This window comes from Palleronia rufa, assembly GCF_000743715.1.
GTDB lineage: Bacteria > Pseudomonadota > Alphaproteobacteria > Rhodobacterales > Rhodobacteraceae > Palleronia > Palleronia rufa.
This window is the reverse complement of sequence record NZ_JQEY01000011.1, coordinates 55,404-110,199: the sequence shown is the minus strand read 5'-3', so window position 1 is coordinate 110,199 and position 54,796 is coordinate 55,404. Positions and strand designations below refer to the sequence as shown.

Below are 54,796 nucleotides of genomic sequence, written 5' to 3'. Positions count from 1 at the left end.
GACTGATGCGGCTGTTCGGTCTGGCGCTCGCTGCACTGGCCGCGGCGGGCGCGTTGGCGGGATGGTGGATCACGGCGCCGCGCCCGGTCGACGCGGCCGGGCTGACCGGCGATGCCGACAGAGGTGCCGCGCTCTTCACGCTGGCCGGATGCGCCTCCTGCCACATCGCGCCGGATGCGGATGAGACCGATCCGCCCGTGCTTTCCGGCGGACAGGCGTTCGAGACCGAGTTCGGCACGCTCTACGCGCCCAACATCTCTCCCGGTCCCGAGGGAACCGGCGGCTGGAGCACGAACGACGTGGTCGCGGCGCTTGCCTCCGGCGTGGGTCGCGGCGGTTATCACATCTACCCTGCCCTGCCCTACACCAGCTACGAGAACGCGGAGTTGCAGGATCTGTCCGACATCGCGGCGCATCTGGAGACGCTGCCGGTCTCCGACACGCCCAGCCGGCCGAACGAGCTGTCGTTTCCGTTCAATATCCGCCGGACGCTCGGGGTGTGGAAGCGGCTCTATGCCGGTCGCGGCTGGGTGCTGACGGATCCCGCCTCGCCCGAGATCGAGCGCGGCCGCTATTTGGCGGAAGCGCTCGTTCATTGCGGCCAGTGCCATACGCCGCGCACGGCGCTCGGGGGTATGGACCGGTCCGCCTGGCTTCAGGGCGCGCCCAATCCCAGCGGTAAAGGCAAGATCCCGGGGATCGCGCCGAACCAGCTGGACTGGTCCGACACCGATGTCGCCGCCTATCTCAAGACGGGGCTGACCCCGGAGTACGATAGCGCCGGCGGAAAGATGGCCGCGGTGGTGCGCAACCTGTCAACCCTTCCGGACGGCGACATAGACGCCATCGTGGCATACCTCCGGGAAATTCCGGATGCGGAGCAGTGAATTACGCGCTGTGGTTGATGCGCTCCAAACGTTGGGCGCAAAAGCCGCCCTCCGGTAGGCAGGTTCGGTTCGTCCTGGCGATCATCGCCATCAGCGTGGCTCTGTTCGCTTACGAAAGAACAATGGGTTGGCCGGAGATGCTCACCCCCGATCGCGTCGGCCGGATGCCCCGTTGACCAATTCCGTCCCAGGCCCGGCGGGGGGCCGAAAGGTCGCTCAAAACAGCGGCAAATCGGGCAAGAAATTCCTTGCAACCGCGGAGTCCCGCCTCCATATGGCCGGTCAAGACGCCAACGCACGCGCCTCTGGTCTGCCGGACCCGATCCGCCTCATGTAGCGACGGTAACGTCTCCCGTGAAACTAAGAGGCTTCAGGCCTCCGGTCCCATTGGAGATGACCATGGTCCTTCCAGCCTCCGACTTCGTCGGCCACCGCTCTGCCCCCTCGCTTGAGGAGGTTGCGGCCACCCGCCCGTTCGACCGCCCGACCCTGGTGCTCGACACGCAGATCGTCGCCCGGAACTTCCACGCCCTGAAGGCGGGACTGGGGTCGGCGCTAATTCACTATGCGGTCAAGGCGAACCCCGCGCCCGAGGTCATCTCGCGGCTGGTGGCCGAGGGGTGCGGATTCGACGCAGCCTCCCGCGGCGAGATCGAACTGTGCCTAAGCCAGGGCGCGCGGCCCGACCATATATCCTTCGGCAACACCATCAAACGCGAGAGCGACATCGCCTTCGCCCATATGGCCGGCATCACCCTCTTTGCCGCCGATGCGGAGGAAGAGCTGGAAAAGATCGCGCGCGCCGCCCCCGGTGCCCGCGTCTACATCCGCGTCATCGTCGAGCCGAACGGCGCCGACTGGCCGCTGACCCGCAAATTCGGCTGCGCGCCGGATCGGGTTCGGCGCCTGCTGTCCATGGCCACCGACCTTGGCCTGCAGCCGGTGGGCCTGTCGTTCCACGTGGGCTCCCAGACCCGTTTCGCGGAGATGTGGAAAGGCACGCTGCAACAGGTCGCCGGGATCTGGCACGAGGCCCGCGCCGCGGGACACGACCTTGGGTTGCTGAACATCGGCGGCGGCTTCCCTGCCTTCTACGGGGAAGCCATGGACGGCCTCTCCGACTATGCCGCCCGGGTGATGGAACTGGTCCGCAGCGCGTTCGGCGATGCGCCGCAGATCATGGCGGAGCCCGGTCGCGGGATGGTCGCGGACGCCGGCATGATCGCGGCAGAGGTGCTGCTGGTCAGCCGCAAGTCCGACACCGACCTGCACCGCTGGGTCTATCTGGACATCGGGCGCTTTTCCGGACTGGCAGAGACCGAGGGCGAGGCGATCCGCTACCAGCTCCAGACCTGGCGCGACGGTGAGGATACCGGCCCCTGTATCCTCGCCGGCCCGTCCTGCGACAGCGTCGATGTGCTCTACGAACGGCGCCCGGTGCAGCTGCCGCTCGGCCTCTGCGCCGGCGACCGCGTGGTGATTCGCAACTGCGGTGCCTATACCTCGACCTATTCGAGCGTCGGGTTCAACGGCTTCCCGCCGCTCGACCTCATGGTGCTGTGAGCGGGCAGCCTTCTAGCGGCTGACGCGCCAGATCGTGTTGCCGACGTCGTCGGCCACCAAAAGCGCGCCGTCGCGCGCGATCTCAACGCCGACGGGGCGGCCCAGGGCGTTGCCATCCGCGTCCAGGAACCCGCCCAGAACAGTCTCTGGGCGACCCACGGGAAGACCTCCGTCGAACCGGACGAAGACGACTTCGTAGCCGGAGGCAGGGACCCGGTTCCATGACCCGTGAAGCCCGATATATGCACCGGACCCGCGGCCCAGACGGACCCCTTGCGCGAAGATCAAGCCAAGCGGCGCCACATGCGCGCCGAGCGCATAGTCCGGCCGGACCGCTTCGCGATCTGGCCGCCCGGCCTGGTCCACGCGCGGATCGGCCGCGTCCTTCCAGTAGACGTAGGGTCGGCCATACCAATCCCCGTCCCGGACGCGTGTCAGATAGTCGGGCACCAGATTGTCGCCCAGCTCGTCGCGCTCGTTGACCACGGTCCAGATCGTGCCGGTCGCGGGGTCCACGTCCAGCCCTACCGGATTGCGAAGCCCGGTGGCGAACTCCCGGACCCGGCCGGTGGCAGGGTCGATCTCCAGCACCGCGGCGCGGCGGACCTCGGCCTCCTGGCCGTTCTCGCCGTGGTCGCTGTCGGCGCCCACCGACACATAGAGCTTTCCGTCACGGGCGAGCAGACCTTTGGTCCAGTGGCGATTGGTGCCGGCTGCGGGCAGATCGGCCACATGGACGGGCGCGCCGGCGGTCGTATCGCCCACGCGGAACGGCACCCGCACCAGCGCATCGGTATTGGCGACATAGAGCGACCCGCCCATCAGCGCCATGCCGAAGGGGGACGTCAGGTCGTCGAGCAAGACCGTTCGCCGTTCGGCCACGCCGTCGCCATCGGCATCGCGCAGCAGGCTGATGCGGTCGGCCGACGGCACCTCGGCCCCGGCGCGCCCCATCACCAGCCCCTCGACGAAACCGCGCAGGCTCTTGGGCGGGCTCTTCTGCTTGTTCGATTCGGCAACCAGGACGTCGCCATTGGGCAGGACATGCATCCAGCGCGGATGGTCCAGCCCGGTGTAGAACGCCCCGACCCGAAGTCCCGCGGCGGGAACCGGGGCAGTGCCTGCGGGCCAGCCCCTGGCGGGGGCGATGTTCACCGTGGGCAACAGGGATTGCGCGGGCGCCGGCAAAGTGGGCTCTGGCCCCTGGGTCGTCGCCAGGGGGGCCGCATCGCGGCCGCCGCAGGATGTCAGGAGCGCCAGGATAATGATGTATCTCATACGCCCATTCTAGAGTGTCGGGCGGATGGGGAAAGGGGCTGCCGTGGCAGCCCCCTGAAGGTCGATCAGCGCTTGGAGAACTGGAAGGACCGGCGGGCCTTTGCCTTGCCGTATTTCTTCCGCTCGACCACGCGGCTGTCGCGGGTCAGGAAGCCCGCGGCCTTGAGCGCACCGCGCAGGGACGGATCGTAGAGCTGTAGCGCCTTCGAGACGCCGTGCTTCACCGCGCCGGCCTGGCCCGACAGCCCGCCGCCCTTGACCGTCGCCATCACGTCGAACTGGCCCTCGACATTGGCCACAGTGAACGGCTGCTTGAGGATCATCTGCAGCACCGGACGCGCGAAATAGGCGTTCACGTCCTTGCCGTTGACGCTGACCTTGCCAGAGCCGGGCTTGATCCAGACACGGGCCACCGCATCCTTGCGCTTGCCGGTCGCGTAAGAGCGGCCAAGATCGTCGCGCACAGGTTCGCGCGGGATCTCCTGCTCGGCCTCGGCACCGGTGACGGCCTGGTTCAGCTCTTCCAGCGAATTCACTTGCTCAGCCATCACTTGGCCTCCCGGGTGTTCTTCTTGTTCATCGCCCTGACGTCCAGCACTTCCGGCGACTGCGCCTCATGGGGGTGCTCGGCGCCCGCATAGACGCGCAGGTTGGTCATCTGCTGGCGCGACAGCGGCCCGCCCGGCAGCATCCGCTTGACCGCCTGGCTGACCACGCGCTCCGGGTGCTTGCCCTCAAGGATCTGGCCGGTGGTGCGCGACTTGATGCCGCCGGGATAGCCCGTGTGCCAGTAGTTCGGCTTGTCGCGCTTCTTGCCTGTCAGCTGCACCTTGTCGGCATTTATGACGATGACGTTGTCGCCCATGTCCATGGACGGCGTGAAGCTGGGCTTGTGCTTGCCCCGCAGGCGCATGGCGACGATCGAGGCGAGGCGGCCCAGGATCACGCCCTCGGCGTCGATCACCACCCACGTCTTGTCGATATCCGCCGGTGTCGCGGTAAAGGTCTTCATCGGTGTTCCTGTTCGTTCGCGGGCCGGTCGCCCGGTGAATTCGGATAGGGCGGTTCTACACCCCTGCTTTCCACAGTCAACAAAGACCTTGCGTGAATATCTGTGGATTATCAATCGCTTGCAAATACGGTATTGAGATACCCCAAAGATTTCGATCCTGGGCTCGCTGCAATTGCACTTCACATCGACCTCCGATTTCGAGCACAAGGGCAATCGGATCGCGCAGCAGGGGTTCTCATGTCTCAGTCCATACCGAAGCGGCCGCAACCTACCCCGGCCGCCACGCCCGGTCTCGTCGCGGCTGCCGCTGCCGGCGTCACGCTTCTGGTCGTGGCCGTCCTGTGGCTGGGCGCGCGGGCCGGCGTCAGCGGCGCGCATCTGCTGCGCGACCCGGCCGCCAGCTTCGGCTATCCGGCCTATGGCGGGGCGCTGTCGCATCTGGGCGTCGCGCTGTTGGGAGCGACCGCGGTGGCCGCGGCCTTCGCCGCCACCCTTTGTCCCGGGCGCCGCGCGGCGCTTGTGATGGCGGCGGTCCTGTCATCGGCCATCGCGGCGGACGATCTGTTCATGGTGCACGAGCGGATCGGGCCGACCGAACTCGGCATCCCGGAAGAGGCGTTCCTGCTCATCTACGGCGCGATGGGCCTGGTCCTGCTGGTCCTGCTCTTCAGGGCGCCAGAGTCGCAATACAACGGCACCATCTTCATTCCGATCGCGCTCATGGTGACCTCGGCCCTTGTCGATCTGGTGTCGCAGGCGCTGGGAATGTCCATTCCGGTCATCGAGGATCTGTTCAAGATCGCCGGATATGGGGCGTGGTTCGCGTTCTGGTGGCTTCGGTCGGTGCAGATCGTCAGGTCGGGAGACGATACGGTTTCGATAAATCCACGGTAAAAATCGAAAAAGTCTCTTGCGCGGGAAATCCATGCCCCTTAGGTCACCCCTCACGACGGGGACGATCCCAACTTCGGGCATAGCCTGGGGGGGCGCTAAGGACCCACGGATTCAATCTACTGGCTGAAAGGGGAGTTCCATGGACGGAACCAACCTCTTCCAACTGGGGATCGGTCTGGAGACAGGCGCCCAAGCGGAAGATACCACCGCACGCGATCTTTTCGATGAGGATCGCGACGACCACTTCATTCGTGACGACGAGGGCCGTGTGTTCGCGGGCCGTCACCTCATCATCGAGGTGGTCGACGGCCACGGGCTCGACGATGAGGCGCGCATCCAGCAGGCGTTCCGCGATTGCGTGACCACCTGCGGCGCGACCCTGCTGCATATCCACACCCACAAGTTCTCGCCCCAAGGCGTGTCGGGCGTGGCGGTGCTGGCCGAAAGCCATATCTCGGTCCACACCTGGCCCGAGATCGGCTATGGCGCGTTCGACGTGTTCATGTGCGGGGACGCGCGCCCCTGGCTGGCCGTGGACGTGCTGAAAAAAGCGTTCGCCACCGGCGATGTGCGGGTCAAGGAACTGCTGCGCGGCGACGGCGTGGTGACCGAGACCGCGGCGGCCTGATGGCGTTCGGCCGGATCCCCGGGGGTCCGGCCCGTCCGCTCTGACGGTCATGGCGCTGATCCTGACACTTGGGTTTGATTCCGGGAGTTTCGCCCGGCTCGCACCGCTGCGAGAGCGGTTCTTTCCGATCGCGCGCAACTTCATCCCGGTCCATGTGACGCTGTTCCAGCAGCTTCCGTCGGACCAGGTGAACCGTGTGCTGGGCAACCTTGCGCAAGAGGCCCGGACAACGCCCGCCCTGCCCTTCGCCGCCACCGGGATCCTGGATTTCGGTGGCGGTGCGGCCGTGACGCTGTCATGCCCGCCTGCCAACGATCTGCAGCGACGCCTGCGCGCCGCCTGGTCCGACCTCCTGACCGACAGCGACGACCGGTCCCGCAAGCTGCACGTCACGGTGCAGAACAAGGTCGGCCGCGACACCGCCCGCGCGACCCAAGCCGCGCTCCGCGCCGGGTTCGCGCCGTGGGAAGGGATGTTCGACCGGCTTCTGCTCTGGCACTACCGCGGCGGCCCGTGGGAGCGGGCCGGCACATTTCCCCTGACCGGAGACCCCCGATGACCGACATGACAGGCTGGAGCGTCGAGCGCCTGCACGACGCCTATTCACAGGCGCTCAGGATCGACCGGGTGCTCTACGACAGCGAGACCGAGCACCAGCGCATCGTGGTGTTCGACAACGCCACGTTCGGCCGGGTGCTGACGCTCGACGGAGTCGTTCAGGTCACCGAGCGGGACAATTTCATCTACCACGAGATGCTGACCCACGTGCCCCTCTTCGCGCACGGCACGGCGGCCCGGGTCCTCATCATCGGCGGCGGCGACGGCGGGATGGCGCGCGAGGCCCTGCGCCATCCGCTGGAACAGGTCACCATGGTCGAGATCGACGCCGGTGTCGTCGAGTTCTCCAAGCAGTACCTGCCCGGCATCTCCGCCGGCGCCTTCGACGATCCGCGGCTGGACCTGCAGATCGCGGACGGGGCCGAGTTCGTGAAGACGACCGCGGGCGGCTACGACGTCATCATCGTCGATTCCACCGACCCAGTCGGTCCCGGAGAAGTGCTCTTCACCGACCACTTCTATGGCCACGCCAAACGCGCGCTGGCCCCCGGAGGCATCCTCGTGACGCAGAACGGCGTGCCCTTCATGCAGGGAGAGGAGCTTGCCGGCACCCTGCGCGCTTTCGGCACGCTGTTCTCGGATGCCAGCGCCTATGTGGCGCCTGTGCCGACCTACCAGGGCGGGTTCATGGCGTTCGGCTGGGGCACCGACGGCGCCGCGCGGTCGGTGGATGAGGCGACCCTGCGCGCGCGTGTGGCTGAAAAGGGCCTCGGCTTCGGCTACTACACGTCCGAGGTCCACAAGGCCGCCTTCGCCCTGCCCGGCTACATCAAGCGGCTGGTGCCCGATCCGGCCTAATCGGCGATCTCGACGATCATCAGCTCGCGCTCGGACGCGCCCCGCGCGTGGTCCAGTGCGGCCTGATACTGGTCGGAGGCATAGCAGGCCTCGGCCGCCTCCACGCTGTCGAACCGCGCCACCACGTTGCGCGGGCGTTCGCGCCCCTCCAACTGCACGAACCGGCCGCCGCGGGCCAGGAACGAGCCGCCATGGGCGGCGATGGCGGGACCGGCCAGACGGGCATATTCGGCGTAGGCTGCCTCGTCCGTGACGGTGACATGGGCGATCCAGAGGGCGGGCATGGTCAGTCTCCGCTCAGGATGGCCTCGGCAGCGGCGATCGCGGCTTCGGACCGGCGCGCGTCCTTCGCCCCGCCCTGGGCCATGTCGGGACGGCCGCCGCCGCCCTTGCCACCCAAGGCCGCGACCGCCGCCTTGACCATATCCACCGCAGAGATCCGGCCCGTCAAATCGTCGGTCACCCCTGCGGCCACGGCCGCCTTGTCGCCCGCATCCGCGATCAGCAGCACCGCGCCCGACCCCATCCGGCCTTTCTGCGCATCGACCAGGCTCGGCAGGTCCTTGCCGGTGACGCCCTGCAGCACCTGGGCCACGAACGGCACCCCGGCCACGGTCCGGGCCTCCGGCGCGGTGCCGCCGCCGCCCATGGCCACGTCGCGGCGGAGCTGGGCCACCTCCACCTCCAGGCGGCGGCGATCCTCTGCCAGCTGACGTACCCGGTCTGCCAGATCCTGCGGCGCGGCCTTGACGATCGCGGCGGTCTCGGCCAACTGCCGCGCCTGGCCTGCCAGATGGTCCAGCGCCGCCTGGCCGGTCAGCGCCTCGATGCGCCGAACCCCGGCCGACGACGCGCTGTCCCCGGTGATCACGCATAGGCCGATCTCTCCGGTACGGCCGACATGCGTGCCGCCGCAGAGCTCGATCGACCAGGTATCACGCGCCGGACCCTTCCCCGTGGCCGTCTGGCCCATGGACACCACCCGCACCTCCTCACCGTATTTTTCCCCGAAAAGCGCCTGCGCGCCGAGTTCCCGCGCCGTCGAAAGATCCATGATCCGCGTTGAGACCGGACCGTTCTGGCGGATGAAGCCGTTGATCCGCGCCTGCACGGACGCGATCTCATCGGCGGTCAGCGCCTTGGGGTGCGAAAAGTCGAAGCGCAGCCTCTCGCCATCGTTGAGAGAGCCGCGTTGCGCCACATGGTCGCCCAGAACCTCTCGCAGGGCCTCGTTTAACAGATGCGTGGCCGAATGGTTGGCGCGGATCCGCGCGCGCCGGTCCCCGTCCACCGTCAGCCTGGCCGTATCGCCCTCACGCAGGGTCCCCGCCACGACCGTCCCGAAATGGATGAACACCCCCGCGACCTTGCGGGTATCGGTGACCTCGATCCGGGCGCCGTCGGTCTCGATTGTGCCGGCATCGCCCACCTGGCCGCCCGCTTCTGCATAGAACGGAGTCTGGTTCGTCACCACCTGCACGTCCGTGCCTGCGGCCGCCTGCGCCACCCGCTCACCGCCCACGACGATCGCCAAAACCTGCGCCTCCGCCACCAGGTCGGCGTAGCCCAGGAACTCCGTCATACCGTGGCGGTCCGCGACATCGAACCAGACCGCCGCATCGGCTTGCTCGCCAGAGCCCACCCACGACGCGCGGGCCTGCGCCTTCTGCGCGGCCATGGCGCTGTCGAAGCTTTCGGTGTTCACCCCGATGCCCTTTTCGCGAAGGGCGTCCTGGGTCAGGTCGAGCGGGAACCCGAATGTATCGTAGAGTTTAAAGGCCGTCTCCCCGGGCAGATCGGTGCCCTCAGGCAGCCGGGTCAGCTCATCGTCGAGCAACCTCAGACCCCGGTCGAGGGTCCGTCGGAACCGCGTCTCCTCGCTCAGGAGCGTCTCTTCGATCATGCGCTGACCGTGGCCAAGCTCCGGATAGGCCTGACCCATCTGCGCGACCAGTTCGGGCACCAGCCGGTGCATCAGCGGATCCTTCGCCCCCAGAAGGTGCGCGTGGCGCATGGCGCGCCGCATGATCCGGCGCAGCACGTAGCCGCGGCCCTCGCTCGCGGGCAGCACGCCGTCCGCAATCAGGAACGACGACGAACGCAGGTGATCCGCGATGACCCTGTGATGAACGTTGCCGTCGCCATCGGGATCGGTGCCCGTGACACTCGCCGACGCCTCGATCAGCGCGCGGAACAGGTCCGTGTCGTAGTTGTCGTGCTTGCCTTGCAGCAACGCGCCGATCCGCTCCAGGCCCATGCCGGTATCGATGGACTGGGCATCGAGATCGCGCCGGGACCCGTCGGCGAACTGCTCGTATTGCATGAAAACCAGGTTCCAGATCTCGATGAACCGGTCGCCGTCCTCTTCGGCACTGCCCGGAGGGCCGCCCCAGATGTCGGGGCCGTGATCGTAGAAGATTTCCGTGCAGGGTCCGCATGGACCTGTCGGACCGGCGGACCAGAAGTTGTCGTCGGTCGCAATGCGGATGATCCGGTCGTCCGGCAGGCCCGCCGTCTTCTTCCAGATCGCAACGGCCTCCTCGTCGGTATGATAGACCGTCACCAGCAACTTGTCGGGGTCGATCCCGAACTCACGCGTCAACAACGTCCAGGCGAGCGGGATTGCCTCTTCCTTGAAATAGTCTCCGAAGGAAAAGTTGCCGAGCATCTCGAAGAAGGTATGATGGCGCGCGGTATAGCCGACATTGTCCAGGTCGTTGTGCTTGCCGCCGGCCCGCACGCATTTCTGGGCAGTGGCGGCCGTGGTGTAGTCCCGTGTCTCGACCCCGGTGAAAAGATTCTTGAACTGGACCATGCCCGCAGCGGTGAACATCAGCGTCGGATCGTTGCGCGGAACCAGCGGCGATGAGGGCACGATCTCATGTCCGTTGGCGCCGAAATAGTCGAGAAAGGTGGACCGGACGTCGTTGAGACTTGGCATGGGTGTGGTTTCCGGTAGCTCGAAGGTTCGGGTCGATCTATCCCTCCCGGGCGTGCTCGGCAAGCCGCAGCCCGGGACGAGATCCCGACTTCGGCGCAGCCGTGACCCCCCCGCCCGTCAGCGACCGCTCTCGACAGGCGCCACTGACCACGGTCGCGAGAGCCGGCCGGTCGCGACCGCGCCAACGCCCTCGGAGCCGGGGTCTAAAGCCATGGCCGAGGGTCGAATCGAGCTAAGATGAGGGTAACGTCCTTCCGCGGCATCAACCTGGGCCCGGTTGCCGACCAGCTACGTCGGCCTCAGGATGACAGACCGCAATTAGTCGGCTTTCCGAGAAGCTCGCCCTTTTGGTCACCGCACCGACCGGGCGCACAATGTGCATCCAGATAACAGACGATGTTGGTCTGCGCGATCGCTTGGGTTCCGAGTACCGAGACGGTATGCGTGCTGCGACGTTTCAAGCCGCCTCAAGGACCCATAGCTCGCGACGCTTCGGACACCGCTTAGAAGCGGGACAGCTAAGGAAATCGCAAAAGCCCCGCACATACGAAGGCGAGTCCCGCCTGCGTTTCAGAGTGCCCCAAGACCAATTGATAGCATCAAAGTGCCACGACTATCAGTCTACGTTCATGCAACCAAGCCGTAGTGAGAAATGCAACCAGTAATCGCGGTCCCGATCGCAAACATGGGCAGGAATGCCCGCTTAAAAGTTCCCGCGACAGTTGCAAAAAGCAAGGCGAGTAGCGTTCCGACGATCAGACCACTAGCGAGCAATGTTACAGTCGATCCAGCGAGCTCACCCAGTGTAACCGAGCGCCCGACACCAACAACATATGAGTACCATCCGAAAGGTACTGCGAAAAACAGGCTTGCTAACGGCGTTGTTGCAGAACTCTAGCCGTAAAGGATTCACATCGGGAATTCATGCGCTTAGACGAGCAGCATGAGCAAGCCCAAGCCCGCCCGCTACCGCACGACGAACTGGTCCACCTACAACGATGCGCTCAGGAAGCGCGGGTCGCTGCTGATCTGGCTGGACAAGGAGATGACCTGGCACGCGCCGCATGAGGGACGCCCGGGGCGCCCCCCGGTCTTTTCGAATGCCGCGATACAGTTCTGCCTATCGATCAAGGTTCTGTTCAAGTTGCCGCTCAGACAGACTGCCGGGATGGTCGCCAGTCTGCTGCGACTCGCGGGGCTGGACTGGCCCGTTCCGGACTACTCGACCCTGTGCCGTAGGCAGAAGACCTTGAAGGTTCAGATCCCCTATCGCCGTGCTGGCGGGCCACTGAACCTGCTGGTTGATAGCACCGGCATCAAGTTCCTCGGCGATGGCGAGTGGCAGGCCCGGAAGCATGGCATTCAGGGTCGCCGCCAATGGCGCAAGGTGCATCTGGCGATGGACACCGCCACCTCGGATATCCTGGCCGTCGAGTTCACCCACAGCCGGGAAGGCGACAGCCCCGTCCTGCCGGACCTGTTGGGCCAGATCCCCGAAGACGAAGACATCGGCACCGTGACCGCGGACGGCGCCTACGACACCCGCCGCTGCCACGGCGCCGTCATCGCACGCGGTGGCACGGCAATCATACCCATCCGAAGGAACGGTCGGGCTTGGAAGGAGGACTGTCCGGCTGCCAAGGCACGCAACGAAACCCTGCGCGCCACGCGTCACTACGGTCGGGCGTTTTGGAAGCGGTGGACCGGATACCACGCCCGAAGCCGCGTGGAGGCCAAGATGCGATGCCTGAAGGCCTTCGGCGAGCGCATCGCCGCGAGAGACCCAGACCGCCAGACCGCCGAAATCCACATCCGTGTCGCCCTTATCAATCGCTTCAACGCGCTCGGCACCGCCGAGGTCGTCCGCGTGGCCTGAACCCGAACGGGAAAGGGACACTCACGCCTCAGGCGGCCTTTCTGCAACAAAACCTCGTCAGCATGCCAATTACCGCTGGAGATTCCGCGACGTATAGCGCTGAAGGTCACAGTCATCGCAGCGACAGGTTCGAAGCCATCGCACCGGGTGGTGCAATTTCATATGCCGTCGACCTCCCCGGCGGTCCGGTCCCGGCCCCTGCGGGCGTGCTGCGCGCCGCGGTGCCTGCCGTCCGGAGGCCGGAGCCGGCAGCGCCGGGTTCCACCATGCCTTTTCGCGGAATAAGGCCCACCCCGCTGCTGCGAGATGGGCCCGGTTCGCGATCAAACTGTTCGTCAGAAAATGCGTTCTGTAAAATGCAGGTCTCGGTTGACCTGTTGCAATCGAACTATCCGATTCTGACCTGTCGGGTCACCTGTCTTAAAGGGTAGGTTTTCGTCGAAACACGCTTAACGGTAGGAGGGGACGGATAGAAGGTACAGATAAAACAATGGGCTACAGCATCATCCTCACATGGAAAAGGATGTGCCGCAACCGCAGGATGACGTGGCGTTCGGGTTCTCTATGGTGAACCGCGCGCCGATCAGCTCCTCGGTGAAATCGATCACCGCGCCGGCAAGAAATGGCAGCGACACCTGGTCCACCAGCACCCGCTCGCCGCCTTGCTCCAGCACCAGATCGTCCTTTTCGGCCGCGTCGAGCTTGATCTCATATTGAAATCCAGAGCATCCGCCGCCTTCCACGGCGACCCGCAGGGCCTGTCCTTGCGCCGCGGCGCCGATCTCGGCCAGCCGGGCGAAGGCGCGGTCAGTGACTTTCGGGGGCAGGTTCATGGTTTGGTCCGCCTGTATCCTTGCGCTGAGCCTAATATACGGATCGCGGCTTTCGACAACAAGGAGAGCGCCGGTGTCCCTGACCGCCATCTATGCGCAACACCCCGGCGACACCCGCGGGCGGCTCTACCCTGAGAGCACCTCGACCTTCCGCTCCTGCTTCCAGCGCGACAGGGACCGGATCATCCATTCCAGCGCGTTCCGCAGGCTCAAGCACAAGACGCAGGTGTTCATCGAGCATGAGGGCGACTATTTCCGCACCCGCCTGACCCATTCCATAGAGGTGGCGCAGGTGGCGCGCACCATCGCGGGCGTCCTGGGGCTGGATTGCGACCTGACGGAGGCCGTGGCCCTGGCCCACGACCTTGGGCACCCGCCCTTCGGCCATACCGGAGAGGAGGCGCTGTCGGCGCTGATGGCGCCCCATGGCGGGTTCGACCACAACGCGCAGGCGATCCGCATCGTGACGTCGCTGGAGCGGCACTACGCTGAGTTCGACGGGCTGAACCTGAGCTGGGAGACTTTGGAAGGCATCGCCAAGCACAACGGCCCGGTCCCGCAGCCGGTGCCCTATGCCTTGGCGGAGTACGACGCGCGGCACGACCTGGAACTGGACACCCACGCCAGCGCGGAGGCGCAGGTGGCCGCGCTGGCCGACGACGTGGCCTACAACCACCACGACCTTCACGACGGGCTCCGGGCAGAGCTTTTCTCGACCGACGAGTTGGCGGAGCTGCCGCTGCTGGACGCCTGTTTCGCGCAGGTGGATGACCTCTATCCGGGTCTGAACTACTATCGCCGCCGGCACGAGGCGCTGCGCCGCTTCTTCGGCCTGCTGGTCGAGGACGTGATCGCCGAGGCGCGGAGCCGCCTGGCCCGGCTCGACCCGCAGAGCGCGCGTGACGTGCGGATGGCCGGCCGGCCGATGATCCGCTTCTCCGACGGCATCCGCGAGCAGGTCGAGGTCATCCGCGACTTCCTGTTCCACCGCATGTACCGCGCACCCGGCGTGGTGGAGATGCGCGCCAAGGTCACACAGGTGATCGCAGAGCTCTTTCCGCTCTTTATGGCGCGAAGTGAGCTTTTGCCGAAACAGTGGCGCAAGGACGTGGAGGACGCCCGGTCCCAGACCGATCTGGCGCGGATCGTCCTGGATTACATCGCCGGCATGACCGACCGCTTCGCCATAGAAGAGCACCGGCGCCTGATCGGCGGCGACCTGGCCGAGGCGATCTGAGACCGGCTGCCGACGCACCCGAAAGCACGGAAAACCGCCCGAACCGGCGGCTGTTATTGCATATCAACCGGTCCCCGGCCCACTGCTGGGCACGCGTCGGACGCATGTCGCGGGAATGGGGACACGTAACGAGTTCTGGCAACGGCCCTTCGGGTCGCTCACTGTACGTTGTTTCCGCGATGACAGGGCCACGCGCCCCTGCGTTCGACGCGACCACCGCCTCAGGGGCCGGTCGGCACCGCCCGAGACCCCTTTATGCGGTTCATGCGGGCGGAAGGGTTCGGGCCAGTTCCGCCAACTGGTTCGTGGCCGTGCCCCAGCCTTGGTAAAAACCCATCGCCTCATGCGCCTCGCGCGCGGCTTGGGTGCGGTGCCGCGCGGTCACCGTATAGACGGTGCCGCCAGCGCCATCTTCCTGCATCTCGACGATCCCGGTCAGAAACGGCTCCGGTGCGGGTTTCCAGCCGTCGGTATAGGCGTCGGTGAAGACCAGCCGGCGGTTCGGCACCAGTTCCAGCCACACGCCCTTGTTCTCGATCGCGGTGCCGCCGATATCGAACGTCGTCTCGAACCGGCCGCCGACCCGCAGCTCGATCGTGCAGGCGGTGACGGCATGTGGGGCCGGTACGAAGAAGCGGCGGAGAAGCGCGGGGGTGGTCCAGCAGCGCCAGACCGGTTCGGGCGGAACGGGCAGGGTGCGGGTGAACGTCAGGTCCGTGGCGGGGTCCAGATCCGTGGCGATTCCTTTCCGGGAACGAACACGGCCATGGTCGGGATCTCAGGCCGCAAGGATCAACCCCTCGTGCGGCAGCAGACCGTCCGCCGCGGAAAGGTCCCGCCCCGGCACGGTCGAGAGCAGTGGCCGGCCCGCGGCGGGAAGCGGCTGTGGCCGGTCGCCGAGGTTCAGCGCGACGATGAGCCGGCGCCCTTCGTGATCCCGGGCATAGGCCAGCACGGCGTCGTCGGCATGCAGGCCGGTGTAGCTGCCGCGGGACAGCGCCGGCTCCGCCCGTCGGAGCGCGATGAGTGCGCGGACCAGGGCCAGCATGGACCCGGGGTCGCCCGACTGCGCCTCTACCGATGCGACGGTCGAAAGAGGCAGGAACGGATCTGCCGCGGTGAAGCCGCGTCCGGGCCCGTCGTCCCAGGGGATCGGAATGCGGACCGGATCGCGGCCGATGCCGGTTCCGGGGTTGTTGATCGCCCAGGGGTCGCGGAGCATCTCGTCGGGGACCGGTTCGTTCACCATGCCAAGTTCGTCCCCTTGCCAGAGCGTCGGCGTGCCCCGCAGCGTCAGCAGCAGCATCTGGGCGACCCGTGCCCGGTCGGGGCCGATCCGGGAGGCGATGCGGCTGCGGTCGTGGTTGCCCATGACCCAGTTTGGCCAGCCGCCGGGCGGGATCAGGGCTTCGTACCGCTCGGCGAAGGCGGCGATGGTGCGGGGCGACCAGTCGGATTCGATCAAGTGAAAGTTGAACGGCAGCTGGAAGCCGTCCAGAGCGCCGCCGTAGTACAGCATCACCTCATCGAGGTTGCCATAGGCCTCGCCCACCAGAAGGCGGCCGCCATGTGCCTCGGCCAGACGGCGCATCGCGGCGACATGGGGAAACACCTCCGCCTGGTGGGAGGTAAAGGTGCGAAAGAGCGCGCGGGCCGGCCCGTCTGCCGGAGTCCAGTCGGGGTTGGCCGGGTTGTCCCGCAGCAGCCGGTCCGGTGCCAGATGTTCGACCGCGTCGACGCGGAACCCGTCCACGCCGCGGTCGTACCAGGTGGCCATCACGTCGAGCATCGCCGCCGCGACGGCCGGATTGCGCCAGTTCAGCGCCGGCTGCTCGCGCGCGTAGATGTGCAGGTAGTACTGGGACGTGGCCGGATCCCAGGTCCAGGCCGGTCCGCCGAACTCCGACAGCCAGTTGCTGGGCGGGCCGCCGCCCGGTGCCGCATCGCGCCAGATATACCAGTCCCGCCGGGCGCTGCCGCGCGACGCGCGGCTTTCCGTGAACCACGGATGCGCCTCGGATGTGTGGGCCGGAACGAAGTCCAGCAGCACCTTGAGACCCAGCCCGTGGGCATCGGTCACCAGCGCGTCGAAATCCGCAAGCGTGCCAAAGAGCGGCTCGATCCCCGTATAGTCGGAGATATCGTAGCCGCCGTCCTTCATCGGCGACGGGTAGATCGGCGAGATCCAGACCGCGTCCACACCCAGATCGGCCACATGGGACAGACGGCGGCGGATGCCCTGCAGATCGCCCATGCCGGTGCCAGTGGAATCCTGAAACGACCTGGGATAGATCTGGTAGATGATCCCGGTCTGCCACCAGGGCGGGGTGTCGGTCACGGCGGCCTCTTGCGCTGTCTTCGGGCCGCGCTAGCAGAGGCTCCGACACCCCGCAAGCCGGTGCGCGCTTTCCTTTCGCAGGCGCGGAAATACATTCCGCCGCAGGCAGCAGGGAACGACATTCATGGCGATCGAGACCGAGGCGGCCGCGATGGATCCGGTGGCGGCCATCGCGCTGGTGGGCGCGCTAGGCGTGGGCGCACAGTGGATCGCCTGGCAGCTCCGGATGCCGGCCATCGTGCTGATGCTGGCGGCGGGACTCGTCGTCGGGCCGCTCCTCGGGATTTTCGATCCCGGACGCGACATCGGACCCCTTTACCTTCCGATGATCTCCATCGCGGTGGCCATTATCCTGTTCGAGGGCGGCCTGACGCTCAACTTCCATACGCTCCGCGACGCGGCGGAAGGGGTGAAGCGACTGGTCTTCATCGGCGCGCCGCTGGGCTGGCTGCTGTCCACGCTCGCCCTGCGGTTCGGCGCCGGGACCACGTGGGAAAGCGCGGCGGTCTTCGGCGGGATCATGATCGTCACCGGGCCGACGGTGATTGCGCCGCTCTTGCGCTCGGCCCGGCTGGCGCGGCGCCCTGCGGCCCTCCTCCAATGGGAGGCGATCCTGAACGACCCCGTCGGGGCGCTGGCCGCGGTGCTGGCGCTGGAGGTGGTCATCGTCCTGCGCACCTCAGAGCAGGTGTCCGGCGCGGTCTGGTCGCTGGTCCTTGGCATCGGCGTGGCGACCGCGCTGGGCGGCGCGGTAGGTTATGCCATCGCCTGGGCGTTCAACCGCGCCAAGGTGCCGGAATACATGAAGGTGCCGGTGCTCTTCGTGCTGGTGCTGGCGGTCTTCGCGGTATCGGATTCGCTTTTGCACGAATCCGGCCTTCTGGCCGTCACGGTCATGGGCATCGTGATCGCCAACGCCAATCTTCCATCCTATGAGGAGCTGCGCCGCTTCAAGGAACAGGCGACGGTTCTTCTGGTGTCCGGCGTCTTCATTCTGCTGGCGGCCTCTCTGAACTTCTCGGCGCTGAGCCAGCTGACATGGCGATCGATCCTCTTCGTGATCGTGGTGCTGTCGGTCGTCCGTCCGGTCACCGTATTCCTGGCGCTGGCCTTCACCCAGCTGCCCATGCGCGAGAAGGTCCTTGTCGCCACGACCGGTCCGCGCGGGGTGGTTCTGGTGGCCGTGGCAGGTCTCTTCGGTGAACGGCTGGCAGAGCTCGGGATCGAGGATGGGGCGCTGATCGGGCCGCTGGCCTTCATCCTCGTGGCCGCGTCGGTTGTGGTCCACGGCTTCACGCTGGCACCGGTCGCGCGGTTCCTCAAGGTCACCGCGGCCGAAGTGCCGGGTGTGATCCTGGTCGGCGGTTCCTACTGGACCACGGCCCTGGCCGAAGAGCTGAAGCGCGCCGAGGTGCCGGTGCTGATTACCGACCCCAACCGCGGCCACCTGCGTCGCGCGCGCGAAGCCGGGATCGACACTTTTTTCGGCGATATCCTGTCCGAAGGTGCGGAACTGCAAGTGGATATGAACGGCTACAAGATCGTGATCGCGGCCACCGACAACGACGCCTACAACACGCTGGTGGCTACGGATCTTGGTCCAGAATTCGGGCGCGAGAACGTCTATCAGCTGGGGCGCGAGAAAATGGCCAATGCGCGCCATGCGCTGCCCTCGAGTCTGGGCGGGCGCAACTTCGCGAAACGTGCGACGTACAATGAGCTGAACCGCCTGATGTGGCAGGGCTGGGGGTTCGTCGTCACCCGGATGTCCGAGGAATACAGCCTAGAGGACTGGCGCGCCCAACGGCCAGAGGCGCGGCTGATCGGCTACATCGACGCCGCCGGTGAGATGCATCTGGTCTCGGGGGACGATGAGGTGAACGTCGCACCGGGCCATCGCCTGGTGGCGATGGTTCCGCCCGAAGACAAGGCGCAGGAGGCGCGGAAGAGCGATACCGCGGCCTGAGGCGCAGATTTTCGGACCGAAAATCTGTTCCGCGACGGGTCCGGCGGGCCGTTGACGGCGCGAGGACGCGGGGCTAGACCGCCTGCGTCCTCCGAAAGGCCAATCCGATGTCCCCATTCGCTGAGATGCATGCCCGCGTCATCGCGTCCCTGGCCGAAATGCAGGCCGAAGGCGCGCTGCCCCAGGGGCTCTCCTTCGATGCTGTCGTCGTGGAGCCGCCGCGCGACCCGGCCCATGGCGACATGGCCACCAATGCCGCCATGGTCCTGGCCAAACCCTCGGGCCTCAACCCGCGCGACATCGCGCAGACCCTGGCCGGGAGACTGGAGGCGCTGGCGCTGGTCGCAAGCGCCGCCGTCGCGAGACCGGGATTTCTGAACCTGCGGCTGGCAGATGGCGTCTGGGCCGATCTGGTGGCGGCGGTGCGAAACGCGCCCGACTACGGGCGCAGTGCGCTGGGGCATGGGAGCAAGGTCAATGTAGAGTACGTTTCTGCCAACCCCACCGGCCCGCTCCATGTGGGCCATACGAGGGGCGCGGTCTTTGGCGATGCGCTCGCAAGTCTGCTGGAGTTCGCCGGCTACGACGTCACGCGGGAATACTACATCAACGATGGCGGCACGCAGGTCGATATGCTGGCGCGGTCCGTTTATCTGCGCTATCTGGAGGCCCATGGTCGGCAGGTGGAGTTCACCGACGACACCTATCCCGGCGACTATCTGGTGAAGGTTGGGCAGGATCTGAAGGACCGGGTGGGGGATGCCTATCTGGACAAGGGCGAGCAGGTCTGGCTGGCCGATCTGCGCGTCTTCGCCACCGATGCGATGATGGTGCTGATCCGCGCCGATCTGGCCGCCCTCAATGTCGAGATGGACCGATTTTTCTCCGAAAAATCGCTTTACGGCACGGGACGGATCGAGGACGCGCTGGCAGTGCTCGATGCGCGCGGGCTGATCTATCAGGGCACTCTGGAACCGCCCAAAGGCAAGCTCCCCGAGGATTGGGAGCCGCGCGAGCAGACGCTGTTCCGGTCCACCGACCACGGCGACGATGTGGACCGTCCGGTGAAGAAATCGGACGGCGCCTGGACTTATTTCGCTCCTGACATCGCCTATCACTGGGACAAGGTCGAGCGCGGTTACGACCAGCTCATCGACGTGTTCGGAGCCGACCACGGCGGCTACGTGAAGCGCATGAAGGCGGCCGTCTCGGCCCTGTCGGACGGGCGGGTGCCGCTGGACGTCAAGCTCTGCCAGTTGGTCAAGCTGACCAAGGACGGCGAGCCGTTCAAGATGTCCAAACGCGCGGGCACCTTCGTCACCTTGCGCGACGTTGTGGATGAGGTCGGTCCCGACGTGACCCGGTTCACCATGCTCACCCGCAAGAACGACGCGCCTCTGGAATTCGACTTTGCCCGCGCGGTGGAGCAGTCCAAGGACAATCCGGTGTTCTACGTCCAGTACGCCCATGCCCGCTGCCGGTCGGTGCTGCGCAAGGCGGAGGGGATCGTGCCCAGGGATCCCGCTCTCGACGATACCGCCGAGTTCGCTGTCGCGCGGAAACTGGCCGAATGGCCGCGCGTGGTCGAGGTCGCCGCCCGCGCCCATGAGCCGCATAGGATCGCGTTCTATCTCTATGATTTGGCGCAGGTCTTCCATGCGCTCTGGAACCGTGGCAACGACCGGCCGGGCTTGCGCTTCTACCAGGAGAGTGACCCTCAGGCGACAGCGGCCAAGATTTCGCTGCCCATGGCGGTATCCGTTGTGATTTCGGCTGGCCTCGGTATTCTTGGGGTCACCCCGGCAGAAGAGATGCGCTGATCCAACGGCGCCGGACGGGGTGAGGCAATCGCAGCAAAACGCGCCGCTCCTGCGCCGCGGCAAGAGGCAGGCATGACGGATTTTGGTTACGATGATCTCCACGGGCTGGACGATTACCCCTCGCACAGCGCGCGCGCGCAGAAGCTGGTCAACCTAGCCGGAGCGATGGTGTCCCTGGCGCTTGTCGGCGGCATGGGCGTCTGGGGTTACAAGCTGATGGTGCGCGACGTGAGCGGGGTTCCGGTCATCGAGGCGATAGAGGGCGCGTTCCGCTCCCAGCCCGACGACCCGGGCGGGATGACCGCGCCGCACCAGGGGCTCCAGGTCAACGAGATCGCCGCAGTGGGCGCCGCCGCGGGGCCCGTGGAAGAGGTTCAGCTTGCCCCCAAGAACGCCCCGCTGGCCGATGAGGACTGGCCCTGGGGTGAACTGATGGCCGCGAAAGACGTCAAGGACGCGGCCCCGGCCGGGGCCGCTGACGGACAGGCCGCCGCCGATGCGCAGACCGCCGACGCGGCGTCTGCCAGGGATGCAACATCTGCTGAGGACGCATCGGCCGCAGACGACGCCCCGAAGGTGCAGGACGCTTCGATCCGGATCGTCGATGACGCTCTGGCCGGTGAGGCGCTGGGCACCGACCTGGCCGTTGCCGAAGCCCTGGCCGGGACCGGGATCGTTTCTGCGTCCGATGTCGTACTGCAGAACGCCGTCCTCGACGACACGGGCCTCCGTCCGGAGCCGCGCCCGGTCAGCCTGCGCCGCGCCGCCGCCACATCGACGGTTCCCGAAACCGGCGGGCGGATCGGCGCCGGAGAGGTTTCGGTCGCGGATCTGCCCAGGGGCACGCGGCTCGTCCAGCTTGGCGCCTATGCCAGCCCGGAGATCGCGCGCTCCGAATGGACGACCATCGGCAGCCGCTTCACCGATTTCTTCGCCGGCAAGCGGCTGGTGGTCCAGGAGGCCGTGTCGGGCGGCAAGACCTTCTACCGACTTCGCGCCGAGGGGTTCGAGGACCTCGCCGATGCGCGGCGCTTCTGCTCGGCCCTGACGGCCAAGCAGGCGGATTGCATCCCCGTCGAGGTGCGGTGACGCGCGCGGCCTGCATCCTCGGCTGTGCGGGCCCGACCATCACGCGGGACGAGCGGGCGTTCTTTGCAGAGGCCGATCCCTGGGGGTTCATCCTTTTCGCCCGCAACGTGGAGCGTCCCGACCAGTTGCGCCGGCTGACGGACGACCTGCGCGACGCGGTTGGCTGGCGCGCGCCCATCCTGGTGGACCAGGAGGGCGGACGGGTCCAGCGTCTGGACGCGCCGCATTGGCGCCGCTGGCCCCCGCCGCTCGACCATGTGGACGGAAGCGAGGATCCGGCCCGGACCATGTGGGTGCGCGCGCGTCTCCAGGCCGCGGAGCTGCAGGCCGTGGGAATCGACGTGAACTGTGCCCCCAGCGCCGACGTGGCGCGTCCCGAAACGCATCCGTTCCTGCGCAACCGCTGCTACGGCCGGGATGCGCGGACCGTGATCGCCGCGGCCCGCGCCACGGCCGAAGGTCTCATGGCCGGGGGTGTACTGCCGGTGGTCAAGCACATGCCCGGCCATGGCCGCGCCCGGGTGGACAGCCACCTGCGCCTGCCCACGGTGACCGCCGCCCGGCCTCAGCTAGAACAGGACTTCGCGCCGTTCCGGGCCCTCAGTGACCTGCCCATGGGAATGACCGCGCATATCGCGTATACGGCCCTTGGCGGACGTCCTGCGACCCAGGATCCGGACCTGATCCGGCTGATCCGGGAAGAGATCGGTTTCGATGGGCTGCTGATGACCGACGACATCTCCATGGAGGCGCTGGGGGGGTCCATCGCAAACCGGTCCGGGCTTGCCATCGCCGCGGGTTGCGACGTCGTGCTGCACTGCAACGGCGACCGGGCCGAGATGGAAGAGTGCGTCGCGGCCTGCGGAACGCTGACCGATGCGGCAGGCCGCCGTGCGGAGGCGGCGCTGGCGCTCAGGCGTCCGCCGGACGCGGCGGACACGGCGGCGCTGGACGTCGAACTGGCGGAGCTCAGCGATGGCTGAGGTCGAAAGCCTCTCCGCGCATGTGGCCGAACGGGTCGCCGCAGAGGCGCTGATCGTGGATGTGGACGGGTTCGAGGGACCTCTCGACCTGCTGCTGACCCTGTCCCGGACGCAAAAGGTGGACCTGCGGCAGATCTCTGTCCTGGCGCTGGCGCGGCAATACCTGGCCTTCGTGGAGCGCGCCAAGCAACTGCGGATCGAGCTGGCGGCCGACTATCTGGTGATGGCGGCATGGCTCGCGTTCCTGAAATCCCGCCTGCTGCTTCCCCCCGATCCGGAGGACGACGGCCCCAGCGGCGAGGAACTGGCCGCGCATCTGGCGTTCCAGCTGGAACGGCTGGAAGCGATGCGCGACGTTGCCGCGAAGCTGATGGCGCGCGACCAGAAGGGCCGCGATTTTTTCGCGCGCGGCTTGCCGGAGCGCGTCGAGCGGATCCGTCAGGTCACCTACACCGCGACGCTGGTCGACCTGATGCAGGCCTATGCGCGGATCCGCACCAAGGATGAGTTCCGCCCCTATGTCATGGACCGCGACAGGGTGATGACCATGGAAGAGGCTCTCGACCGGATGCGCGGTCTGATCGGGTTCGCGGGCGCCTGGACGGATCTGGCCTCGTACATGCCGGAAGGGTGGGACGCCGACCCGGTGCGCCGCCGCTCGGCGACCGCCAGCCATTTCGCCGCGTCGCTGGAACTGGCCAAGGCCGGCAAGATCGAGATCCGCCAGGGCGAGACCTTCGCCCCCATCCAGATCCGGCGCCGCGATGGGTGACGATGCCGACGACGCACGGGGCGACGGTGGGGCCAACCCGCCGCTTTTCGACGCGCCGCCCATGGCCGAGCAGGAGCGCATGGTCGAGGCGATCCTTTTCGCCACTGCCGAACCGATGGGCGTGGCCGATCTGAACGCCCGGTTGCCCCACGGCTGCGACGCGGGCGCGGCGCTGGACCATCTGCGCCGCCGCTATGAGGGGCGCGGCGTCCGGGTGGTCCGCGTCGGCGACGCCTGGGCGATCCGCACGGCGCCCGATCTGGGGTTCCTGATGAGCCGCGAGACGACGGAGACGCGCAAGCTCTCCCGCGCCGCGATCGAGACGCTGGCCATCGTCGCCTACCACCAGCCCAGCACCCGCGCCGAGATCGAGGAGATCCGCGGCGTCGCGGTGAGTCGCGGCACCATCGACCAGTTGCTGGAACTGGAATGGATCCGCTTCGGACGGCGGCGGCAGACGCCGGGACGGCCGGTGACCTTCGTTGTGACCCAGGAGTTTCTGGATCATTTCGGGCTGGAAAGCGCGCGCGATCTGCCCGGGCTGAGGGATCTGCGGGCCGCCGGTCTGCTGGAGAACCGTCCCGCGCCGGATCAGACCGAAGGGGATGACAAGGCGGCCATGCAGGACGATATGTTCGACGGTGCCGGTGTCGCGGATGAAGACGACGGCGGCGACGGCGCCGGGCCCCCGGAGGAGGATGGGACATGAACGGAGCGCGGATTGTGCAGATGGCGATGCGGATGCTCATGCGCAGGCTGGTGCGCCGGGGCGTGGATGCCGGGATCGACCGCGCCTTCGGCGCCGCCAAGCCGGAGGATGAGATGACCCCGGACGAGCGGAAACGGGCCCGTGCCGGCAAACAGAACGCCCGACGCGCCAGGAAGGCGATGCGTCTCGGCCGCCGCATCGGCAAGTTCTGAGTTCCGCGCCATGAGCACCGGTCCCGCGCCGTACCGTCCCGAGCCGCTGCCCCGGCGCGACCGACCCGCCGATCCGGTCGCTGCGGCCGCGGCATTCCGCGACGCCATGGCCAGCCGCAGGACGGTCCGCGATTTCTCGGACCGTGACGTGCCGGAAGAGGCGATCCGCGCGGCCGTGGCCTGCGCGGGCACCGCGCCTTCCGGCGCCAACCAGCAACCGTGGTTCTTTGCCGCGATCCGGGATGCGCGCGTCAAGGCGCGGATCCGCGCCGCGGCCGAGACGGAAGAGCGCGCCTTTTACGCCGGTGCCGCGGGCGACGCCTGGCTGCGGGCGCTCGAACCCATGGGCACCGGATCCGACAAGCCGCATCTGGAGCGTGCGCCCTGGCTGATCGTGGTGTTCGCGCAGCGCCACGGAGTCGATCCCGACGGCCGGAAATCCAAGCACTACTACGTTTCCGAAAGCGTGGGGATTGCCGCCGGATTCCTGATCGCCGCGCTGCACCGCGCGGGACTGGACTGTCTGACGCACACACCCGCGCCGATGGGGTTTCTGCGCGACATCTGCGGCCGTCCGCCGTCCGAGAAGCCGGTCATAGTCATAGCCTGCGGGTATGCCGCGCCGGATGCGCAGGTGCCCCGCGCCGCCGGGCGCAAGAAACCGATGGCCGACATCTTCGCCGTGATCGGCGCCGATGTGGCACCGTTTCGACAGGGCCGGTGACTTCCCGCCGGTTCGCCGGGATTTCGGGCGGTGCGTCTGGACTTGCCCAGAGATTGTGTTAACCCGAGCGAAAGACGCGAGGAAATAGATCGCGGGCGGTGTGGACAGTATGACGTTTCTCTCGATCTTCGCGATCTCCTTCACGGTCTGTGGCCTGCTGCTCGTGACCAAGAAATTCCATCTCACCCGGTCGATCCGCATGGACGATTGTCGCGCCGTGCAGGCCGCCCACCGCAGGCCGACACCGCGGATCGGCGGGCTGGGCGTGCTGATCGCGATCCTGATCGTGCTGCTGTTCATGGTCCCCGAGGCTCAGGCCCGGACAATGCGGATCTTCGCGGTGTCGCTCATTCCCACGTTCGCCGCCGGTCTGGTCGAGGATCTGGGCTACCGGGTCAGCCCGCAAAGGCGCCTTCTGGCCGCCTTCGCGTCCTCCGGTCTGGTGATGCTGATGCTCGACACCTGGATCACGGATACCGGGCTTCCGGGGCTGGACCATCTTTTGCTGCTGCTGCCCTTCGCGCTCCTGTGGACCGGGACATGGACCGCCGGGCTCTGCCACGGGTTCAACCTGATCGACGGGGTGAACGGCCTGGCCGCGACGACGGGTCTGCTGGTGTCCCTGGGTCTGGCGGCCATCGCCCTGCAATCGGGCCAGCCGGGCCTGGCCTTCGTCGCCTTGGCGATGGTTCCCGCGATCCTGGGGTTTCTGGTGTTCAACTGGCCGTTCGGTGGGATCTTTCTGGGCGATGCCGGGGCCTATTCGCTGGGCCACCTGCTGTCCTGGCTGGGCATCTTCATCGCCGCCGGGTCGGACCGCGTGTCGGGCGTGTCGGTGGGGCTATTGTTTTTCTGGCCGGTGGCCGACACGTTCCTGGCCATGTACCGGCGCCGCAAGTCGTCGCGCCCGGCCTCTGCGCCCGACCGGCTGCATTTCCACCAGCTGGTGATGCGCGGGATCGAGATCGGCTGGACCGGTCGCAGCCGCCGCCACCTGTCGAACCCGCTGACGACAGTGGTACTGCTGCCGCTCATCGGCCTGCCGGTGGCGCTTGGGGTGGTGTTCTGGGACAATCCGCTGGGGGCCGCTTTGTCGCTCACCGTTCTGGGAGTTGCCTTCGTGGTGGCCTACAACAACGGCATGCGATACGTGCAGCGCCGTCGGCGCGGTGCGGCCGGGCGCCCGGGCTTCGTGGCACCGGTTCCGGCCCTGCGTCCTGCGCCGGTCCGCCGCGCCGCACCCCCGGCCCGCGTTCGCGCCTGAGGCGCCTCACCGGAAGTGCTTGCCGAGCTTCAGGCCCTGACCCTGGTAGTTCGACGCGATGTCCCGCCCGTAAAGCTGGTCGGGCACCTCCGCCATCCGCTCATAGATGAGGCGGCCCACGACCTGCCCGTGCTCCAGAACGAAGGGCGCCTCGTGACAGCGCACCTCCAGCACGCCGCGCGCGCCGGCACCGCCGGCCGGAGCATAGCCGAACCCGGGGTCGAAGAACCCGGCGTAATGGACGCGGAACTCCCCCACCATGGCCAGATAGGGCGCCATTTCCGCGGCATAGCCCGGCGGGATCGTCACCGCCTCCCGGCTGACGAGGATGTAGAACGCGCCCGGGTCCAGGATGATCCGCCCCTCGCGCGTGCGCAGTTCTTCCCAGAAGTCGCCGGCCGGATAGGCGCCGATCCGGTCCAGGTCGATGACGCCCGAATGGGGTTTGGCCCGGTAGCCCACCAGATCGCCTGAGGCGCTCTGCAGATCGACGGAAAAGCCCAGGCCGCCGTCGATCACCGCCGGACCGTCCACCAGAGGCTCCGCGGCGTGGAGCGCGTCCAGCGCGGTGTCATCCAGAACCGCCTGCCCGTCGCGGAACCGGATCTGGTTCAGCCGCATCCCCGGACGGACGAGCACGGAGAACGAGCGGGGACAGATTTCTGCGTAGAGCGGGCCGTGGTAGCCATCCGGCACGCGGTCGAACTCAATCCCGTCGTCGGTCACCACGCGCGTCAGCAGGTCCAGCCGCCCGGTGGAGCTTTTCGCATTGGTCACGGCCCGAAGGCCGGGCGGCAGGGCCAGGCTCTCCATCAGGGGAACAAGATAGACGCATCCTTTCTCAAGCACCGCTCCGGGGCGCAGGTCGATCTCATGCATGGAGAACTCGGCCAGCCGGTCGGCGACGGAGCGGCCGGCTCCCGGCAGAAAGGAGGCCCTGACCCGGTGTGCCCGGACCCCGAGCCTGAGGTCGAGCGATGCGGGCTGCACCTGCGGCAGTTCCACGCCGGGGTCCGCCAGGACGATACCGGCATCTATCAGACCCCGCAGGGTCTGAGAGGGCAGGACACCGGTCATGCGGAGCCCTTGGACGGGGTGTGATTGGTCGGGCTAGCAGGACTCGAACCTGCGACCTTCCGTCCCCCAGACGGACGCGCTACCAGGCTGCGCCATAGCCCGACTTGGGGGCTGTTTATCCCAACCGGCGCCAGTGGCAAGGGGAGGCGGGCGGGTTTTTCGCCCTCTTCCGTCACCGGGCGTCCATGGTGCGCGACAGCGCGCGGGCGCGGTCCAGCACCGGACCCAGCCTGTCCCGGCGCGCGCGCCGCCCCTCCGGCCCAAGCCGCGAAAGAGCCGAAAGGGGATGTCCCGGGGCGGGCTGGGCCTCACCGTCCGGGGCGCCCGCGACGGGGCGGCTCCCGTCGCCAGGAGCCGCATTCGATGCCGTCGCGGCCGGCTGCGCTGTGGGCGTCGGTGAGGCGCCCTGCGCGGGGTCCGGCCGATCGGGTCGATCCTGTCCCGCATGTTCGGGGGCCGCCGAAGCGTCGGCCGCGCCAGCCGCGCGGGGCAGATCGTCCTCCGCCTTCGCGTCGCCATCTGCGGGGTCTGCCGGTGCGCCTGTCGCGGAGAGCGCGGCGGCTGCGGGAACCTCCCCACCTGGGGGGCCTGGCGGCGTCGTGTCCTCAGTGGCGGCTACGGGCTCCGGCGCCTGTTCGGGATCGCGGGCGAGCGTCTGGTCCGGGCCCGCGGGGGCGTGGGGTTCCGCGGGATCGGGTCCGGCCGGCGGTGTCGCCTCTGCGGACCCCGGGATACCGCCGCGCGCTCCATCGTCGCCAGCAGGAGGGGGAGAGTCGGGGGCGGATCCCTCCGCGGCCTCCGCCTCCGGAACATCCGCAAGGGGTCCGTCCGCGGGCGAAGCCTCGGCCTTGGCATCGTCTACATCCGCGTCGGGGCCGTCCGGCCCCGGCACGGCACCGTCCGACGGTTCTTGGGCGGCCTCTATCCGGGCGTTCAAGTCATCGACCGCGGCTTCCGGGTCATCGCGCACGGGTCGGCGATCGGCTGCGGTATCGGGGACGGGCTTTGACGTCTGCGCGGACAGGCTGACCACGTTGGTTTCGGACTCCGCCCCGCCGTCGTGGAGCGGCGGCGACAGCGACGCCACCTGCCGCACGCCATCCTCGCGCAGCATCTTCTGCACGCCGCGGATCGTCATGCCGTCATCATGAAGAAGGCGCTTGATCCCGCCCAGAAGCTCCATGTCCGCGGGGCGGTAGTAGCGCCGCCCGCCGGCGCGTTTGACCGGCTTGACCTGGGTGAAGCGCGATTCCCAGAACCGCAGCACGTGGGCAGGCACGTTCAGCCACTCGGCGACTTCGCTGATCGTGCGGAATGCCTGGGGTGACTTGCTGGCCATGCGGTGTCAGGCCCTGTTCCCCGCCGCGATACGGTCCCGCATCAGATGCGAGGGACGAAAGCTGAGGACCCGGCGCGGATGGATCGGCACTTCCTCGCCGGTCTTGGGATTGCGTCCGACCCGGGCCGCCTTTTCGCGGACGCTGAACGTGCCGAACGACGAAATCTTGACGGTCTCTCCGGCGACGAGAGAGTCGGACACCAGATCCAGAACCGACTCGACAAGTTCGGCGGATTCGTTGCGGCTCAGCCCGACTTCACGATGCACGGCATCGCACAGGTCCATCCGTGTCAGCGTCTTTCCCATCCGCGGTCCCCCATTCGACTTTTGCCGAAGATGCGGGAGGGGGAAATCAAAGTCAATCAAGGGGCTGGGCCGCATTTCAGGATGCGCGGGAATCGTCGGCCCGAATCGCGCGCGGAGGTTGATGCGACACAGGCGCGGACCCTGCGTCCGACCCGGTGGCGCTACCAGCGCAGGACGACCGACCCCCAGGCAAGGCCGCCGCCGATCGCCTCGGTCACCAGCAGATCGCCCGCCTTGATCTGGCCCCTGTCGCGGCCCACCGACAGAGCCAGCGGGATCGATGCGGCCGAGGTGTTGCCATGGTCCTGAACGGTCACCACGACCCTGTCGAGCGTCAGGCCCATCCTCTGGGCGGTCGCCTTGATGATCCTGAGGTTGGCCTGATGCGGCACGATCCAGTCCACGTCGCCGGCGCCCAGCCCGATCCGGTCCAGCGCGGTATGGGCAGTCTGCGCAAGCTTTTCCACCGCATGGCGGAAGACCTCCTTGCCCTCCATCCGCAGATGGCCCGTGGACCGGGTGGAAACGCCGCCGTCGACATACAGCAGATCCCGGTGCCGCCCGTCGGAATTCAAGTCCGACGACAGGATCCCGCGGTCGGCGTTGGTGCCGTCGCCGGCCGCGGCCTCAAGTATCAGCGCCCCGGCGCCGTCACCGAAGAGCACGCAGGTCGCGCGGTCGGTCCAGTCCATGATCCGGCTGAAGGTTTCCGCGCCGATGACCAGAATACGGCGCGCCTGGCCCGACACGATCATCGCGTTCGCGGTGGACAGGGCGAACACGAAACCCGCGCAGACCGCCTGGATGTCGAAGGCGAACCCCCCCTCCATCCCCAGCTTGGCCTGGACCATCGTCGCTGCGGAGGGAAAGGTCAGATCGGCGGTGGAGGTCGCCACGATCAGCGCGTCGATCTCCGAGGCGTCGATCCCCGCGTCGGTCAGCGCCGCCCGCGCGGCATGGGCGGCAAGGTGAGAGGTCAGCTCGCCCTCGGCCGCGAAGTGCCGGCGTTCGATGCCCGAGCGGGAACGGATCCATTCGTCGGAGGTCTCCAGGCAGGCCTCGAACTCGGCGTTCTCGACGCAGCGCTCCGGCAGGTAATGGCCGATGCCGACGACCCGGGCTCGGGTGACGCTCATGCCCGTGCCTCCTGAGCGTCGCTGTCGCCATCGGCATCCTTGGAACCATCGTGCCCGGTCACGTCGTTGGCCACCGCGACCCGCGCGGCCAGCCGGGCGTTGAAATCGCTTTGCGCCAGTTTGAACGCCAGCTTGATCGCGGCCGAGATGCCGGTCGCGTCGGCGGATCCGTGGCTCTTGACCACGGTGCCGTTCAGTCCCAGGAACACGCCGCCGTTCACCCGCCGCGGGTCGATCCGCTTTTGCAGCCGCTTCAGCGATGTCAGCGCCAGGACGGCGGCCAGCTTGGACAGGGTGGAATAGCGGAACGCCTCGCTCAGCAGATCGCGGATCAGTGCCGCGGTGCCCTCACCGGTCTTCAGCGCGATATTGCCGGTGAAGCCATCGGTCACGATCACATCCACGCGGTCCGACGGGATGTCGCCGCCTTCGACGAATCCGACGAAGTCGTACCCCGCAAGGTCCGCCGCCTCGGCCATCAGCGCATGGGCGTCCCGCATCTCGGCGCGGCCCTTGTGCTCTTCGGTGCCGTTATTGAGCAGGCCGATCCTGGGACGCGCCAACTCCTGCCCGTTGCGCGCGTAGGAACATCCCATCAGCGCATATTGTAGAAGGTCGCGCGGGTCGGCCTTCACGTCGGCGCCGACGTCGAGCATCACGTTGAATCCGGACGGGTTGCGCGACGGCCAGAGGCAGGCGATGGCGGGACGGTGCACGCCGGGCAGCTTGCGCAGGCGCATGATCGACAGCAGCATCAGTGCGCCAGTGTTGCCGCAGCTCACGGCGACCTCCGCATCGCCGTTGCGCACGGCCTCTATGCAGGACCACATGGACGTATCCTGGCCGTTGCGCAGCACGTTGGCCGGCTTGTCGGTCATGGATACGACGTCCCGACAGTCGCGGATCTCGACCCGGTCGGTCAGCTTGCGCTTGTCGACCAGCGGGCGCAGTGCCTTGGCGTCGCCATGGAGCAGAAACCGCAGATCGGCGTTCTTGTCGGCAGAGGTCGACAATCCCGCGACCACCGCCGCAGGCCCCTGGTCGCCGCCCATCGCATCGACCGATATGGTGATCGGCCCGGCGCGATGGCCGCGCCCTTCAGACTGTAGCCTGCCGGTGGCGGTCGTCATGGGCCGCGCGCGGCTCAGGCCGCGTCGTCGTCGAGATCGATCTCGTCGGTGCGCGCGACGATTTCGCGTTCGGCGTAGTGACCGCAGGCGCCGCAGATGTGATGCGGGCGCTTCAGCTCACCGCAGTTCGCACATTCGTGCGGGTTCGCTGCGGTCAGCGAGTCGTGGGCGCGGCGCATGTTGCGGCGCGACTTGGTGATCTTGTTCTGAGGGACTGCCATGGTCGGTCCTTCGTGTGTCTCTTGGGGCGCGTTTTTTCGACGGTCGGCCCCGGTGGGCGGGGACGGGACCCCGGAAAGCGAATGAGGCCGCGCAATACGCCCTTGGCGCTGCGGGATCAAGCCCTCGCAGGGGCCGCAGCGCAACAGATAATCGGGCGTTGCGCCAGTCCCGAGAGGGGATAGGCTGGGGCGCATACCGGTTCCGCGAAAAGGCTGCCATGACGTTTCTCTTCGATCCCGCCCCCGTCGCCTCGGTCGCTGTCGCCGGGCGCGGTGCGTTCGCGATCCGCCGCGTGTTCTGTGTCGGGCGCAACTACGCCGCCCATGCCGCGGAAATGGGAAACGAGGTCGATCGCGCCGCGCCGTTCTACTTCACCAAGACGCCGATGCACGTGATGGCATCCGGCGGCGTCCTGGCCTATCCGCCCGGAACCGCGGAGCTTCACCACGAAATCGAACTGGCCGTGGCGCTGGGGCCGGACGGTCGCATGATCGCGGCGGGCGTCGCGCTCGACATGACGCGGCGGGACCTGCAGGCGGCGGCGAAAGAGACCCGCCGCCCGTGGGACACGGGCAAGGACTTCGAAGGCGCGGCGGTCCTCGCGCCCATGTCGTCGCTGGAGGACGTCGGCGCCCGGGACGTCGCGCTGGACGTCAACGGTGGCGCGCGACAGCGCGGCAACACGCGGGACATGGTCTGGCCGGTGCCCGCGCTGCTTGGGCATCTCGCGACGCTCTACGATCTGGGCGCGGGGGACGTGATCCTCACCGGAACGCCCGCGGGCGTCGGCGCGGTGCAGCCCGGCGACCGGCTGACGGGACGGATCGACGGGCTGGAGCCGCTGACGCTCGGGATTGCTCCGCGCTGACGCGGGCAGGGCGGGGCCGTCACATCACCGTCATTCCGGCGTGGCAGGTGGGGATCGGCGGGGGGCCACAGCATCTGGGGCTTGCCGCCGCGCAAGCGCCAGATATAGTCGGCGCATGTGCGGGGCGCGGCCTGTCGCCCTGATGCTCGGAAACGGCAGGCAGATCAGGGGTCGATTCAGCGATGGGCGTGGACTTCCGAACCAGTTTCGTGCGTGAGCCGAACGCGCTGCGGCATCACCCGGCACTGGTGCTGAACGCGGATTACCGGCCGCTTTCGTACTATCCGCTGTCGCTCTGGCCCTGGCAGGAGGCGGTGAAGGCCGCGTTCCTGGACCGGGTGCATATCGTCGCGGAATACGATGCGGTGGTGCGAAGTCCGACGACAGAGATCCGCATTCCGTCCGTCGTGGTCCTGCGCGACTATGTCAAACCCCAAAAGCGCGTGGCCTTCACGCGCTTCAATCTGTTTCTGCGCGACGAATTCCGCTGCCAGTATTGCGGCGGCACCGGCGATCTGACCTTCGATCACGTGGTGCCCCGCGCCCGCGGCGGCCGCACCAGCTGGGAGAACGTCGTCGCTGCCTGCGCGCGCTGCAATCTCTCGAAGGGATCCAGGAACCTGCGCGACTCGGGCCTTTCCTTGCGGAAGACCCCGCGCTGTCCCGCGGCGGAAGAACTCAAGAATATGGGCCGCCGGTTTCCGCCCAACCACCTGCACGACAGCTGGGTGGATTTCCTGTACTGGGACGCGGAACTGGAAGCCTAACGAAACACGCGGAGGTACTGTCATGGCCGCCATCAAGCCCTGCCTGTGGTTCGACGGTGCCGCGCTGGAGGCGGCCGAGTTCTACGTCTCGGTCTTTCCCGGCTCCCGCGTCACGTCCATCTCGCTTGGCCCGGTGGACTGGCCGGGCGGCCGGGCCGGCGACGTGCTGATGGTGGAGTTCAGGCTGGCGGGGCGGGACCATCAGGCGCTGAACGGCGGGCCCTACACGGCGTTCAACGAGTCGATCTCGCTCTCGGTCACCTGCGACGGCCAGGCGGAGGTGGATCGCGTCTGGCGCGCTTTGCTTGAGGACGGCGGCGCGGAGATGCAGTGTGGCTGGCTCAGAGACCGGTTCGGCCTGCGCTGGCAGATCGTCCCCGCCGCCATGGAGGACATGCTGCGCAACGCGGATCCCGACCGGCTGTCCCGGGTGATGTCGGCCATGATGACCATGGTCAAGCTGGACGAGGCGGCCCTAAAACGGGCCCATGACGGCTGAGACAGGGCCGCGCCGGGGGCCGTTAGCGCCCACATCCTCCCTTGACCCGCGCCTGCAAAGGGGCAACTCATCCTCCGGACGCAGAAGGAGCGCGTACGATGGTTTCCAGGGTCATTCCGGTCGATCCGTTCGACCTGACGATTTTCGGCGGCACCGGCGATCTGGCGCGGCGCAAGATCCTGCCCGGCCTCTACCGCCGCTTCGCCGCCGGACAGATCCCCGACGGGTGCCGCATCGTCGGGGCCGCGCGGTCCGATCTGAGCCAGGACGCCTACCGCGACGAGGTGTCCGACGCGCTGGCGGAGTTCGTGGGCAAGGACAAGCTGTCGCCCGACACGCTGAAGGCCTTTCTGGGCCTGATCCGCTACGTCTCGATCGACGCGACCGGCGACAAGGGCTGGTCCGAGCTGAAGGGGCATGTCCGCGACGACCGCATCAGCGCCTTCTACTTCTCCGTCGCGCCGTCGCTCTTCGGGGCCATCGCCGAGCGGCTCCATGGTCACGGAATCGCGGACGACACCACCAGGATCGTGGTCGAGAAACCGTTCGGCCGCGATCTGGAAAGCGCCCGGGCGCTGAACCGGACCCTGGCGGAGCATTTCGACGAGACGCAGATCTACCGGATCGACCACTACCTGGGCAAGGAGACGGTGCAGAACCTCATGGCGCTGCGCTTCGGCAACGTCCTGTTCGAGCCGCTGTGGAACAGCCAGTTCGTCGATCACATCCAGATCACCGTGGCCGAGACGGTCGGCGTTGCCGGCCGCGGCGAATATTACGACCGGTCCGGCGCCATGCGCGACATGGTCCAGAACCACCTGATGCAGCTTTTGTGCCTGATTGCCATGGAACCCCCCAGCCAGTTCGAGCCCGACGCCGTGCGCGACGAGAAGCTCAAGGTGATCCGCGCCCTTGAGCCTGTGAAACCCGATGAGATCGTGCGCGGCCAGTATGAGGGGCGCAGCGGCGGGCAGAGCGGGGCCAAGTCCCGCGTGGCGCCCTACCACGCCGATGTGGACGATCCCGACAGCCGGACGGAAAGCTTCATCGCCATGAAGGTCCATGTCTCGAACTGGCGCTGGGCGGGAACGCCGTTCTATCTGCGCACCGGCAAGAGGCTCAAGGCACGGCAGTCGGAGATCGCCGTCGTGTTCAAGGACGCGCCCCATTCGATCTTCGGGGCGGAGGCCGGGCGGCACCGCAATATCCTGACCATCCGGCTCCAGCCCAATGAGGGGATGACCCTGGGCGTCACCATCAAGGAGCCGGGTCCGGGCGGCATGCGGCTGATCGACGTGCCGCTGGACATGACCTTTGCCGATGCGCTGGGGGCGGAGAACGACCAGGTGACCGACGCCTACGAACGGCTGGTGATGGACGTCATCCGCGGCAACCAGACGCTGTTCATGCGCGGCGATGAGGTCGAGGCCGCCTGGGCCTGGACCGATCCGATCATCGACGGCTGGGTGTCGGCGGACAAGCGACCCTATCCCTATGAGCCGGGCAGCGCGGGGCCGGAGGAAAGCCAGATGCTGCTCCACCGAGAGAACCGCCGCTGGCGCGAGATCCGCGAGTGACGGGCGTGGCCGGCACCCCCGGGGCGCGGACGGGCGGCATGGGACCGGTTGTCGACCGCCCCCCCCCGCGACAGGCCGCTCTGTGCCGCTAGATAGGAACTGACCGATGACGCGCAGCCGATGCGCAGCAGAAGAGGAACCCGGCCATGGATTTCGTCGAGTATCCCGACAGCGAGATGATGATGATCCAGCTGGCCGACCGGCTGGCCGGCGAGATCTCCAAGTGCCTTGCCAGTCATGACCATGTGTCTCTGGCCGTTCCGGGCGGCACCACGCCGGGGCCGGTCTTCGACATCCTCTCCGGGGCCAGCTTGCGCTGGGACCGGGTGCATGTGCTGCTGACCGATGAGCGGCGCGTGCCCGCGGACCATGAGCGGTCCAACGAGCGGCTGCTGCGCGAGCGTCTGCTGCGCGACAAGGCGGCTGCCGCGACCTTCGTGCGCCTGGTGCCGGAGGACGGCGTCGGGATGGACGATCTCCGGGACCGCGTGGCGCCGGAACTGCCGGTCTCGATCCTGCTGATCGGCATGGGGGCCGACATGCATTGCGCGTCGCTCTTTCCCGGCAGCCCGCAGCTGTCGGATGCGCTTTCCTCCAAGGCTCCGCCGCTCATGGAGGTGGACGCGCCCGAGGGGCTGGAGCCGCGCATCACGCTGACCGGCCCGGTCCTGCGCGGCGCCATGTCCACCCACGTCCTTATCACCGGAGCCGAGAAACGCGCGGCGGTGGAGCGCGCGGCCCGGATGAAACCCGAAGAGGCCCCGATCGCGCTGGTGCTGGGGCAGGCCACCGTCCATTGGGCCAAGGAGTGACACGATGAGCGTATCGCAAGACAGCTGGAAGGCCCTGTCGGTCCGCGCCGAAGAGGTCGCGGACCGCCCGATCCTGGACCTGATGGACGCGGACCGCGCCCGCACCTTTTCGGTAGAGGCGCTGGGGATGCTCTTCGACTATGCCAAGACCAACATCGACGCGGCCTCCCGCGACATGCTGACGGGTCTTTGCGACGAGGCCGGTCTGGACGACCGCCGCGCGGCCATGTTCGGCGGCCAGCCCATCAACGAGACGGAGGGGCGGGCGGTGCTGCACACCGCGCTGCGCAATCTTGCCGGGGCGGCGATCCGGGTGGATGGTCAGGACGTGATGCCCCGCGTGCTGGGAACGCTCGCGCGGATGGAGGGGTTCGCGCGGTCGGTCCGCGAGGGGACGTTCCGCGGCCAGGGCGGGACCATCACCGACGTGGTGAACATCGGCATCGGCGGATCCGACCTTGGCCCCGCGATGGCCACCATGGCGCTGGCGCCGTTCCACGACGGGCCGCGCTGCCACTTCGTGTCGAACGTGGACGGTGCCCATATCCACGACGTCCTGCACGGTCTGGATCCGCGAACGACGCTGGTGATCGTCGCCTCCAAGACCTTCACCACCATCGAGACCATGACTAACGCGCAGACCGCGAAGGACTGGATGGCGCAGGTGGTCGGTGACCCGGCGGCGCAGTTCGCGGCCCTGTCCACCGCCGCCGACAAGACCGGCGACTTCGGCATCTCCGAGACGCGGGTGTTCGGCTTCGAGGACTGGGTCGGCGGGCGCTATTCCATGTGGGGGCCGATCGGCCTGTCGCTGATGCTGGCCGTGGGCCCCGAGAATTTCCGCGCCTTCCTCAGGGGCGCCGAGGCGATGGACGCCCACTTCCGCGATACCGCACCGCTGGACAACATGCCGGTGATGCTGGCGCTTTCGGGCGTGTGGCACAACCAGGGTTGCGGCTACGCGACCCGCGCCGTGCTGCCCTACGAGCAGCGCCTGTCCCGGCTGCCGGCCTATCTCCAGCAACTCGAGATGGAGAGCAACGGCAAGCGCGTGTCCATGGACGGGGCCGATTTGGCCGTGGAGTCCGGCCCTGTCGTCTGGGGCGAACCCGGCACCAACGGTCAGCACGCCTTCTACCAGTTGATCCACCAGGGCACCCGCGTGGTCCCGTGCGAATTCATGGTGGGCCGCCGGGGGCATGAGCCCGATCTGGACCACCAGCACCGCCTGCTGATCGCCAACTGCCTGGCGCAATCGGAGGCGTTGCTGCGCGGCCGCTCGCTCGACGAGGCGCGTGCGACGATTTCATCGGCGTTCTCCGGCGAAGAGCTGGAGCGGCAGGCGCGTCACCGTGTGTTTCCGGGCAACCGCCCCTCCACGACCCTGCTCTACGACCGGCTGGATCCGGAGACGCTGGGCAAGATCGTCGCCCTCTATGAGCACCGGGTGTTCGTCGAGGGCGTGCTTCTGGGGATCAATTCCTTCGATCAGTGGGGGGTGGAACTGGGCAAGAAACTGGCCAAGGCGCTGGAGCCGGTGCTGGCCGGCGAGGAGGGCACCCATGGCAAGGACGCCTCGACCGCGCGGCTGGTCGATTGGCTGCGGGACGGGTAGGGTCCGCGGCGCAGGAAAAGGCGTTCAAGGATCCGACCGGTCCGTGTCGATTGCGGTCCCGAAGCTTTCGGCGATGCGCGGCGCGGCATGGGGCAGAACCGAGCGACGGAAGACGCACAGCGCTCGATCCTGCCTGCCAGCACCGCATCGCGGTCGGCCAGGCGAACGTCGCACAATCGGTCGCACGCGACTGCTGCGCGCGCCGATGTTCCCCGCCAACTCCAAACGTCACTCTGCCGGGTCGAGGGCGCGGAACTCTCCCTTGGCCTCCGTCATGAGGCTGACGGCCACGATGGCGACCGTTGCGGCGATGAAGCCCGGCACGATGGAATAGAGCACCCCGCCAAGGCCCAGCAGGATCCACGCCCCGACTGTCACCGCTCCGACCACCAGACCCGCAAGCGCGCCGACGCCCGTCATCCGCGACCATGTCAGGGACAGGATGATGAGCGGTCCGAAGGCGGCGCCGAAGCCCGCCCAGGCGTTCGACACCAGCCCCAGCACGTTGCTCTCCGGGTCGCCGGCGATCAGGGCTGCGACAACCCCCACGGCGACCACCGCGATCCGGCCGACGCCGACGATCTCCGTCTCGGAGGCGTCGCGGTGGACGAAGAGGCGGTAGAAATCCTCGGCCAGGGATGAGGAGGCCACCAGTAGCTGGCTGGACACCGTGGACATGATCGCGGCCAGCAAAGCGGCGTACAGGAAACCGGTCACCAGCGGATGAAAAAGCAGGTCCGCGAGAACGATGAAGATCGTCTCGCTGTCCTCGACATTGACGCCGTTGCGCACAGCGTAGGCACGCCCGAAGACCCCCACGCCGACCGCCCCGATCAGTGAGATCGCCATCCAGGTCATGCCGATGTTGCGCGCGGTGGCCACCGCCGGCACGCTGCGCACGGCCATGAACCTCACGATGATATGGGGCTGGCCGAAATAGCCCAGCCCCCAGGTCACCGCCGAGATCCAGCCAAGGAGCGTCAGGCCGTCGAAGAGCGACAGGTACTCCGGATCGACCTCCCTCAGGGTCGCGGCGGCCTGGCCGAAGCCGCCGCCGCCGCCCGCGTAGAGCACGATTGCCGGCATGATGATCAGCGCAAGCATCATGATGCAGCCCTGTACGAAATCGGTCAGCGACACCGCCAGAAAACCGCCGACGACCGTATAGGCCAGCACCACGCCCAGCGTCAGCCAGACACCGAAGAGATAGCTGCCGTCGAAGGCGGATTGCACCAGCTTGCCGCCGCCGACCAGGCCGCTGGCGGTATAGACCGCGAAGAACACCACGATGACCACGGCGGAGACGACGCGCAGCAGCGTCGCCTGGCTGGGAAACCGGTTGGACAGAAAGCCCGGGATGGTCAGGGCGTTGTCGTAGCGCTCGGTCTGCTCGCGCAGCCGGGGGGCGACGATAATCCAGTTCGCCAGGGCGCCGAAGAAGAGGCCGATGCCGATCCAGGCTTCGACCAGCCCGGCGGCGTAGAGCGCACCGGGAAGGCCCAGAAGCAGCCACCCGCTCATGTCGGAGGCGCCGGCGGAAAGTGCCGCGACCGCCGGCGGCAGGTTGCGCCCGCCCAGAACGTATTCCTCCGAGTTGCCGGTGGACTTGCGCCAGGCATAGACCCCGATCCCCAGCATGAGCACGAAATACAGCGTCAGGCTTATCCAGATTCCGATCTGCATCGTGTCGCGTCCTTCGTCCGGTTCCGGTCAACATCTGTTGACCTAGCGCGCCATCACCCGGTGTCTCAATGTATTTCGACATGGCAGATGTCGCCGCGGATCGCGCCGACCGGGATTGCGGTGCTCTTGCGGGCGCTTGTAGAGGGGCGCGTGTCTTCTTAGGTTCAAGACGCCCGCAGCCGACAAAGGATGTCCATGGCCATCGCAGCACAGGAGATCGAGGATCTCATTCGCGCCGAGTTCCCGAACGCGAAGATCGTCATCACCGATCTGGCCGGCGACGGGAATCACTATGCCGCGGAGGTCGAGGACGAGAGCTTTCGCGGCAAGAACCGCGTCCAGCAGCAGCGCGCGGTCTATGCGGCGCTCAAGGGCAGGATGGACGGGCCGTCGGGCGCGCTCCACGCGCTGGCACTGACCACCCGGGCACCGCAATGACCGCGCTGGGTCTGTCGGCGGTGCTGGCGGCGGCGATCCTTGCCGTGCTGGCGGTTCGCGTCCGGTCGGTGTTGCGGTCCGAACGCGGGACCGGTCGCGGCGCCGCGCCGGGCCGGGGCCATCATGTCCTCAGGGCGGAGTATTTTTCCGGCGGCGGCGGCGGCGGAGAGGCGACGGAATACAGGGTGCCGAAGGACCCGCAGGCCTATGCGCGGCTCTTCGTACCCAAGGACACATGGAAAGGCTGAATCGATGACTGCGACGGACACTATCAAGGACACCGTGACCGCACATGACGTGGTGCTGTTCATGAAAGGCACGAAGACCATGCCCCAGTGCGGCTTTTCCAGCCGCGTGGCGGGCGTGCTGAACTTCATGGGCGTCGATTTCACGGATGTGAACGTGCTTGCCGATGAGGACATGCGTCAGGGGATCAAGGATTACTCCGACTGGCCCACCATCCCGCAGCTCTACGTAAAAGGCGAGTTCGTCGGCGGCTGCGACATCATCACCGAGATGACCCTGTCGGGCGAACTCGACGCGCTCTTCGAGAAGGAAGGCGTCGCCTTCGACAAGGCGGCCGCCGAGAAGATCCGCGACGCCAACGCCTGAGCGGGCCGGGACGGGCACCAGCCGCGCCGGGCATCGGCCGGGCGTGCGGTTGCCCGGAAGGTGGGGTGTTTCGAAGCATGTGCCGCGAACGCCGCCGCGCGTCCAGGCCGCCCCTCTCTCTCTGCCTCGACCATGCGCGCGATGCAAAGGTGCCGTGGTCTTGACCGGTCTCACGGAAGGGCGATGCCGCCATGCGGATCCTCAAGTTACTGAGGAAAAGCTCTGCATCGCCCTTGCCTGAACCACAGCCGGCGCGCTGAGAGAGGCACCTGCCGCCAAGGGCGTGCCCGCACAGCGGGTCCGGAACCATCACAACCTGCGCAACGAAATCCCCGAACGCGGCGCCCACCGACAGGCGGATGGCGCGACGCCGTCACGCGGACTGCGCGCGGGCCTCCGTTTCGTCGGCCAGCGCCTCTGCGCGGGCGGCCATCTCCGACAGGGACTCGATCAGCGCGTTGGGGATCACCGGGACCTCCACCCGTTCGGATCCGGCGATGTCCTGCCCCTCCATCGCCTGTTCCAGAGCGGCCACGCGCGCTTCTGCCGCGCGAAGCTGTTCCTCGATCCCGGCGGTCTTGTCGGCCAGCATCAGCCCGGCCATCAGCAGCAGCCGCGCTTCCGGCATCCTCCCGATCTGCTCGGCCAGAACGCCGGCTTCCGCGTCCAGCATGGCGGCGGCGGCGTCCAGGTAATGCTCTTCCCCGGGCTGGCACGCGACCTGATAGTTGCGTCCGCCGATCGTGATGCGCTGTTCAGCCATCCTGGCGAACCTCCTCTTGGCTGTCTGGGGTCCTTGCATCGGCGCCGGCCCCGTCGAGAAGCCGTATGATCGCGTTCAACTCGCCCCGGTCGCTGTCGCGCATTGTCCTGAGCGCGTCGATCTCCGCAGTCATCGCGTCGTTCACCCGATCGGCGTCGGCCACGCCCTGTGCGTTGAGGTCGCGCAACTGCGCGCAGGTGGCAGTCAGCGTCTCTGCCACCAGCTTCAGGCGGTTGCGGTCCGACTCCACCGCCGCCAGCAGGGCATGGACGTCGCGCAACTCCTTGTCGGCCTCCGCGGCGCGGGTCTCGAACCGGTCCCGCGTGGCGCGGATCCGCTCTTCGAGCTGTGCCGTCAAGTCCTGTTCGGCGGCGAGCGCGGCCGCGAGCTCCGACGGGTCGGGTCCGGCAGCCGCGCCATCCGGCGCCACGGGGCCGAGCGCTTCCAGCCCGTGTCCGATCCGCTCTAGGGCACCGCTCAGGCGGCGCTGCAATTCGGTGATGTCCTGCATCTGGTCGGGGCCCTTCCAGGTGGTCCAAGCGTGACGATTCGGTGCTCGTCCAGAGAGTAAAACGCATGTCACCGGCGATTTCAGCCCCCAAACGCGCGCAAGCCCCTCATCCTGCGCCGCGCCGCGCTTGAACTTGGCCCCCGGGCTGGTATCACCGCCAACGACATCTTTCCCCGGATCCGAAGGACGAGCCCATGGATATCGCCACCCTGCGCGAGCGGCACCCCGACCACTGGACCCGTTCGACCGCGATCCGCGTCCTGGCGCTCGATGCCGTGGCGCAGGCAAATTCCGGCCATTCCGGGATGCCCATGGGCATGGCCGACATCGCCACCGTCCTGTGGTCGAGGCACCTGAAGTTCGACGCGACCCATCCCGACTGGGCCGACCGCGACCGCTTCGTGCTGTCCAACGGCCACGGGTCCATGCTGCTTTACGCGCTGCTGCACCTCACCGGATACGAGGACATGACGCTGGACCAGCTGCGCGACTTCCGCCAGTGGGGCGCCAGGACCGCGGGGCATCCCGAATACCGCCACGCCAGGGGGATAGAGACCACCACCGGTCCGCTGGGGCAGGGTCTTGCCACGTCGGTCGGGATGGCCATCGCGGAGGAATCGCTCCGCGCGCGGTTCGGCAAGTCCGTCGTGGATCACCACACCTATGTCTTTGCCGGGGACGGCTGTCTGATGGAGGGTGTCAGCCATGAGGCGATCGCCATGGCCGGCCACCTCAAGCTGAGCCGGCTGATCGTGTTCTTCGACGACAACGGCATCTCTATCGACGGCAAGGTGTCGATGACCGACAGCACCGACCAGGTGAAGCGGTTCGACGCCTGCGGCTGGCATACCCAGAGCATCGACGGCCACGACCCCGACCAGATCGACGCCGCCATCGAGGCTGCGAAGAAGGCGGGCAAGCCGTCGATGATCTCCTGCCGCACCCATATCGCGCTGGGTTCCTCGGCGCAGGACACCGGCAAGGGTCACGGCGCGCTCACCGACCCCACGCTGATCGCGGACACCCGCAAGGCCTATGGCTGGGACCGGGCGCCGTTCGACATTCCCGACGAGATCGCCGGCTGGTGGACCGAAGTCGGCGCCCGCGGCGGCGCCGAGCGCGAGGCCTGGAACGACCGGGTCGAGGCGCTTGGCGCGGGCAAGCGCAAGCAGTTCGACGCGGCGATGACCGGAGAGATCCCGGCCCGGCTTTCCGGCGTGATCCGCGCGCTGAAAAAGCAGATGTCCGAAACCGCGCCCAAGCTGGCCACACGCGCCTCTTCCGAAAAGGTGCTGGAGGTCGTGAACCCCGTCGTGCGGGAGACCCTTGGCGGCTCAGCCGACCTGACGGGGTCGAACAATACCAAGACGGCCGATCTGGGCGTGTTTTCCGCCGAGGATCGCAAGGGCCGCTACATCCACTACGGCATCCGCGAGCACGGGATGGCCGCGGCGATGAACGGCATGGCGGTCCACGGCGGCATCCGTCCCTATGGCGGCACGTTCTTCGTGTTCACCGATTATGCGCGTCCGGCCATGCGGCTGTCGGCGTTGATGGGCGCGCCGGTGATCTACGTGATGACCCACGATTCCATCGGTCTGGGAGAGGACGGCCCCACCCACCAGCCGGTCGAGCATCTGGCGATGATGCGCGCCACGCCCAATGTCCAGGTGCTGCGCCCCTGCGATACGATCGAGACCGCCGAGGCCTGGGAGATCGCGCTGCGCACCACCGACAAGCCCACGGTGCTGGTGCTGACGCGTCAGGGTCTGCCGACCCTGCGCACCCAGCACAAGCCGCGCAACCTGTGCGAACAGGGCGCTTATGTGCTGTCCGATGCCGTGGCCAAGCGGCAGGCGGTGCTGATTGCCACGGGCTCCGAGGTGTCCCTGGCCATGGAGGCCAAGGCGACGCTGGAAGAGCAGGGCATCGGAACCCGCGTGGTGTCGATGCCGTCCTTCGAACTCTTCGCCGCGCAGGACGAAACCTATCGCCGCAAGGTGCTGGGATCGGGCCAGGTGCGCGTCGGGATCGAAGCCGCGGCGCGCCTGGGCTGGGACCGCTGGCTGCTGGGCGAACGCGGCCGGGAGGCCAAGGCCGGCTTCGTCGGCATGGAAGGTTTCGGCGCGTCCGCTCCGGCCGATGAGCTGTTCCGGCAATTCGGCATCACCGCGGACGCGGTGGTGGAAAAGGTCAAGTCGCTGCTCTGACGGTCCCGCTCAGGCTCCGGCCGGGTGTCACGGCCTGTCCGGATCTGGCGGAGCGTTGCCATCGCTGATTTGTCCCCATGGCAACGGTTCCGGTGTGCGTGTTCCATCCGCCGGAGGGAGGCGGACGGGCGATGCCCTGGCACTGTCAGCCCTTGCGGGTGCCGGGTCCGTCCGCCCCAAAGAACGGCGAGCCGCGCGTTCGGACCGCAGTGGGTCCCGAACTGGATTGACCTGTCCCGCGTGGCGAGCGAAGCCGACGGGTTCGATGGGTCTGCGCCACAACGCCGATGATCCGGAGGTGGCGATACGGGTATGGTGCCGACATGACGCAGATCTGGACGAGACGCGCGTATGACAAGCCGGGTCCCCAGGACGGTCAGCGCATCCTCGTCGACCGGATCTGGCCGCGCGGCATGTCGAAGGATGACCTGCAACTCGACGCGTGGATGAAGGACATCGCGCCGAGCGACGACCTGCGCCGCTGGTTCGGCCATGATCGCGACAAGTGGGACGCGTTCAGGACGCGCTATGCCCAGGAGCTGCGCGACAAGCCTGGGACTGTGGGCGCGCTTCGCGACAGAATCGCCGCGGGCCGGGTCACGCTGATCTATGGCGCGAAGGACAAGACGCACAACAACGCCGCCGCGCTCAAGGCGTATCTCGAAGAAACCTGACCGACGCTATTCGCGGTCGCAGCCCAGCTGGAAGCCGCTGTCGCAATGCGCCACCAGGCGCGACGTGTCGGCGTCGGTCCAGTCGTCGGGCGCCGTCACGGCGACCCACGGCCCGACATAGTCCCGCCCGAAATAGGAATGGCCGTACCCCGCCGGCGCCGTCGTCGCCAGAGCCATGTCCACGGCAAGCTGGAACTGCGTGACGACCGGCATGAACCGCATCTGGGGCGAAACGTCGGGGGCGGGCGGCTCGGTCATCCAGACCGGCGGGCGAAACAGCGAGGCGGGTTCGTAGAACACGATCGGGTCGCTGGGATATTGCAGGTAGACGAGCCGCATATCGCCCCAGCCCGCGGGTCCGCCGGCCCCGCGGTGATTGGACGCAAAGCGCACCAGCCGCCCGTCGCCCAGCACCGGGGCGACATACGGGCTGTCCGGATCGCGCGACGCGGTGATCCCCTGCCATTTCGAGGACGGAAACGGCGGCCCGGCCCAGAGCGCGCCGTCGATGGGATCGTCGAGCAGCGCGAAGAGACCGGTGCCGGACATCGAGGACCAGGCGCCAAGGCTGAGGCCGTGGATATAGAGCCTCGGGCGCATCTCTTCGGGCAGGCCGCGCCAGTAGCGATGGATGGCGCCGATCAGCGCCTCGGCCTGATCGAGCCCCGCGCGCGTCTCGAGGATCAGGGCCAGCGGGGATTGCAGGTAGGAATACTGCACCGCCACCGTTGCGATGTCGCCGCCATGCATGTATTCCACCGGATCGACCGCGCCGGGATCGAGCCAGCCGGTGCCGGTGGGCAAGGCCACGATCAGCACTTCGCGGTCGAAGCCGCCCTGGCGCCGAAGCTCGGCCAGGGCGGTTTCGGCGCGGTCCTCCGCGCCCTCCGCCTGCGCGAGCCCGACATAGACCCGGATGGGCCGCATCGCGTCGCGCCCGGTGAACGCCGCTATGTCATCGGCGCCGGGCCCCGACGTGACGTAGTCGCGGCCCGGCTGGCCCAGAGCGTCCCAATCGACGAGCGAGCCCGCGCCGCCGGTCACGATCCCGTCCGGCGCGGGCGGGGCGGTGTCGAACAGCGCCTGCGCCGTCGTGTAAGACGCATCGAGCCCGGCGATCGCCCGGTCGAGAACGCCATCCCGCGTCACCGTCACGATGAGCAGCGCCGTCAGCACGAACCCCGCGACATTCGCGGCCCGTGCCGGCAGGTAGCGATAGAGCCGGAATCGGACGCGGTCGAACAGCCATTGCAGCGCGATGCCGATCGCGAACAGGACCGCGAAGACAGCGAGCGCGACAAGAAGCATCCGGACGGTATGCGTGGTCCGGAGCGGTGGCATCTCCATGCGCAGGCGAATGCCGTTCTGCCAGCCCTGCGTATTCAGCAGGCAAAGGAGAAGAATGATCGCGGCGGGGACCATGATCGCAACGCCCAGAACCACGCGCGTCCGACCGCGGGCTTCGGGAAGTTGAAGCAGACGCCAGAGCGACAGCACCGCGCGACCGATCAGGTAGCCGAGCGCCATGACCAGCCCACCGAGCGTGCCCTGCACGACCCATCCGCGTGGTATCAGCGTCGGCGTCAGCGACGCGCCGAAGAACACCAGCCCCAGCGCCAAAGGCAGGATGTAGAGGTGGCGGACCGGCGCGGTCATGCGGGACCGGCCGCAGGCGCGGCACGCCAGTCCGTCAGCCGATCCAGCGGCGCGACAGCGAAGGCGGCGGCAAACGCGCCGGTCGGCGTCAGGGCGATCCGTCTGCAAGTCGCGTCGTCGAGGTCGCGCGTACCCCGGGCACCGGCGACGGGGGCGAGCGTCATGGGAAAGGCATATGGGCAGACCATACCGGTAGGGATCCCACATCGGTTTCTGTCCCGACCATAGCCCGCCGCGTCGGATCAGGCACGGACCTATCGCCCTGCGCGGGGACATCGGCAGAGTTCAGCCCCAGGATCGCGGCGAAGGACGGCGCGCCTGTCGGACTCAGGCGAATGTCATGCAACGGTTTGTTGGCGACAAGCGGACCGGTAACGTGCGTCTCCGTGCACGGCCGGAACCGATGAGCGCCGCGGCTGCGTGCCCCCCAGCCATGCGGCCCTTGCCGTCAGCGATGACGACCGCGAGCGACGTGCCGGCAACACGACCTCACCGCGGCCGAACGTTCCGTCGGTGCGGCCCGGCTACGGATACACGGCGCGGGTTCGAGCCCGCAGTCTGCGGATCGCTTACCGATCGGTTCGTCGCGGCAGGATGTGGCGCCCCGCTCGATACTCTGCCCGCGTGTCCGACGATCCGTCGGGGCGGGCTCGGACCGGGACTGCACGGCATCCACCGCCGCGACCGGTGCCCGTGCTGTCCGTTCGTGATCCACGCCCGTCCGGCGTCCAGTTCCCGGCGCCGATGAACCAGTTTGCGCTGCGCAGACGGTGCCGTGGGCCGGGTCGCCTTGCGCTCCGGCCCACCGGCGCCTTCGCCGCCAGGATCGCCGGTCGCACGCCGCCTGCGGTGCGGCTTTGTCTGACCCGAACCTGGGCGCCGACTTCAAGGTTGGCGTCCCGCTCTTGCGCCGCCGTCTCACGCCGGTCCGCAGGCCGCCGGTCCGCGGCGCGTCAGCTTGCCGGCGGGCGATCGGAAAGCTTGATCTCACCGGCATCCGAGAGGCGGCGGATCGCGCGGACGATGTCGATATGGGCGCGCTCGGCCTCGGCGGCGTCGGGCTCTCCCAGTTCGGCAACCTCCTCCCGGATCGAATCGGCCAGCCGGCCCGGGAGGTTCGACAACAAGAACTCCGCGACGGCGGCAAGCGCCGGCGCTGCCGTGGCGCCGGCCAGGGCGAGCACCAGGCGCTCCTGCTCGACAGCCTTGGCCACCGACGGTACGTCGCGCGCCTCCAGCCGCGCGGGGATGTCGGCAAAGGTGAAGATCGCCAGGCGGACCTCCGCGGCCAGCGCCTCATCCTCTTCGGAGAGACCGGCGAGTACCTCTTCCCGGGTCGGGGCCGGCGCCACATCGAGGATCGCGCCCAGGCGCGCCACGGCGGCGGCGGCGAAGGCGCGGGGGGGCTCCGCCTTGAGTTCCGCCGCCAGAGCGACGCCGATCCGCTTCACCGCGTCCGGGGCGATGCCGGAGGTTTCCGACACCGCGATGGTCAGGCGGCGCGCGTCGGGGCCGGGCAGGGCGGATAGAAGGTCCGCCGCCTTCGCGATGTCGAGCTTGGACAGGACGACCGCCCCGATTTCGGGGCTTTCGTTGCGGATCAGCTGCAAAAGGCGCGGTACGGGAAACGCGGCGATCGTGTCCCAGGGATCGTCGCCCCAGATGACGCCCGATTGCTGACGGAGTTTTGCGGCCATGTCCGGGCTGATCGCCCCTTCGAGGATCCGGAGCGTGCCTTCGAGCCCGCCGGGAAAGGCCAGACCGATGGAGTCCAGCTCTGTCGCGAATTCTTCGATGACGTTGCGCAGCGTCCCGCGGTCGATGAACCGCATGGCGCTGATCTGGCGGGTCAGTTCCGCCTGAAGCTGTTCGGGCAGGTCCGACAGCGGCAACTGCACGCCTTCGGCAAGCAAAAGGCGGACGACGATGGCCGCCTTCTGCCGGCGCGTGAACCCCGAGGAGGGAAGATCGGGTGGAAGAGCGTTCCGGTCCGTATCGCGAATCGCCAGCCCAGAGCTCATGTTCATCCTTTCCCGGAGGTCTTCGTGCGGGTCAGATTAGCCGCAAGAGTGTTAAGGCCGGATTACGGTCAGCCGGCGAGAGGCACGCAGGCGGCAATCCCGCAGCCGTCAACCGTGCCGGCCGCGCGCGATAGGGAATATCCCGACCTGGAGCAACAGGCGATGACGACTCGCATCGACGCAGGCCGGCAGGACTTCGATAGTCACCCGTTCCTCAAACGCCGACACGCAACACCGGCGGATGTCAGCGACGGCCGAAACACCACTCTCGGCAACGGTTCGGGCGACGCTTCGGTGCCGTGACCGCGATCACATCGCCGCCGCCGCGAACGGAGCAGAGTCAATGGCATGGGGCGGCGGGTCCGCTCCGGATTGTCGAGGAGATCAACCCATGTCGCGCATCATTCTTCTGCTGATCACCGGCGCCGTCCTGTCGGCTTGCGGGGCCACGACGGCGCAAACCGTCCGCGCCACGACCATGTCGGCCGAGCAGCCACCGACGTCAAAGGCGCACCTGATCGTACCGCGTTATTGACCTGGCGCACGAAACCGCCAGCGGCGTGGGGCGGCGAAAGAACCGGTCCGGGAGAGGGACCGGCCCTAGCCGGGATCCCCGTCGCCAAAGACGCGGTCAAAGATCGTGTCCACATGCTTGGTGTGGTAGTCCAGATCGAATTTCTCCGCGATCTCCCCGGGCGACAGGGCGGCGGTCACGTCCGCGTCGGCCAGAAGCTCGGTCTTGAAATCCTTGCCCTCGGTCCAGACCTTCATCGCGTTCCGTTGAACAAGGGCGTAAGCGTTCTCCCGGCTGACGCCAGCCTGGGTCAGGGCCAGCAGCACCCTTTGCGACATCACCAGCCCGCGGAACCTGTGCATGTTCTCCAGCATCCGCTCGGGGTAGATGACCAGCTTCTCGATCAGCCCGGTCAGTCGTGCCAGCGCGAAATCCAGCGTCACCGTGGTGTCGGGCCCGATGTTTCGCTCTACGCTGGAGTGCGATATGTCGCGTTCATGCCAGAGGGCGACGTTCTCCATGGCCGGGATGACCGCCATCCGCACAAGCCGGGCAAGCCCGGTGAGGTTCTCCGACAGCACCGGGTTGCGCTTGTGCGGCATGGCCGATGAGCCCTTCTGGCCCTTTGAGAAGAATTCCTCTGCCTCCAGCACCTCGGTCCGCTGCATGTGGCGGATCTCGGTGGCGATGTTCTCGATGCTGCTGGCGACGACGCCCAGGGTAGCAAAGAAGGCGGCATGTCGGTCGCGCGGGATCACCTGGGTGGAAATGGGCTCCGGTACCAGGCCCAGCTTGTCGCAGACGTGGTCCTCGACCGCCGGGTCGATATTGGCGAAGGTGCCGACCGCGCCGGAAATCGCACCCGTGGCGATTTCGGCCCGGGCGTCGCGCAGCCGGGTCAGGTTGCGGTCCATCTCGGCGTAGAAACGCGCGAAGGTCAGGCCCATGGTCGTCGGTTCGGCGTGAATCCCGTGGGACCGGCCGATGCGCACCGTGTCCTTGTGCTCGAAGGCGCGGGTCTTGAGGGCGACGAGCAGCTTTTCCACATCGGCGATCAGGATGTCCGACGCACGGGTGAGCTGGACGTTGAAACAGGTGTCGAGCACGTCCGAAGACGTCATCCCCTGGTGGACGAAGCGCGCGTTGTCGGCGCCGAGGATCTCGGCCAGATGGGTGAGGAAGGCGATGACGTCGTGGCGGGTCTCGGCCTCGATCTCGTCGATACGGGCAACGTCGAACGTGGCGTCCTTTGCGGCCCAGACGGCACGCGCGCTTTCCTTTGGGATCACGCCGAGGTCGGCCATGGCGTCGCAGGCGTGGGCCTCGATCTCGAACCAGATGCGGAACTTCGACTGTGGCTCCCAGATCGCAACCATTTCGGGACGGGAATAACGGGGGATCATGGCGCGCGGCCTTCTTGCTAGCATGGCGGGATCGGGCGCGGTGTAGACCGCGCGACCGGGGGCGGCAAGGAGGACCGGATGGCGCTCGGACTGCAGGATTTCGCCGGATGCTGGTCGCTCCGCCGTGAGATCACCGGGCCCGACCGCACGCCCATGGGCTGTCTGACGGGCCGGGCCGCGTTCGTCCTGGAGGGCACGACGCTCATCTACTGTGAGGACGGCTGCCTGATGATCAACGATCGCAGCATGGCGGCCAGCCAGACCCATACCTGGCGCCAGGACGGGGCGCGTATCCACGTCACCTTCGGCGACGGGCGCCCGTTCCATTGCTTCGACGCCAGCGTGCACACGCCGCGGGCGCGCCATCGCTGCGCGCCTGATCTCTACGTGGTCTCGTACGATTTCGGCCGCTGGCCGAGATGGGAGACCGAGTGGGAGGTGATCGGGCCGAAAAAGGACTACCGGATGCGCTCGACCTACCGCCGGCTGCATCCGGCGGATCAATAGAGCATGATGAGATTAGCTTGAAGCGTATCCAGTATTGGCGAGGTAGTTCGCGCACTCCTGTGGGCTGAAGCGGTCGAGCAGTGTCCCGATCCTGCGCCACGTTGCCTCCATTGTGCGCTCGGCTGCGTTGCGGAGCATGTGTTTGAGCTTCGAGAAGACCTGTTCAATCGGGTTCAGGTCGGGGCTGTAGGGCGGCAGAAAAAGTAGATGCGCTTTCGCGTTACGGATCGCCTGCCGCACGGCTTGCCCTTTGTGGCTGCCCAGATTGTCCATAACCACCACATCGCCCGGGCGCAGGGTTGGGACGAGCACGTGCGCGACATAAGCCCGGAACGCTTCGCCGTTGACGGGACCGTCCAAAACAAAGGGCGCGTCGATCCGATCATGACGCAGCGCTGCGATAAAGGTCATGGTGCGCCAGTGACCATGCGGGGCCCGCCCGATCAGGCGTTCACCTCTGGGAGCCCAGCCGCGCAGCGGGGCCATGTTGGTCTTGGCCCAGGTTTCATCAATGAACACGAGACGACGGGGGTCGATCCGGCCCTGGTGCCGCTTCCAGCGCACACGGCGGCGGCTCACGTCGGGGCGGTTCTGCTCCTCGGCGAGTTGGGTCTTTTTTTGAACGAGTAGCCCGTGCGGCGCACGAAGGCCCAGACGGTGCGGTAGTCGACCTTGAGCCCGCGCTCGGCCAGTTCCACCACCAGTCCGCGCAGTGTGAACGGCTCCGTTATCCGCTCCAGAAGCCACGCCTCATGCCCGCCTGCAATCTTGCGTGGCGGGTGGCCGCCTGTCCCTGCCGGAGCGCAACTCCCGGTCGCACGCAAACGCTGCGACCACTTCACAACACTGGACGGAGCCACATCCAGGGCCGCTGCGACCTGACGCACGCTCTCGCCCCCCAACAGCCGCGCCATTGCCCTCTCTCGAAGGTCCATTGAAAGTGCTCTACCCACTACTCGCCCTCCATCTTGTGGTCGGCAACAGTGAATCACCAAAATGCAGGCCTGTGAATCCTCTATCGATTCAGGCTGATTTCATCCCGCTCTAGCAGCCCGGAGGCCGGTGTGAGCATCGCTGATCACCAGCCTGACCCCGTCCAGGCCCCGGGCCTTCAGGGATCGCAGGAACTCGGTCCAGAAGGTCGCGGTCTCCGAAGGTCCAACGCCGAGCCCGATGATTTCCCTACGGCCCTCGGTGTTTGCGGCGACGGCGATTATGGCCGCGACAGGCACGATGCGTCCACCCTGGCGGACCTTCAGGTAGGTCGCGTCCAGCCAGACATAGGGCCATTCACCCGTCAACGGACGGTTCAGGAACTCGCCGACGCGCTCGTCGATATCCTTGCACAGCTTCGACACGGTGCTCTTCGAGATGCCGGACAGGCCCATTGCCTGCACCAGCTCGTCCACACGGCGGGTGGAGACACCGCCGATCCAGGCCTCCTGGAGCGAGCCATGTGGTCACCATCGGTTCGAGACCCATGGCGAGCGCGACCAAGGCTTGCTCCGAGGTCTCCCGCGCCTCGAGGAAGCCCGGGAAGTAGCTGCCCTGCCGGAGCTTCCGCACCCGCAGGTTCAGCGTGCCCAGCCGGGTATCGAGGGCGCGCTCTCGATACCCGTTGCGCCAGGTCGTCCGCTCGCCGCTGCATTCATGCCGCCCGGCATCGATCAGGCCGTCGACATCAGCTTTCATGATCAGTTGCAGCACCGCCTCGGCGATGGTGCGCAGGAAGTCTCCCTGATCATGCTTGGCCAGCAGCTCGGACAGGTCCATGTTGGTCTTGGTCATCGGGGTCTCCGTGTGGTCCGTGGTTGAAGCGTCGAAACTCCACCTCGATGGCCACCCGGGATCACACCGATGAAGGCGCAGAAATTACACCACGTGCGCGGACACTAACCTCCCAGCCCACCGAACTGGGACGTCAAGCCAAGGCATTGGCGGACCGGATTCTGGAGGTAGGACCTCTACCATGGAACTCGCGTGAGCGAGATGACTCGCGCTATGCCATAACCGACATGATCGAGGACATTCGCGATCCTCGCGGCCGGGACGAGCTCCGTTCGGTAATTGCGACCCTCTACGCTGCGATGGCGAACCACTGCTGCCGGTCGCGCAATCTCTGGTCGGCCAAGAAGAAGGCCATTCCAAGACACCTCATGGCCCTCGACCCCGCATTCTGTCGGCAGTTTCTCTCCGCGTTCGATCTCGCATTCGCCCAGAGTGGACCTGTCGCGGTTTGATGCCGCTCCTTTGATAGCATTTACTGCAACAAAGGAGACGAACTATGGGATTGAAACGGACGGACGAATTCCGCCAGGATGCGGTGCGTATTGCGCTGACCAGCGGGCTGACGCGCAAGCAGGTGGCTGATGATCTGGGCGTTGGAATGTCGACGCTGAACAAATGGATCACAGCGCATCGAGACACGAACGTGGTTTCACAAGAGGATTTGGACCTCGCCAAAGAGAATGAGCGGCTTCGACGTGAGATCCGGCTTCTCAGGGAGGAGAGGGAAATCCTAAAAAAGGCCACCCAGTTCTTCGCGGGCCTAAAGCAATGAGATTTAGGTTTGTCGAGGAACACAGGAACCATTTCCCAGCCAACCGTTTATGCAGTGTCGTTGGCGTCAGCACACGTGGCTTGCGGGCCTTCCGTAGCTGTTCAGTCCCGGACGATCACATAGACTCTCGCCGGTCTGCGCTCTTCATGGCAAGGTCGTTTCTGCGTGAGGTTCGGGATGGGGGACGATCATGCTGATCTCTCTTCACAAGCAGGCGACGACGACACCCAGGATCAGAGCTGCGATGCAGGCGAGCGATGAGCCGGCGTGGATGGTTGCGGAGCGCTACAGCATCTCCGAACAGACGGTCTGGAAGTGGCGCAAGCGGGATGGCGTTCACGACCACAGCCACACCGCGCACAGGCTGCAGACGACGCTGACCCCTGCCCAGGAGGCGGTTGCCGTAGCGTTGCGGAAGGCTCTGCTGTTGCCGCTCGACGACCTGCTGTCCGTCGTTCGCGAGTTCCTGAACCCGAACGTCTCGCGCTCCGGGCTGGATCGCTGTTTGCGGCGACATGGGGTGAGCAAGCTCCGCGACCTCACACCAAAGGCGCCGAAGCCTGCGCACAAGCCTTTCAGGGCCTATGAGCCCGGCTATCTGCATGTCGACGTGAAATACCTGCCGCAGATGCCGGACGAGCAGCGGCGACGCTACCTCTTCGTGGCGATTGACCGTGCGACCCGATGGGTCTTCGTCCGCATCTACCCAGCGAAGACGGCCGCCAACGCGCGCCGCTTCCTGCGTGACCTGGAGCGCGCCGCGCCGATGAAGATCACACGTGTTCTCACCGACAACGGCAAGGAGTTCACCGACCGGCTGTTCGGCCTGCGCAAGCGCGCGGCCACGGGCAACCACGAGTTCGACCGCCTCTGTGCCGACCTCGGGATCGAGCATCGCCTCGCACCACCGATGCGGCCGCAAACCAACGGCATGGTGGAGCGCTTCAACGGGCGGATCGAGGACGTCCTGCAGAGTCATCGCTTCCGATCAGGCGAGGACCTTGAGCAGACGATCCTGCGCTATGTCCGCCTCTACAACGGCCAGCTCCCGCAATCCGTCCTGAAGGGCAGAACGCCTATCGACGCCCTCAAGGACTGGCATCGCCAAAAGCCAAGGCTCTTCAAAAAGCGGCCATACAATCAAGCGGGATCTGACACCTATGACCTATTATGTGGGGATCGACGCATCTCTTGAGACCGTGAACATCTGTATCGTCGATGAGGAAGGAACCGTCGCGCTCGAAAGCAAGATCGAGGCGGAACCTTCCTCGATCCTGGCTCTATAGCGAGTTGCGCACTGCCGGATTGCCGGCCGTCTGCATGGAATGTCGACATGTGAAGGCCGGACTGGGCGCGATGCGGAACAAGACTGGACCTGTCGCGATTTCGTGCCGCCCCAAGTGCTCGTTTAAGCCACTTTTCTTTCGAATGCGACGGGGCTTTTCCAGTCCAGT

General features: G+C 67.2%; 55 protein-coding genes, 1 tRNA gene and 3 pseudogenes (2 of these 59 only partly in view). 35 read left to right on the top strand and 24 right to left on the bottom strand.

Annotated elements, in window-relative coordinates:
* The 4 genes from KW83_RS14000 to KW83_RS13985 form a co-directional block, all read left to right on the top strand.
* Positions 1–6, top strand: partial view of a c-type cytochrome gene (locus KW83_RS14000; RefSeq protein WP_036180009.1) — the final stretch only. The gene continues 459 nt to the left of window position 1, outside the view; only the last 6 of its 465 coding nucleotides appear in the window; the start codon falls outside the window, past its left edge; the stop codon is at positions 4–6.
* Positions 6–887, top strand: a complete 882-nt coding sequence (locus tag KW83_RS13995) for a cytochrome c (RefSeq protein WP_036180006.1) — start codon at positions 6–8, stop codon at positions 885–887. Before KW83_RS14000 ends, KW83_RS13995 begins: the two co-directional genes overlap by 1 nt.
* Positions 884–1,063, top strand: a complete 180-nt coding sequence (locus KW83_RS21200; RefSeq protein WP_036180002.1) for a hypothetical protein — start codon at positions 884–886, stop codon at positions 1,061–1,063. The genes KW83_RS13995 and KW83_RS21200 overlap by 4 nt, the downstream gene beginning before the upstream one ends.
* 217 nt (positions 1,064–1,280) lie before the next feature.
* Positions 1,281–2,450 (top strand): type III PLP-dependent enzyme, encoded by a 1,170-nt coding sequence (locus tag KW83_RS13985; RefSeq protein WP_036179999.1) that lies wholly within the window; start codon positions 1,281–1,283, stop codon positions 2,448–2,450.
* A gap of 12 nt (positions 2,451–2,462) precedes the next feature.
* On the opposite strand, the gene KW83_RS13980 is transcribed toward KW83_RS13985, so the two are convergent.
* The 3 genes from KW83_RS13980 to rplM form a co-directional block, all read right to left on the bottom strand.
* Positions 2,463–3,728 carry a PQQ-dependent sugar dehydrogenase gene (locus tag KW83_RS13980; protein WP_036179996.1) on the bottom strand — a complete coding sequence of 422 codons (1,266 nt, stop codon included), beginning with the start codon at positions 3,726–3,728 and terminating at the stop codon, positions 2,463–2,465.
* A gap of 65 nt (positions 3,729–3,793) precedes the next feature.
* Positions 3,794–4,276, bottom strand: a complete 483-nt coding sequence (gene rpsI, locus KW83_RS13975; RefSeq protein WP_036179993.1) for a 30S ribosomal protein S9 — start codon at positions 4,274–4,276, stop codon at positions 3,794–3,796.
* On the bottom strand, positions 4,276–4,740 hold the full coding sequence (gene rplM, locus KW83_RS13970; protein ID WP_036179990.1) for a 50S ribosomal protein L13: 465 nt from the start codon (positions 4,738–4,740) through the stop codon (positions 4,276–4,278). The genes rpsI and rplM overlap by 1 nt, the downstream gene beginning before the upstream one ends.
* A 237-nt stretch (positions 4,741–4,977) precedes the next feature.
* Between rplM and KW83_RS13965 the strand changes: the two genes are divergently transcribed.
* From KW83_RS13965 to speE, 4 genes are all read left to right on the top strand, one after another.
* Positions 4,978–5,634 (top strand): hypothetical protein, encoded by a 657-nt coding sequence (locus tag KW83_RS13965; RefSeq protein WP_036179987.1) that lies wholly within the window; start codon positions 4,978–4,980, stop codon positions 5,632–5,634.
* A 139-nt stretch (positions 5,635–5,773) separates the two neighbouring features.
* Positions 5,774–6,262 (top strand): adenosylmethionine decarboxylase, encoded by a 489-nt coding sequence (gene speD, locus KW83_RS13960; RefSeq protein ID WP_036179968.1) that lies wholly within the window; start codon positions 5,774–5,776, stop codon positions 6,260–6,262.
* Between the two features lie 49 nt (positions 6,263–6,311).
* Positions 6,312–6,821 carry a 2'-5' RNA ligase family protein gene (locus KW83_RS13955; protein WP_036179967.1) on the top strand — a complete coding sequence of 170 codons (510 nt, stop codon included), beginning with the start codon at positions 6,312–6,314 and terminating at the stop codon, positions 6,819–6,821.
* Entirely contained in the window at positions 6,818–7,678 is an 861-nt protein-coding gene (gene speE / locus KW83_RS13950) for a polyamine aminopropyltransferase (protein ID WP_036179965.1), read from the top strand. The genes KW83_RS13955 and speE overlap by 4 nt, the downstream gene beginning before the upstream one ends.
* Here speE and KW83_RS13945 read toward each other — a convergent pair.
* Both KW83_RS13945 and alaS read right to left on the bottom strand, forming a co-directional pair.
* The gene (locus KW83_RS13945; protein ID WP_036179962.1) at positions 7,675–7,962 is read right to left on the bottom strand and encodes a DUF1330 domain-containing protein; all 288 of its coding nucleotides are present in this window, start codon (positions 7,960–7,962) and stop codon (positions 7,675–7,677) included. The two genes, speE and KW83_RS13945, sit on opposite strands and share 4 nt — an antisense overlap.
* A 2-nt stretch (positions 7,963–7,964) precedes the next feature.
* Positions 7,965–10,619, bottom strand: coding sequence for an alanine--tRNA ligase (gene alaS, locus KW83_RS13940; RefSeq protein ID WP_036179960.1), 2,655 nt, complete (start codon positions 10,617–10,619; stop codon positions 7,965–7,967).
* 943 nt (positions 10,620–11,562) lie between these two features.
* On the opposite strand from alaS, the gene KW83_RS13935 reads away from it, so the two are divergent.
* Positions 11,563–12,495, top strand: coding sequence for an IS5 family transposase (locus KW83_RS13935; protein WP_036173704.1), 933 nt, complete (start codon positions 11,563–11,565; stop codon positions 12,493–12,495).
* Positions 12,496–13,004: 509 nt separating this feature from the next.
* On the opposite strand, the gene KW83_RS13930 is transcribed toward KW83_RS13935, so the two are convergent.
* Positions 13,005–13,328, bottom strand: a complete 324-nt coding sequence (locus tag KW83_RS13930) for a HesB/IscA family protein (RefSeq protein WP_036179957.1) — start codon at positions 13,326–13,328, stop codon at positions 13,005–13,007.
* A 79-nt stretch (positions 13,329–13,407) separates the two neighbouring features.
* On the opposite strand from KW83_RS13930, the gene KW83_RS13925 reads away from it, so the two are divergent.
* Entirely contained in the window at positions 13,408–14,565 is a 1,158-nt protein-coding gene (locus tag KW83_RS13925) for a deoxyguanosinetriphosphate triphosphohydrolase (protein WP_036180072.1), read from the top strand.
* 262 nt (positions 14,566–14,827) lie between these two features.
* Here the strand turns inward: KW83_RS13925 and KW83_RS13920 are convergent, their stop codons facing one another.
* Entirely contained in the window at positions 14,828–15,259 is a 432-nt protein-coding gene (locus KW83_RS13920) for an SRPBCC domain-containing protein (RefSeq protein WP_327203970.1), read from the bottom strand.
* Between the two features lie 84 nt (positions 15,260–15,343).
* Positions 15,344–16,903: an alpha-amylase family glycosyl hydrolase gene (locus KW83_RS13915; protein WP_036179951.1), complete on the bottom strand. Its 1,560-nt coding sequence runs from the start codon at positions 16,901–16,903 to the stop codon at positions 15,344–15,346.
* A gap of 124 nt (positions 16,904–17,027) precedes the next feature.
* Here KW83_RS13915 and KW83_RS13910 point away from each other — a divergent pair, with 124 nt between their 5' ends.
* The 9 genes from KW83_RS13910 to KW83_RS13870 all read left to right on the top strand — a co-directional run bounded on the left by KW83_RS13910 (position 17,028) and on the right by KW83_RS13870 (position 26,442).
* Positions 17,028–18,869, top strand: a complete 1,842-nt coding sequence (locus KW83_RS13910; RefSeq protein ID WP_036179950.1) for a cation:proton antiporter — start codon at positions 17,028–17,030, stop codon at positions 18,867–18,869.
* Between the two features lie 107 nt (positions 18,870–18,976).
* On the top strand, positions 18,977–20,689 hold the full coding sequence (gene argS / locus KW83_RS13905) for an arginine--tRNA ligase (protein WP_036179947.1): 1,713 nt from the start codon (positions 18,977–18,979) through the stop codon (positions 20,687–20,689).
* A 72-nt stretch (positions 20,690–20,761) separates the two neighbouring features.
* On the top strand, positions 20,762–21,778 hold the full coding sequence (locus tag KW83_RS20665) for an SPOR domain-containing protein (protein ID WP_036179944.1): 1,017 nt from the start codon (positions 20,762–20,764) through the stop codon (positions 21,776–21,778).
* Complete coding sequence (locus tag KW83_RS13895) at positions 21,775–22,761, top strand: glycoside hydrolase family 3 N-terminal domain-containing protein (protein WP_036179942.1); 987 nt, start codon at positions 21,775–21,777, stop codon at positions 22,759–22,761. Before KW83_RS20665 ends, KW83_RS13895 begins: the two co-directional genes overlap by 4 nt.
* Positions 22,754–23,533 carry a segregation and condensation protein A gene (locus tag KW83_RS13890; protein ID WP_036179940.1) on the top strand — a complete coding sequence of 260 codons (780 nt, stop codon included), beginning with the start codon at positions 22,754–22,756 and terminating at the stop codon, positions 23,531–23,533. Before KW83_RS13895 ends, KW83_RS13890 begins: the two co-directional genes overlap by 8 nt.
* Entirely contained in the window at positions 23,526–24,242 is a 717-nt protein-coding gene (gene scpB / locus KW83_RS13885; RefSeq protein ID WP_051928520.1) for an SMC-Scp complex subunit ScpB, read from the top strand. The genes KW83_RS13890 and scpB overlap by 8 nt, the downstream gene beginning before the upstream one ends.
* Positions 24,239–24,454: a hypothetical protein gene (locus KW83_RS13880; RefSeq protein WP_036179938.1), complete on the top strand. Its 216-nt coding sequence runs from the start codon at positions 24,239–24,241 to the stop codon at positions 24,452–24,454. Before scpB ends, KW83_RS13880 begins: the two co-directional genes overlap by 4 nt.
* 10 nt (positions 24,455–24,464) lie before the next feature.
* Positions 24,465–25,178 (top strand): nitroreductase family protein, encoded by a 714-nt coding sequence (locus KW83_RS13875; protein WP_036179936.1) that lies wholly within the window; start codon positions 24,465–24,467, stop codon positions 25,176–25,178.
* Between the two features lie 109 nt (positions 25,179–25,287).
* A complete protein-coding gene (locus KW83_RS13870) occupies positions 25,288–26,442 on the top strand; it encodes an MraY family glycosyltransferase (protein ID WP_051928519.1) in 1,155 nt (384 codons plus the stop codon).
* Positions 26,443–26,448: 6 nt separating this feature from the next.
* Here KW83_RS13870 and KW83_RS13865 read toward each other — a convergent pair whose 3' ends face one another.
* The 7 genes from KW83_RS13865 to rpmF all read right to left on the bottom strand — a co-directional run bounded on the left by KW83_RS13865 (position 26,449) and on the right by rpmF (position 31,651).
* On the bottom strand, positions 26,449–27,519 hold the full coding sequence (locus KW83_RS13865) for a 2'-deoxycytidine 5'-triphosphate deaminase (RefSeq protein WP_036179933.1): 1,071 nt from the start codon (positions 27,517–27,519) through the stop codon (positions 26,449–26,451).
* Between the two features lie 25 nt (positions 27,520–27,544).
* Positions 27,545–27,621: transfer RNA gene (locus KW83_RS13860), tRNA-Pro, on the bottom strand.
* Positions 27,622–27,691: 70 nt separating this feature from the next.
* On the bottom strand, positions 27,692–28,858 hold the full coding sequence (locus KW83_RS21560; protein WP_051928518.1) for a MerR family transcriptional regulator: 1,167 nt from the start codon (positions 28,856–28,858) through the stop codon (positions 27,692–27,694).
* Between the two features lie 6 nt (positions 28,859–28,864).
* Positions 28,865–29,164: an integration host factor subunit alpha gene (gene ihfA / locus KW83_RS13850; protein WP_036179930.1), complete on the bottom strand. Its 300-nt coding sequence runs from the start codon at positions 29,162–29,164 to the stop codon at positions 28,865–28,867.
* Positions 29,165–29,325: 161 nt separating this feature from the next.
* Entirely contained in the window at positions 29,326–30,300 is a 975-nt protein-coding gene (locus KW83_RS13845) for a beta-ketoacyl-ACP synthase III (protein ID WP_036179928.1), read from the bottom strand.
* Positions 30,297–31,430: a phosphate acyltransferase PlsX gene (gene plsX, locus KW83_RS13840; protein ID WP_051928517.1), complete on the bottom strand. Its 1,134-nt coding sequence runs from the start codon at positions 31,428–31,430 to the stop codon at positions 30,297–30,299. The genes KW83_RS13845 and plsX overlap by 4 nt, the downstream gene beginning before the upstream one ends.
* Positions 31,431–31,444: 14 nt before the next feature.
* On the bottom strand, positions 31,445–31,651 hold the full coding sequence (gene rpmF / locus KW83_RS13835; RefSeq protein WP_036179925.1) for a 50S ribosomal protein L32: 207 nt from the start codon (positions 31,649–31,651) through the stop codon (positions 31,445–31,447).
* A 218-nt stretch (positions 31,652–31,869) separates the two neighbouring features.
* On the opposite strand from rpmF, the gene KW83_RS13830 reads away from it, so the two are divergent.
* The 6 genes from KW83_RS13830 to pgi all read left to right on the top strand — a co-directional run bounded on the left by KW83_RS13830 (position 31,870) and on the right by pgi (position 37,790).
* On the top strand, positions 31,870–32,520 hold the full coding sequence (locus tag KW83_RS13830) for a fumarylacetoacetate hydrolase family protein (RefSeq protein ID WP_036179922.1): 651 nt from the start codon (positions 31,870–31,872) through the stop codon (positions 32,518–32,520).
* Positions 32,521–32,702: 182 nt separating this feature from the next.
* Complete coding sequence (locus KW83_RS13825) at positions 32,703–33,287, top strand: HNH endonuclease (RefSeq protein ID WP_036179920.1); 585 nt, start codon at positions 32,703–32,705, stop codon at positions 33,285–33,287.
* A 22-nt stretch (positions 33,288–33,309) separates the two neighbouring features.
* The gene (locus KW83_RS13820) at positions 33,310–33,786 is read left to right on the top strand and encodes a VOC family protein (protein WP_036179917.1); all 477 of its coding nucleotides are present in this window, start codon (positions 33,310–33,312) and stop codon (positions 33,784–33,786) included.
* A 98-nt stretch (positions 33,787–33,884) separates the two neighbouring features.
* Positions 33,885–35,363 carry a glucose-6-phosphate dehydrogenase gene (zwf, locus tag KW83_RS13815; protein ID WP_036179915.1) on the top strand — a complete coding sequence of 493 codons (1,479 nt, stop codon included), beginning with the start codon at positions 33,885–33,887 and terminating at the stop codon, positions 35,361–35,363.
* 146 nt (positions 35,364–35,509) lie between these two features.
* The gene (gene pgl, locus KW83_RS13810; protein WP_036179912.1) at positions 35,510–36,175 is read left to right on the top strand and encodes a 6-phosphogluconolactonase; all 666 of its coding nucleotides are present in this window, start codon (positions 35,510–35,512) and stop codon (positions 36,173–36,175) included.
* Positions 36,176–36,179: 4 nt separating this feature from the next.
* Positions 36,180–37,790 (top strand): glucose-6-phosphate isomerase, encoded by a 1,611-nt coding sequence (pgi, locus tag KW83_RS13805; protein ID WP_036179909.1) that lies wholly within the window; start codon positions 36,180–36,182, stop codon positions 37,788–37,790.
* Positions 37,791–38,018: 228 nt separating this feature from the next.
* Here the strand turns inward: pgi and putP are convergent, their stop codons facing one another.
* A complete protein-coding gene (gene putP, locus KW83_RS13800; RefSeq protein ID WP_036179907.1) occupies positions 38,019–39,473 on the bottom strand; it encodes a sodium/proline symporter PutP in 1,455 nt (484 codons plus the stop codon).
* A 195-nt stretch (positions 39,474–39,668) separates the two neighbouring features.
* Between putP and KW83_RS13795 the strand changes: the two genes are divergently transcribed.
* Genes KW83_RS13795 through grxD form a run of 3 tightly spaced genes read left to right on the top strand, consistent with a single transcriptional unit; the run spans position 39,669 to position 40,523 of the window.
* Entirely contained in the window at positions 39,669–39,911 is a 243-nt protein-coding gene (locus tag KW83_RS13795; protein WP_036179905.1) for a BolA/IbaG family iron-sulfur metabolism protein, read from the top strand.
* The gene (locus tag KW83_RS13790; RefSeq protein ID WP_036179902.1) at positions 39,908–40,159 is read left to right on the top strand and encodes a hypothetical protein; all 252 of its coding nucleotides are present in this window, start codon (positions 39,908–39,910) and stop codon (positions 40,157–40,159) included. The genes KW83_RS13795 and KW83_RS13790 overlap by 4 nt, the downstream gene beginning before the upstream one ends.
* 4 nt (positions 40,160–40,163) lie before the next feature.
* A complete protein-coding gene (gene grxD / locus KW83_RS13785; RefSeq protein WP_036179899.1) occupies positions 40,164–40,523 on the top strand; it encodes a Grx4 family monothiol glutaredoxin in 360 nt (119 codons plus the stop codon).
* Positions 40,524–40,896: 373 nt separating this feature from the next.
* Here the strand turns inward: grxD and zapA are convergent, their stop codons facing one another.
* Positions 40,897–41,286 carry a cell division protein ZapA gene (zapA, locus tag KW83_RS13780; protein ID WP_036179897.1) on the bottom strand — a complete coding sequence of 130 codons (390 nt, stop codon included), beginning with the start codon at positions 41,284–41,286 and terminating at the stop codon, positions 40,897–40,899.
* Positions 41,279–41,797 carry a hypothetical protein gene (locus KW83_RS13775; RefSeq protein WP_036179894.1) on the bottom strand — a complete coding sequence of 173 codons (519 nt, stop codon included), beginning with the start codon at positions 41,795–41,797 and terminating at the stop codon, positions 41,279–41,281. Before KW83_RS13775 ends, zapA begins: the two co-directional genes overlap by 8 nt.
* Positions 41,798–41,991: 194 nt before the next feature.
* Here KW83_RS13775 and tkt point away from each other — a divergent pair, with 194 nt between their 5' ends.
* Positions 41,992–44,007: a transketolase gene (gene tkt, locus KW83_RS13770; RefSeq protein WP_036179893.1), complete on the top strand. Its 2,016-nt coding sequence runs from the start codon at positions 41,992–41,994 to the stop codon at positions 44,005–44,007.
* 323 nt (positions 44,008–44,330) lie between these two features.
* Positions 44,331–44,681, top strand: a complete 351-nt coding sequence (locus KW83_RS13765) for a DUF488 domain-containing protein (RefSeq protein WP_036179891.1) — start codon at positions 44,331–44,333, stop codon at positions 44,679–44,681.
* Between the two features lie 6 nt (positions 44,682–44,687).
* Here the strand turns inward: KW83_RS13765 and KW83_RS13760 are convergent, their stop codons facing one another.
* Both KW83_RS13760 and KW83_RS13750 read right to left on the bottom strand, forming a co-directional pair.
* Positions 44,688–46,337 (bottom strand): alpha/beta hydrolase, encoded by a 1,650-nt coding sequence (locus tag KW83_RS13760; protein ID WP_036179890.1) that lies wholly within the window; start codon positions 46,335–46,337, stop codon positions 44,688–44,690.
* A 953-nt stretch (positions 46,338–47,290) separates the two neighbouring features.
* The gene (locus KW83_RS13750) at positions 47,291–48,358 is read right to left on the bottom strand and encodes a FliG C-terminal domain-containing protein (RefSeq protein ID WP_036179884.1); all 1,068 of its coding nucleotides are present in this window, start codon (positions 48,356–48,358) and stop codon (positions 47,291–47,293) included.
* A gap of 391 nt (positions 48,359–48,749) precedes the next feature.
* On the opposite strand from KW83_RS13750, the gene KW83_RS20995 reads away from it, so the two are divergent.
* On the top strand, positions 48,750–48,893 hold the full coding sequence (locus KW83_RS20995) for a hypothetical protein (protein ID WP_161785506.1): 144 nt from the start codon (positions 48,750–48,752) through the stop codon (positions 48,891–48,893).
* 65 nt (positions 48,894–48,958) lie between these two features.
* On the opposite strand, the gene purB is transcribed toward KW83_RS20995, so the two are convergent.
* Positions 48,959–50,275, bottom strand: coding sequence for an adenylosuccinate lyase (purB, locus tag KW83_RS13745; protein WP_036179881.1), 1,317 nt, complete (start codon positions 50,273–50,275; stop codon positions 48,959–48,961).
* A 78-nt stretch (positions 50,276–50,353) separates the two neighbouring features.
* On the opposite strand from purB, the gene KW83_RS13740 reads away from it, so the two are divergent.
* Complete coding sequence (locus KW83_RS13740; protein ID WP_036179878.1) at positions 50,354–50,782, top strand: DUF6314 family protein; 429 nt, start codon at positions 50,354–50,356, stop codon at positions 50,780–50,782.
* Positions 50,783–50,794: 12 nt separating this feature from the next.
* Here the strand turns inward: KW83_RS13740 and KW83_RS20050 are convergent.
* Positions 50,795–51,735, bottom strand: a protein-coding gene (locus KW83_RS20050; RefSeq protein WP_161785428.1) for an IS630 family transposase whose coding sequence is annotated in 2 segments (ribosomal slippage) — positions 50,795–51,400 and positions 51,403–51,735 — 939 coding nt in all. Because the reading frame shifts where the segments join, the coding sequence is not laid out codon by codon here.
* A gap of 93 nt (positions 51,736–51,828) precedes the next feature.
* A pseudogene (locus KW83_RS13725) lies at positions 51,829–52,570 on the bottom strand (IS256 family transposase); the annotation flags it as partial.
* A gap of 496 nt (positions 52,571–53,066) precedes the next feature.
* Here KW83_RS13725 and KW83_RS13715 point away from each other — a divergent pair.
* From KW83_RS13715 to KW83_RS21720, 3 genes and pseudogenes are all read left to right on the top strand, one after another.
* A pseudogene (locus KW83_RS13715) lies at positions 53,067–53,440 on the top strand (transposase); the annotation flags it as partial.
* 92 nt (positions 53,441–53,532) lie between these two features.
* Positions 53,533–54,537 (top strand): IS481 family transposase, encoded by a 1,005-nt coding sequence (locus tag KW83_RS13710; protein WP_036179874.1) that lies wholly within the window; start codon positions 53,533–53,535, stop codon positions 54,535–54,537.
* On the top strand, positions 54,503–54,628 hold the full coding sequence (locus tag KW83_RS21720) for an IS110 family transposase (protein ID WP_161785505.1): 126 nt from the start codon (positions 54,503–54,505) through the stop codon (positions 54,626–54,628). Before KW83_RS13710 ends, KW83_RS21720 begins: the two co-directional genes overlap by 35 nt.
* A gap of 122 nt (positions 54,629–54,750) precedes the next feature.
* On the opposite strand, the pseudogene KW83_RS13705 reads toward KW83_RS21720, so the two are convergent.
* Positions 54,751–54,796: pseudogene (locus KW83_RS13705) on the bottom strand (IS3 family transposase) (its annotated part continues 191 nt past the right edge of the window); the annotation flags it as partial.

What these genes read in the sequence shown, in the direction of transcription:
- KW83_RS13740 (WP_036179878.1), top strand. Translation starts at nt 50,354, where the DNA reads ATGGCGCTCGGACTGCAGGATTTCGCCGGATGCTGGTCGCTCCGCCGT.
- KW83_RS13935 (WP_036173704.1), top strand. Translation starts at nt 11,563, where the DNA reads ATGAGCAAGCCCAAGCCCGCCCGCTACCGCACGACGAACTGGTCCACC.
- KW83_RS21560 (WP_051928518.1), bottom strand. Translation starts at nt 28,858, where the DNA reads ATGGCCAGCAAGTCACCCCAGGCATTCCGCACGATCAGCGAAGTCGCC.
- KW83_RS13910 (WP_036179950.1), top strand. Translation starts at nt 17,028, where the DNA reads ATGGCGATCGAGACCGAGGCGGCCGCGATGGATCCGGTGGCGGCCATC.
- KW83_RS13710 (WP_036179874.1), top strand. Translation starts at nt 53,533, where the DNA reads ATGCTGATCTCTCTTCACAAGCAGGCGACGACGACACCCAGGATCAGA.
- argS (WP_036179947.1), top strand. Translation starts at nt 18,977, where the DNA reads ATGTCCCCATTCGCTGAGATGCATGCCCGCGTCATCGCGTCCCTGGCC.
- KW83_RS13870 (WP_051928519.1), top strand. Translation starts at nt 25,288, where the DNA reads ATGACGTTTCTCTCGATCTTCGCGATCTCCTTCACGGTCTGTGGCCTG.
- plsX (WP_051928517.1), bottom strand. Translation starts at nt 31,430, where the DNA reads ATGACGACCGCCACCGGCAGGCTACAGTCTGAAGGGCGCGGCCATCGC.
- purB (WP_036179881.1), bottom strand. Translation starts at nt 50,275, where the DNA reads ATGATCCCCCGTTATTCCCGTCCCGAAATGGTTGCGATCTGGGAGCCA.
- KW83_RS13825 (WP_036179920.1), top strand. Translation starts at nt 32,703, where the DNA reads ATGGGCGTGGACTTCCGAACCAGTTTCGTGCGTGAGCCGAACGCGCTG.
- zapA (WP_036179897.1), bottom strand. Translation starts at nt 41,286, where the DNA reads ATGGCTGAACAGCGCATCACGATCGGCGGACGCAACTATCAGGTCGCG.
- tkt (WP_036179893.1), top strand. Translation starts at nt 41,992, where the DNA reads ATGGATATCGCCACCCTGCGCGAGCGGCACCCCGACCACTGGACCCGT.
- KW83_RS20665 (WP_036179944.1), top strand. Translation starts at nt 20,762, where the DNA reads ATGACGGATTTTGGTTACGATGATCTCCACGGGCTGGACGATTACCCC.
- KW83_RS13980 (WP_036179996.1), bottom strand. Translation starts at nt 3,728, where the DNA reads ATGAGATACATCATTATCCTGGCGCTCCTGACATCCTGCGGCGGCCGC.
- speE (WP_036179965.1), top strand. Translation starts at nt 6,818, where the DNA reads ATGACCGACATGACAGGCTGGAGCGTCGAGCGCCTGCACGACGCCTAT.
- KW83_RS13995 (WP_036180006.1), top strand. Translation starts at nt 6, where the DNA reads ATGCGGCTGTTCGGTCTGGCGCTCGCTGCACTGGCCGCGGCGGGCGCG.
- scpB (WP_051928520.1), top strand. Translation starts at nt 23,526, where the DNA reads ATGGGTGACGATGCCGACGACGCACGGGGCGACGGTGGGGCCAACCCG.
- KW83_RS13875 (WP_036179936.1), top strand. Translation starts at nt 24,465, where the DNA reads ATGAGCACCGGTCCCGCGCCGTACCGTCCCGAGCCGCTGCCCCGGCGC.
- KW83_RS13945 (WP_036179962.1), bottom strand. Translation starts at nt 7,962, where the DNA reads ATGCCCGCCCTCTGGATCGCCCATGTCACCGTCACGGACGAGGCAGCC.
- KW83_RS13750 (WP_036179884.1), bottom strand. Translation starts at nt 48,358, where the DNA reads ATGAGCTCTGGGCTGGCGATTCGCGATACGGACCGGAACGCTCTTCCA.
- KW83_RS13865 (WP_036179933.1), bottom strand. Translation starts at nt 27,519, where the DNA reads ATGACCGGTGTCCTGCCCTCTCAGACCCTGCGGGGTCTGATAGATGCC.
- zwf (WP_036179915.1), top strand. Translation starts at nt 33,885, where the DNA reads ATGGTTTCCAGGGTCATTCCGGTCGATCCGTTCGACCTGACGATTTTC.
- KW83_RS13985 (WP_036179999.1), top strand. Translation starts at nt 1,281, where the DNA reads ATGACCATGGTCCTTCCAGCCTCCGACTTCGTCGGCCACCGCTCTGCC.
- pgl (WP_036179912.1), top strand. Translation starts at nt 35,510, where the DNA reads ATGGATTTCGTCGAGTATCCCGACAGCGAGATGATGATGATCCAGCTG.
- KW83_RS13830 (WP_036179922.1), top strand. Translation starts at nt 31,870, where the DNA reads ATGACGTTTCTCTTCGATCCCGCCCCCGTCGCCTCGGTCGCTGTCGCC.
- ihfA (WP_036179930.1), bottom strand. Translation starts at nt 29,164, where the DNA reads ATGGGAAAGACGCTGACACGGATGGACCTGTGCGATGCCGTGCATCGT.
- KW83_RS13775 (WP_036179894.1), bottom strand. Translation starts at nt 41,797, where the DNA reads ATGCAGGACATCACCGAATTGCAGCGCCGCCTGAGCGGTGCCCTAGAG.
- KW83_RS13955 (WP_036179967.1), top strand. Translation starts at nt 6,312, where the DNA reads ATGGCGCTGATCCTGACACTTGGGTTTGATTCCGGGAGTTTCGCCCGG.
- speD (WP_036179968.1), top strand. Translation starts at nt 5,774, where the DNA reads ATGGACGGAACCAACCTCTTCCAACTGGGGATCGGTCTGGAGACAGGC.
- KW83_RS13760 (WP_036179890.1), bottom strand. Translation starts at nt 46,337, where the DNA reads ATGACCGCGCCGGTCCGCCACCTCTACATCCTGCCTTTGGCGCTGGGG.
- KW83_RS13795 (WP_036179905.1), top strand. Translation starts at nt 39,669, where the DNA reads ATGGCCATCGCAGCACAGGAGATCGAGGATCTCATTCGCGCCGAGTTC.
- rpmF (WP_036179925.1), bottom strand. Translation starts at nt 31,651, where the DNA reads ATGGCAGTCCCTCAGAACAAGATCACCAAGTCGCGCCGCAACATGCGC.
- KW83_RS13890 (WP_036179940.1), top strand. Translation starts at nt 22,754, where the DNA reads ATGGCTGAGGTCGAAAGCCTCTCCGCGCATGTGGCCGAACGGGTCGCC.
- KW83_RS13965 (WP_036179987.1), top strand. Translation starts at nt 4,978, where the DNA reads ATGTCTCAGTCCATACCGAAGCGGCCGCAACCTACCCCGGCCGCCACG.
- KW83_RS13930 (WP_036179957.1), bottom strand. Translation starts at nt 13,328, where the DNA reads ATGAACCTGCCCCCGAAAGTCACTGACCGCGCCTTCGCCCGGCTGGCC.
- rpsI (WP_036179993.1), bottom strand. Translation starts at nt 4,276, where the DNA reads ATGGCTGAGCAAGTGAATTCGCTGGAAGAGCTGAACCAGGCCGTCACC.
- KW83_RS13790 (WP_036179902.1), top strand. Translation starts at nt 39,908, where the DNA reads ATGACCGCGCTGGGTCTGTCGGCGGTGCTGGCGGCGGCGATCCTTGCC.
- KW83_RS13845 (WP_036179928.1), bottom strand. Translation starts at nt 30,300, where the DNA reads ATGAGCGTCACCCGAGCCCGGGTCGTCGGCATCGGCCATTACCTGCCG.
- KW83_RS20995 (WP_161785506.1), top strand. Translation starts at nt 48,750, where the DNA reads ATGTCGCGCATCATTCTTCTGCTGATCACCGGCGCCGTCCTGTCGGCT.
- KW83_RS21720 (WP_161785505.1), top strand. Translation starts at nt 54,503, where the DNA reads ATGACCTATTATGTGGGGATCGACGCATCTCTTGAGACCGTGAACATC.
- rplM (WP_036179990.1), bottom strand. Translation starts at nt 4,740, where the DNA reads ATGAAGACCTTTACCGCGACACCGGCGGATATCGACAAGACGTGGGTG.
- putP (WP_036179907.1), bottom strand. Translation starts at nt 39,473, where the DNA reads ATGCAGATCGGAATCTGGATAAGCCTGACGCTGTATTTCGTGCTCATG.
- grxD (WP_036179899.1), top strand. Translation starts at nt 40,164, where the DNA reads ATGACTGCGACGGACACTATCAAGGACACCGTGACCGCACATGACGTG.
- KW83_RS13765 (WP_036179891.1), top strand. Translation starts at nt 44,331, where the DNA reads ATGACGCAGATCTGGACGAGACGCGCGTATGACAAGCCGGGTCCCCAG.
- pgi (WP_036179909.1), top strand. Translation starts at nt 36,180, where the DNA reads ATGAGCGTATCGCAAGACAGCTGGAAGGCCCTGTCGGTCCGCGCCGAA.
- KW83_RS13820 (WP_036179917.1), top strand. Translation starts at nt 33,310, where the DNA reads ATGGCCGCCATCAAGCCCTGCCTGTGGTTCGACGGTGCCGCGCTGGAG.
- alaS (WP_036179960.1), bottom strand. Translation starts at nt 10,619, where the DNA reads ATGCCAAGTCTCAACGACGTCCGGTCCACCTTTCTCGACTATTTCGGC.
- KW83_RS13880 (WP_036179938.1), top strand. Translation starts at nt 24,239, where the DNA reads ATGAACGGAGCGCGGATTGTGCAGATGGCGATGCGGATGCTCATGCGC.